The 57,671-nt window shown below is 31.6% G+C and carries 52 protein-coding genes and 1 tRNA gene (2 of these 53 running past the window's edge); 23 read left to right on the top strand and 30 right to left on the bottom strand.

Annotation, left to right across the window (positions count from 1 at the left end; all coding sequences use genetic code 11):
• Positions 1–603: the 5' end (the start) of a ribonucleoside-diphosphate reductase subunit alpha gene (locus tag GQ40_RS11870; RefSeq protein WP_047548559.1), read on the bottom strand. The gene continues 1,896 nt to the left of window position 1, outside the view; only the first 603 of its 2,499 coding nucleotides appear in the window; the start codon lies at positions 601–603; the stop codon falls past the left edge of the window.
• A gap of 219 nt (positions 604–822) precedes the next feature.
• Positions 823–1,812, bottom strand: coding sequence for a ribonucleotide-diphosphate reductase subunit beta (locus tag GQ40_RS11865; protein ID WP_047548556.1), 990 nt, complete (start codon positions 1,810–1,812; stop codon positions 823–825).
• Positions 1,813–2,520: 708 nt separating this feature from the next.
• On the opposite strand from GQ40_RS11865, the gene GQ40_RS11860 reads away from it, so the two are divergent.
• Positions 2,521–3,255, top strand: coding sequence for a LytR/AlgR family response regulator transcription factor (locus tag GQ40_RS11860; RefSeq protein WP_047548553.1), 735 nt, complete (start codon positions 2,521–2,523; stop codon positions 3,253–3,255).
• 1 nt (position 3,256) lies between these two features.
• The gene (locus GQ40_RS11855; RefSeq protein ID WP_052184241.1) at positions 3,257–5,236 is read left to right on the top strand and encodes a tetratricopeptide repeat protein; all 1,980 of its coding nucleotides are present in this window, start codon (positions 3,257–3,259) and stop codon (positions 5,234–5,236) included.
• Here GQ40_RS11855 and GQ40_RS11850 read toward each other — a convergent pair.
• Positions 5,233–5,937, bottom strand: a complete 705-nt coding sequence (locus GQ40_RS11850; RefSeq protein WP_047548549.1) for a DUF4412 domain-containing protein — start codon at positions 5,935–5,937, stop codon at positions 5,233–5,235. The two genes, GQ40_RS11855 and GQ40_RS11850, sit on opposite strands and share 4 nt — an antisense overlap.
• A gap of 119 nt (positions 5,938–6,056) precedes the next feature.
• On the bottom strand, positions 6,057–6,626 hold the full coding sequence (locus GQ40_RS11845) for a DUF3109 family protein (protein WP_047548546.1): 570 nt from the start codon (positions 6,624–6,626) through the stop codon (positions 6,057–6,059).
• Positions 6,627–6,739: 113 nt separating this feature from the next.
• Here GQ40_RS11845 and GQ40_RS11840 point away from each other — a divergent pair, with 113 nt between their 5' ends.
• Genes GQ40_RS11840 through GQ40_RS11830 form a run of 3 tightly spaced genes read left to right on the top strand, consistent with a single transcriptional unit; the run spans position 6,740 to position 8,144 of the window.
• Positions 6,740–7,327 (top strand): MarC family protein, encoded by a 588-nt coding sequence (locus GQ40_RS11840; protein ID WP_047551903.1) that lies wholly within the window; start codon positions 6,740–6,742, stop codon positions 7,325–7,327.
• Between the two features lie 12 nt (positions 7,328–7,339).
• Positions 7,340–7,540: a hypothetical protein gene (locus GQ40_RS11835; RefSeq protein WP_047548541.1), complete on the top strand. Its 201-nt coding sequence runs from the start codon at positions 7,340–7,342 to the stop codon at positions 7,538–7,540.
• A 1-nt stretch (position 7,541) separates the two neighbouring features.
• Positions 7,542–8,144, top strand: a complete 603-nt coding sequence (locus GQ40_RS11830; protein ID WP_047548538.1) for an FAD-dependent oxidoreductase — start codon at positions 7,542–7,544, stop codon at positions 8,142–8,144.
• 3 nt (positions 8,145–8,147) lie between these two features.
• On the opposite strand, the gene GQ40_RS11825 is transcribed toward GQ40_RS11830, so the two are convergent.
• From GQ40_RS11825 to GQ40_RS11815, 3 genes are all read right to left on the bottom strand, one after another.
• Complete coding sequence (locus GQ40_RS11825) at positions 8,148–9,773, bottom strand: S41 family peptidase (protein ID WP_047548535.1); 1,626 nt, start codon at positions 9,771–9,773, stop codon at positions 8,148–8,150.
• Positions 9,774–10,205, bottom strand: a complete 432-nt coding sequence (locus tag GQ40_RS11820; protein ID WP_047548532.1) for a deoxycytidylate deaminase — start codon at positions 10,203–10,205, stop codon at positions 9,774–9,776.
• Between the two features lie 153 nt (positions 10,206–10,358).
• Positions 10,359–10,949 carry a HupE/UreJ family protein gene (locus GQ40_RS11815; protein WP_156115580.1) on the bottom strand — a complete coding sequence of 197 codons (591 nt, stop codon included), beginning with the start codon at positions 10,947–10,949 and terminating at the stop codon, positions 10,359–10,361.
• Between the two features lie 294 nt (positions 10,950–11,243).
• Between GQ40_RS11815 and GQ40_RS11810 the strand changes: the two genes are divergently transcribed.
• The 5 genes from GQ40_RS11810 (at position 11,244) to GQ40_RS11790 (ending at position 17,852) form a co-directional block, all read left to right on the top strand.
• A complete protein-coding gene (locus GQ40_RS11810) occupies positions 11,244–12,521 on the top strand; it encodes a tyrosine-type recombinase/integrase (RefSeq protein ID WP_047548529.1) in 1,278 nt (425 codons plus the stop codon).
• Complete coding sequence (locus tag GQ40_RS11805; protein ID WP_047548526.1) at positions 12,518–13,615, top strand: hypothetical protein; 1,098 nt, start codon at positions 12,518–12,520, stop codon at positions 13,613–13,615. The genes GQ40_RS11810 and GQ40_RS11805 overlap by 4 nt, the downstream gene beginning before the upstream one ends.
• Before the next feature lie 70 nt (positions 13,616–13,685).
• Complete coding sequence (locus GQ40_RS11800) at positions 13,686–13,967, top strand: helix-turn-helix domain-containing protein (RefSeq protein WP_052184240.1); 282 nt, start codon at positions 13,686–13,688, stop codon at positions 13,965–13,967.
• A gap of 184 nt (positions 13,968–14,151) precedes the next feature.
• Positions 14,152–17,346, top strand: a complete 3,195-nt coding sequence (locus tag GQ40_RS11795) for a DNA primase (protein WP_047548524.1) — start codon at positions 14,152–14,154, stop codon at positions 17,344–17,346.
• Between the two features lie 260 nt (positions 17,347–17,606).
• Entirely contained in the window at positions 17,607–17,852 is a 246-nt protein-coding gene (locus tag GQ40_RS11790) for a hypothetical protein (RefSeq protein ID WP_047548521.1), read from the top strand.
• 774 nt (positions 17,853–18,626) lie between these two features.
• On the opposite strand, the gene GQ40_RS11785 is transcribed toward GQ40_RS11790, so the two are convergent.
• Together GQ40_RS11785 and GQ40_RS11780 are read right to left on the bottom strand one after the other, a co-directional pair.
• Positions 18,627–21,824: a type ISP restriction/modification enzyme gene (locus GQ40_RS11785; RefSeq protein WP_047548518.1), complete on the bottom strand. Its 3,198-nt coding sequence runs from the start codon at positions 21,822–21,824 to the stop codon at positions 18,627–18,629.
• A 143-nt stretch (positions 21,825–21,967) separates the two neighbouring features.
• Entirely contained in the window at positions 21,968–22,993 is a 1,026-nt protein-coding gene (locus GQ40_RS11780) for a putative phage abortive infection protein (protein WP_047548514.1), read from the bottom strand.
• Positions 22,994–23,244: 251 nt separating this feature from the next.
• Here GQ40_RS11780 and GQ40_RS11775 point away from each other — a divergent pair, with 251 nt between their 5' ends.
• Together GQ40_RS11775 and GQ40_RS11770 are read left to right on the top strand one after the other, a co-directional pair.
• The gene (locus tag GQ40_RS11775; RefSeq protein ID WP_047548511.1) at positions 23,245–23,601 is read left to right on the top strand and encodes a type II toxin-antitoxin system MqsR family toxin; all 357 of its coding nucleotides are present in this window, start codon (positions 23,245–23,247) and stop codon (positions 23,599–23,601) included.
• Positions 23,602–23,614: 13 nt separating this feature from the next.
• Positions 23,615–24,625: a type II toxin-antitoxin system antitoxin SocA domain-containing protein gene (locus GQ40_RS11770; RefSeq protein ID WP_047548509.1), complete on the top strand. Its 1,011-nt coding sequence runs from the start codon at positions 23,615–23,617 to the stop codon at positions 24,623–24,625.
• Between the two features lie 175 nt (positions 24,626–24,800).
• Here the strand turns inward: GQ40_RS11770 and GQ40_RS17215 are convergent, their stop codons facing one another.
• From GQ40_RS17215 to GQ40_RS11665, 19 genes are all read right to left on the bottom strand, one after another.
• Positions 24,801–25,829 carry an HNH endonuclease signature motif containing protein gene (locus GQ40_RS17215; RefSeq protein WP_052184239.1) on the bottom strand — a complete coding sequence of 343 codons (1,029 nt, stop codon included), beginning with the start codon at positions 25,827–25,829 and terminating at the stop codon, positions 24,801–24,803.
• Between the two features lie 431 nt (positions 25,830–26,260).
• A complete protein-coding gene (locus tag GQ40_RS17615) occupies positions 26,261–26,428 on the bottom strand; it encodes an RHS repeat-associated core domain-containing protein (protein ID WP_231565570.1) in 168 nt (55 codons plus the stop codon).
• A 107-nt stretch (positions 26,429–26,535) separates the two neighbouring features.
• Positions 26,536–27,420: a hypothetical protein gene (locus GQ40_RS17210; protein ID WP_156115578.1), complete on the bottom strand. Its 885-nt coding sequence runs from the start codon at positions 27,418–27,420 to the stop codon at positions 26,536–26,538.
• Between the two features lie 4 nt (positions 27,421–27,424).
• A complete protein-coding gene (locus tag GQ40_RS11750; protein ID WP_231565569.1) occupies positions 27,425–28,513 on the bottom strand; it encodes an RHS repeat domain-containing protein in 1,089 nt (362 codons plus the stop codon).
• Between the two features lie 430 nt (positions 28,514–28,943).
• Positions 28,944–29,582 carry a hypothetical protein gene (locus tag GQ40_RS11740; RefSeq protein WP_047548501.1) on the bottom strand — a complete coding sequence of 213 codons (639 nt, stop codon included), beginning with the start codon at positions 29,580–29,582 and terminating at the stop codon, positions 28,944–28,946.
• Positions 29,583–29,602: 20 nt separating this feature from the next.
• A complete protein-coding gene (locus tag GQ40_RS11735; RefSeq protein WP_047548498.1) occupies positions 29,603–30,007 on the bottom strand; it encodes a DUF6530 family protein in 405 nt (134 codons plus the stop codon).
• A gap of 165 nt (positions 30,008–30,172) precedes the next feature.
• Positions 30,173–31,387: a hypothetical protein gene (locus tag GQ40_RS17205; RefSeq protein WP_052184237.1), complete on the bottom strand. Its 1,215-nt coding sequence runs from the start codon at positions 31,385–31,387 to the stop codon at positions 30,173–30,175.
• 235 nt (positions 31,388–31,622) lie between these two features.
• A complete protein-coding gene (locus GQ40_RS11720; RefSeq protein ID WP_047548493.1) occupies positions 31,623–32,234 on the bottom strand; it encodes a hypothetical protein in 612 nt (203 codons plus the stop codon).
• 222 nt (positions 32,235–32,456) lie between these two features.
• Positions 32,457–32,972, bottom strand: coding sequence for a GtrA family protein (locus tag GQ40_RS11715; protein WP_047548490.1), 516 nt, complete (start codon positions 32,970–32,972; stop codon positions 32,457–32,459).
• Between the two features lie 178 nt (positions 32,973–33,150).
• On the bottom strand, positions 33,151–35,169 hold the full coding sequence (locus GQ40_RS11710) for an AIPR family protein (protein WP_047548487.1): 2,019 nt from the start codon (positions 35,167–35,169) through the stop codon (positions 33,151–33,153).
• Positions 35,170–35,338: 169 nt separating this feature from the next.
• Positions 35,339–35,857 (bottom strand): hypothetical protein, encoded by a 519-nt coding sequence (locus tag GQ40_RS11705; RefSeq protein WP_047548485.1) that lies wholly within the window; start codon positions 35,855–35,857, stop codon positions 35,339–35,341.
• A gap of 221 nt (positions 35,858–36,078) precedes the next feature.
• Positions 36,079–36,546, bottom strand: a complete 468-nt coding sequence (locus tag GQ40_RS11700; RefSeq protein ID WP_047548481.1) for a hypothetical protein — start codon at positions 36,544–36,546, stop codon at positions 36,079–36,081.
• A gap of 13 nt (positions 36,547–36,559) precedes the next feature.
• On the bottom strand, positions 36,560–36,886 hold the full coding sequence (locus GQ40_RS11695; protein WP_047548476.1) for a hypothetical protein: 327 nt from the start codon (positions 36,884–36,886) through the stop codon (positions 36,560–36,562).
• A 227-nt stretch (positions 36,887–37,113) separates the two neighbouring features.
• A complete protein-coding gene (locus GQ40_RS17200; protein ID WP_052184236.1) occupies positions 37,114–38,175 on the bottom strand; it encodes a T9SS type A sorting domain-containing protein in 1,062 nt (353 codons plus the stop codon).
• Between the two features lie 233 nt (positions 38,176–38,408).
• Positions 38,409–38,993, bottom strand: a complete 585-nt coding sequence (locus GQ40_RS11685; protein WP_047548473.1) for a hypothetical protein — start codon at positions 38,991–38,993, stop codon at positions 38,409–38,411.
• Between the two features lie 402 nt (positions 38,994–39,395).
• Positions 39,396–39,839: a hypothetical protein gene (locus GQ40_RS11680; RefSeq protein ID WP_156115577.1), complete on the bottom strand. Its 444-nt coding sequence runs from the start codon at positions 39,837–39,839 to the stop codon at positions 39,396–39,398.
• A gap of 316 nt (positions 39,840–40,155) precedes the next feature.
• Entirely contained in the window at positions 40,156–40,560 is a 405-nt protein-coding gene (locus GQ40_RS11675) for a hypothetical protein (RefSeq protein WP_047548467.1), read from the bottom strand.
• 159 nt (positions 40,561–40,719) lie between these two features.
• Positions 40,720–41,256, bottom strand: coding sequence for a hypothetical protein (locus tag GQ40_RS11670; protein ID WP_047548462.1), 537 nt, complete (start codon positions 41,254–41,256; stop codon positions 40,720–40,722).
• 187 nt (positions 41,257–41,443) lie between these two features.
• On the bottom strand, positions 41,444–41,791 hold the full coding sequence (locus GQ40_RS11665) for a hypothetical protein (protein WP_156115576.1): 348 nt from the start codon (positions 41,789–41,791) through the stop codon (positions 41,444–41,446).
• Positions 41,792–42,227: 436 nt separating this feature from the next.
• Between GQ40_RS11665 and GQ40_RS11660 the strand changes: the two genes are divergently transcribed.
• On the top strand, positions 42,228–42,965 hold the full coding sequence (locus GQ40_RS11660) for an SOS response-associated peptidase (RefSeq protein WP_047548455.1): 738 nt from the start codon (positions 42,228–42,230) through the stop codon (positions 42,963–42,965).
• Between the two features lie 519 nt (positions 42,966–43,484).
• Here the strand turns inward: GQ40_RS11660 and GQ40_RS11655 are convergent.
• A tRNA-Leu gene (locus GQ40_RS11655) sits at positions 43,485–43,564 on the bottom strand.
• A 142-nt stretch (positions 43,565–43,706) separates the two neighbouring features.
• On the opposite strand from GQ40_RS11655, the gene GQ40_RS11650 reads away from it, so the two are divergent.
• From GQ40_RS11650 to pth, 3 genes are all read left to right on the top strand, one after another.
• Positions 43,707–44,648: a ribose-phosphate pyrophosphokinase gene (locus tag GQ40_RS11650; RefSeq protein ID WP_047548452.1), complete on the top strand. Its 942-nt coding sequence runs from the start codon at positions 43,707–43,709 to the stop codon at positions 44,646–44,648.
• Between the two features lie 105 nt (positions 44,649–44,753).
• On the top strand, positions 44,754–45,419 hold the full coding sequence (locus GQ40_RS11645) for a 50S ribosomal protein L25/general stress protein Ctc (RefSeq protein WP_047548447.1): 666 nt from the start codon (positions 44,754–44,756) through the stop codon (positions 45,417–45,419).
• A gap of 155 nt (positions 45,420–45,574) precedes the next feature.
• On the top strand, positions 45,575–46,141 hold the full coding sequence (pth, locus tag GQ40_RS11640) for an aminoacyl-tRNA hydrolase (RefSeq protein ID WP_081990207.1): 567 nt from the start codon (positions 45,575–45,577) through the stop codon (positions 46,139–46,141).
• Between the two features lie 54 nt (positions 46,142–46,195).
• On the opposite strand, the gene GQ40_RS11635 is transcribed toward pth, so the two are convergent.
• Entirely contained in the window at positions 46,196–48,931 is a 2,736-nt protein-coding gene (locus tag GQ40_RS11635) for a reprolysin-like metallopeptidase (protein ID WP_052184235.1), read from the bottom strand.
• A gap of 141 nt (positions 48,932–49,072) precedes the next feature.
• Between GQ40_RS11635 and GQ40_RS17195 the strand changes: the two genes are divergently transcribed.
• From GQ40_RS17195 to rsmA, 7 genes are all read left to right on the top strand, one after another.
• Positions 49,073–51,007 carry a M43 family zinc metalloprotease gene (locus GQ40_RS17195; RefSeq protein ID WP_052184234.1) on the top strand — a complete coding sequence of 645 codons (1,935 nt, stop codon included), beginning with the start codon at positions 49,073–49,075 and terminating at the stop codon, positions 51,005–51,007.
• A gap of 91 nt (positions 51,008–51,098) precedes the next feature.
• A complete protein-coding gene (locus tag GQ40_RS11625) occupies positions 51,099–52,034 on the top strand; it encodes a bifunctional riboflavin kinase/FAD synthetase (RefSeq protein WP_410523950.1) in 936 nt (311 codons plus the stop codon).
• Positions 52,027–53,349 carry an HTTM domain-containing protein gene (locus GQ40_RS11620; protein ID WP_047548441.1) on the top strand — a complete coding sequence of 441 codons (1,323 nt, stop codon included), beginning with the start codon at positions 52,027–52,029 and terminating at the stop codon, positions 53,347–53,349. Before GQ40_RS11625 ends, GQ40_RS11620 begins: the two co-directional genes overlap by 8 nt.
• 41 nt (positions 53,350–53,390) lie before the next feature.
• Positions 53,391–54,659: a serine--tRNA ligase gene (gene serS / locus GQ40_RS11615; RefSeq protein ID WP_047548438.1), complete on the top strand. Its 1,269-nt coding sequence runs from the start codon at positions 53,391–53,393 to the stop codon at positions 54,657–54,659.
• A 507-nt stretch (positions 54,660–55,166) separates the two neighbouring features.
• On the top strand, positions 55,167–56,942 hold the full coding sequence (locus GQ40_RS11610) for a tetratricopeptide repeat protein (RefSeq protein WP_047548436.1): 1,776 nt from the start codon (positions 55,167–55,169) through the stop codon (positions 56,940–56,942).
• A 211-nt stretch (positions 56,943–57,153) separates the two neighbouring features.
• Complete coding sequence (locus tag GQ40_RS11605) at positions 57,154–57,480, top strand: DUF4286 family protein (protein ID WP_047548433.1); 327 nt, start codon at positions 57,154–57,156, stop codon at positions 57,478–57,480.
• Between the two features lie 113 nt (positions 57,481–57,593).
• A protein-coding gene (gene rsmA / locus GQ40_RS11600) for a 16S rRNA (adenine(1518)-N(6)/adenine(1519)-N(6))-dimethyltransferase RsmA (protein ID WP_047548429.1) crosses the window boundary here: on the top strand, positions 57,594–57,671 show its beginning. It continues 705 nt past the right edge of the window; the window shows 78 of its 783 coding nt (coding positions 1–78); the start codon lies at positions 57,594–57,596; its stop codon lies beyond the right edge, outside the window.

Raw genomic sequence — 57,671 nt, 5'->3', positions numbered from 1 at the left:
TGTAGCGTGTGTAAAGTATTTTTTTGACATGAGCTCATACGTCTCAATTGCAGAATCTAGATCGTTAAGGTGAATCCCAATAGAAACACGCATTAACATATGTTGAGGACGTTCTGCGATTTGACCATTCAATTTTAAAAGGTAAGAGCGCTCCAAGGTTTTGAATCCAAAATAATCATAACCAAAATCACGATTATAAATAATCGCAGAGTCTAGTTTATCTTTATTATCTGTGATGACTTTATATACTTCATCACTTAATAATGGTGCTTTTTTTCCTGTTCTTGGGTTGACATAAGTGTAAAGATCTGTCATGACCTCACTAAAGGTCTTTTTTGTATTTTTATGTAAGTTAGAGACAGAAATTCGTGCTGCTAAACGGGCATAATCTGGATGGGCAGTTGTCATCGTTGCAGCTTGCTCTGCTGCCAAATTATCAAGTTCACTTGTGGTTACACCATCGTATAAACCATCAATAACCCGCATTGCCACTTTAATGGGATCAACAAGTTCATTTAATCCATAACACAATTTACGAACTCTTGCGGTGATTTTGTCGAACATAATCGGCTCTTTCCTACCGTCTCTCTTTACTACAAACATACTATTACAGGGTTTTTAAAATTCTTTATATTGAGGCTACCGTTCAAAATAAGGAATTGGTTAGTTAGCTAAAATCAGTAAAATACTGATTAACAATTGATTAATAATTAATTTTTTATTCTGAAATTAAAATGGACTATAACATTTTCTTCTGAAAAAATAAGCAATCAGTAAGCGTTAGGTCCTATTTAAAAATTTTACTATACGTTTTGATTAGTTCTAGAAATCGAAACTATCTGAACCAAAATCATATTTATTTTCTTCTTCTTCCTTGTTGAGAACTCCAGCTTTTTGGTATTCTGAAACTCGCTTCTCAAAGAAGTTTGTTTTACCTTGAAGTGAAATCATATCCATAAAATCAAATGGATTGGCTGTATTATATACTTTTTCGCAACCTAAATCGGCAAGTAAGCCATCGGTTACAAACTCTAAATACTGTGACATTAACTTAGAGTTCATTCCTATTAAACTGGCAGGAAGAGATTCTGTAATAAATTCTCTTTCAATATTTAATGCGTCAACAATAATATCTTTGATACGCTCTTTTGGTACTTTATTTACCAAGTGATGCTCATGTAAGTGTACTGCAAAGTCACAGTGCATGCCTTCGTCACGAGAAATCAACTCATTAGAAAATGTTAAACCTGGCATAAGACCACGTTTTTTTAACCAAAAAATAGAGCAAAAGGATCCAGAAAAGAAAATCCCCTCTACAGCAGCAAAAGCGATTAACCGCTCTGCAAAACTTGGCGATTCAATCCATTTTAATGCCCAATCTGCTTTCTTTTTTATAGCAGGAAACGTTTCAATAGCATTAAAAAGCATTGCTTTTTCTTTCTCGTCTTTTACATATGTATCAATTAACAATGAATAGGTTTCACTGTGAATATTTTCCATCATTATTTGAAAACCATAGAAAAATTTGGCTTCGCTATATTGTACTTCGTTAACAAAGTTTTCAGCTAAATTTTCGTTTACGATACCATCACTTGCAGCAAAAAATGCCAAAACATGCTTGATAAAGTAACGTTCATCATCAGTTAATTTGTCTGTCCAATCTGTAATATCTTGATGTAGATCAATTTCTTCCGCAGTCCACATGCTAGCTTCAGATTTTTTATACCATTCCCACAAATCATGATGTTGAATTGGAAAAATCACGAATCGATCTTTGTTTTCTTGTAAAATTGGTTCTACAGCTTGAGACATATAATTTGGTTTTTGTATTAAAAAAATTTTGAAAAATCTAGTGTGATTTGGGACTAACAAAGATTCAAAAATGTTAGTAATATTTCGTTGTTTTTGGTGAAACCTTTTCAACAAGTTTTTAACAATACAGAATTCTCAGAAAAAGGTGTGATTTATTAAAAATAATCATAAGCACCTGTATATTAGTTTTTTACGTTTATGGTTTTATCTTAATTATTACAAGAAATTTCTGATTAAAAAGATAGCTACAAGTGATGTTTACTCCTGTTTTAGATTTCAAGAGAAAGGCATAATTGAATAAAAAAAGAGAGCCATATTATAGCTCTCTTTTTATCCCTAATAATTAACTAAACTAACTAAACTACTTACTAAATATAAAGTCACTTTAATTGAAATTAAATTCTAAAAAAAAAGTCGGGAATGAACCTGACTTTTTAGTGATTAATAGCATTTTATTAAATAGCGAATCCCCACGATCACTTTAAAGTTATCTATTAATTTGATTGGTCATTTAATTTCATTACAAATATGGCGAATAATATGCTACATCATATATTGATTTGTATAGATGGTAAAAAATAATGTATAAATGGTATAGAGATAAATTTGTACCATTAGATAATGGTCTTAAAAACTCATTATACAGGAAATTATGCTAACTATACATAAATGTCAAAATATATTATTTTATATTTTATATTTGATAGTATGATTAAAGCAGTAATTGTAGATGATGAGCCAAAGGCGATTCAAGGTTTGTCTTGGGAACTTACTAATTTTAGTAGTGATATTGAGATTGTACACACCTTCTCAAATCCAGAGGAGGCAATAGGTTATTTAAATAAAAACACACCTGATTGTCTTTTTCTGGATATACAAATGCCAACAATGGACGGTTTTCAGTTTTTGGAGAAGCTTACCAATAGGGATTTTCCTGTGGTAATCACTACAGCTTACGATGAATATGCAATCAAGGCCTTAAAGCACGAAGCTATTGATTATTTGCTTAAGCCTATAGATTCTGACGATTTGCAGGATACTATTAAAAAAATAAAAAAGTTCAATTCTAAATTAACGGAAAACTCTAAAATTGAAGAGGTACTATTAAGTTTTAACCAAAAGTTTGATAAAAAGAAAATCACTATAAATACAGATGGTAAACTTATATTTTTAGATATTGATGATATTTTATTCGTGGAGTCTGATGGTAATTATAGTACCATAGTTACCGAGACAAAACAAAAAATTGTCATTACAAAAAAATTAAAAGAGGTTGATGCTATTTTGCCAGATAACTATTTCTTCAGAATTCACAATTCATTTATTGTCAACTTAAATAAAATTAAGGAGTTTGTAAAAAGTGAGGGTTATGTGATTATGGAGTCTAACCATAAAATACCAGTTGCTAGACAACGAAAGTCTGATTTCTTAGAAAAACTATAGTTTGAATTATTCCCATTGCCATAATACCCAACTTCCTGCTAATTGTTTATTAGTAATCGTTTTGTGCTTTTTGATTGGGTTTCAAAACTTAAATGCTCAAAATGATAAAGAATTTCGTCAAGATATTGACAATTTAACGTCATTGAGACCAAAACAATATGCAACAATAGATTCTATTTTTAAAAAATATTCTTCAGATAGTCTTAAGGTTAAAGCCTTCATAAATGCGTCTCATGATATTGATTATATTGAAGGTGAGAGTTACGCCTTGAATGCTTTAGGAGTTATTTATAGAAACATATCTCATTATGAGCAATCAATTTCTACACACAAAAGAGCAAATGAACTTGCAACCGCCCAAAAAAATATAGAATTTGAAATTATAAGCCTAAATAATATTGGTGTAGCCTACCGTAGAATGGATCTTGTAAAACCAGCGTTAGATTTTCATACAAAAGCACTGGATATTGCAAGGTCAATGAAAAACCCATCAAAAACAATTACTTATAATATCTCAGTTTCTCAAAATAGTATTGGTAACATCTATCTTATACTAGAGCAATATGAATTAGCATTAAGGCAATTTAAAAAATCACTTGCACTAGAAAAGCAAGCAGGAAATAGGTTAGGACTTGCTATAAATTATCAAAATATTGGTTACGCTTATGAAGCTCAAGGAGAACTAGAAAGTGCACTTCGCAACTATAAACTTTCATTAGAATTCAATGAGCAAATAGATTCTAATTTAGGAAGAGTGATATGCTATAATAGTATTGGCCAAGTGTACATCAAGCAGAAAAAATATTTTGATGCAAAAGTTATTATTCAAAAGGCCTTATCCATGGCCCTGTCCATAAACGATCAATTTTATATTGCATCTTCCTATATTAACTTAGGTTGGGTTCAAAAAGAAATGGGAGCGCTTAAAACTTCCGAAGAAAATTTAAAAATGGGATTGCAGGTTGCCAAACAATATAATTTGAATCTCTCTATTGTTGAGGCAGATAAGCATCTTTCAGAATTATATAGCAAGACCGAAGACTATCAAATGGCATTAGACCATTATAAGGAATCTGTTGAGGTCGAGCAAACCATAAATAACGATCGAAATCTCAGGTATGTGAACGATGTCATAATTCAATATGAAAATGAAGCTAAAAACAATGAGATAAAGGCACTTGCCAATGAAAATCAAATTGTAAAATCTAAGTTGGAGCGCAATAAAAAGATTTTTTGGTACTCTATGTTAGTGCTGGCAATTATTGTAGGTGTTTTGGTGGCCTTATATAGAACGAGGCAATTGAGCCAGGAAAAGCAGATTTTAACTTTGGAGCAAGACATGTTGCGTAGTCAAATGAATCCGCATTTTATATTCAATTCATTAAACTCCATAAAATTATACATCATCAATAACGAGAAAGAAAATGCAGTCTATTATTTAAATAAGTTTTCCAAGCTCATTAGAAAAATTTTGGTGGCTTCTTCGGAAAAGGAAAATTCTTTAGAAGATGAGCTGGACACCATGAAATTGTACATGAATATAGAAAATATACGCTTTTCTAACGAGATAGATTTTGAAATTAATGTTGACGATAACATCAATTCAGCAAATATAAAATTGCCTTCTCTTGTATTGCAGCCATTTCTTGAAAATGCGCTCTGGCACGGTTTATCGTCTAAAAAAGATGACAAGAAAATTGTCTTGCATGTCTATAGAACACAAGATGATTGTATAATGATTTCTATTAAAGATAATGGAATAGGTAGAGCAGAGGCTGAAAAAATAAATAACGACAAACTTATTAAACGTAAATCTGTTGGTATAGCAATTACAAAAGCAAGACTTGCTAACTTCTCTAAAGACTATACCAACGATTACAACATTGAGATTGAAGATTTATTTGATGACAATCGAAAAGCCATTGGTACTAACGTTATTGTGAAAATACCAACACGATCAAATGTTTTGCGTTCAGCTTAGCCTCCAAAAGCAGACATCATTGACCCGTATTTTGAAGCATCTATAGAAAAATTTGTTTTTTCTAAGCTCATACAATTCATGGTCATATTGTTTTTAGATTTCTTTTTATCTACAAATATCATTTCCATCATGAGTCCATTTTCTGCATATTTTTCCATCCATTCTGGATTAAAACCTTTTGGCATTTGCTTAGCATTAGCTCCAAAAACCTGGTTGAAACTTACTGGAACATCATCTGTAATGTAAAACGTAATTTTGTGATCGTCGTTTTCGCTTACAAAGCCTTCGCAATCATAACCCATGATCGTTTTAGAATCGATTTTAGTAAATGTATAGTCTGAATTATCATTATCACTTTTAAAATCTGAGGCTTTGAGTTTAGATTTTTGTACTACTTTTTTACCCATCATCTCCATAAACATTGCAGTTACGCCCAATTCACCATCCATAACCATAAACATTTTAGTATCTGAGCCTTTTGCCATATCTGCAGTGTCAAAACCAAAATATTTTGCGCCTTCCTTTAAAAGATAATTTAGCTCAACATCTCCTTTTTTATGGGTCATTTTAAGTTTGTAGCTATAATCAAAATCATAGGTTGAGGGTAATTCTACTTTAGAGGCTTTTTGTGCGATTGCATGTTGAAAAAAGAAAAATAGCGTGAAACAAAAAGCGAGTTTTGAGATAATTTGAGTTTTCATTGTGTCTAAAATTTATAATTTAAATATTTGTAAATGAGAAATTTACAAATATTTAGAACACTCAAAAAATCAAATGTATAAGTGGTTTAAAAAATTGTATAATTGGAATGTAGGTTTCATTATTTTAGATGCTTTTCTGCAACTTTTTCCAATTCCATATACCAATCTTCACCAAATTTTCTAATCAACGCCTCTTTTACAAACTTATAAATAGGTACTTGAAGTTCTTTGCCAAGCGTACAGGCATCATCGCAAATGTCCCACTTGTCGTAATTAACAGCAGAAAATTCAGAATAATCCTTCACCCGAACAGGATATAAATGACAAGAGACGGGTTTTTTCCATGAGATTTCACCTTGGTTATAGGCTTCTTCTATTCCGCAGAGCGCAGTTTTTTTATCGTCAAAAATAACATAGGCACAATCTGCATCGTTAATTAAAGGCGTTTCGAAATCGCCAAAAGGAGTTGTGATATGTGTGCCCTGTTTTTCTATGGCCTCGATTCCTTCTTTTCTTAAAAAAGGTTTCACTTTTGGGTAAATATCTTTGAGTATTTCAATTTCCGAAGCATCTAAAGGAGCACCTGCATCGCCATCTATACAGCAAGCCCCTTTGCAAGCTGATAAATTACATACAAAATCCTTTTCTATAATAGCTTCTGAAACTATGGTTTTTCCTAATTGAAACATGTTTTTTCCCTCTAAAAAGATAAGTCACAAAAGTACTTAAACTTTACGATTATTTAATCTTGAAAATCTTCTATAAAGACCTACTTTTGCAAAAAATTTGAAAAAAAATGGATATTCAATTAAATATAAAAGAGATTTTTACAGCATTTATGATTCTATTTGCGGTAATAGATATTATAGGTAACATCCCAATTGTTATTGATTTAAGAAAAAAAGTGGGTCACATAGAAAGTGAAAAAGCTTCGATAATTGCTGGCGTGATTATGGTCTTCTTTTTGTTTTTAGGGCAAACAATTTTGTCGTTTTTAGGTGTTGGTGTTAATTCCTTTGCGGTTGCGGGTGCGTTCATACTGTTTTTTATAGCCTTAGAAATGATTTTGGGCATTACTTTATATAAGCAAGATGAAAGTACAACGATGACAGCGTCTGTTTTTCCGCTGGCATTTCCTTTAATTGCAGGACCAGGGAGTTTGACAACTTTATTATCTTTGAGAGCGGAATATAGAATAGAAAACATCATTATTGCAGTTATCCTAAATGTAATTATTATCTTTATAGTCTTAAAAACATCTACAAAAATTGAGCGTCTTATTGGCCAAAATGGTATCAATATCATTCGTAAGGTATTTGGTGTAATTCTTTTAGCAATCGCAGTTAAACTATTTGCGCACAATATTAAAGCACTTTTTGAGATGGCTTAAAAAAGACAACTTATGAAATATTTTACAATCATAGCCTCAGTACTTGCGGTTGGACTAATTGCTTATAACGCAGCGTTATTGGATTTTAATAACCCGTTTGAGGGAGAAAGCATTGTTGCTCTTATAACTATCGTTTTGTCTCTTTGTGTGATATTGCTATTACAAATTTTAAGATTTTCAAAGCAAGTAGATCAAAAATTAAAAGGGAGATAAAATGTATGATGCTTTAATAATTGGTGGAGGTGCAGCAGGTATGTCTTGCGCTCTAGTTTTAGGCTCAGCAAAACCGAAACCTTTTGCAGATGGAAAACACATTGGTATTATAACGCACCAAAGAACATCTCATTTGCAAAATGCACTGTTTAATAATGTTTTAGGATTAACTCCAGGTACTTTGGGAGCAGACATTTTAGAAAGCGGGAAAACGCAACTTCAAGAACTGTACCCACATGTCGATCAAATTGATAAAGAAAAAGTGAGCTCGGTTTTAAGTTCTTCGGAAGGATTTACCGTCACAACAAATAAAAACATTTACCATTCAAGAACGGTCGTCATAACTGTTGGCTATACAAATTTATTGACCATTAAAGGGCTGGAGAACTACGTTGAGCCACACCCAAGAGCAGCTATTGAAAAAAACCGAATTTGGTTAAAAAATGAAGATCATTTAATCACAAAAGGTCTTTATGTGGCAGGAACTTTAGCAGGTTGGAGAAGCCAGTATGCAATTGCATGTGGAAGTGGAGCACAAGTGGCAACCGATATTTTGACATTGTGGAACAACGGTCAACATACCAAAGTACACGATAAAGTTTAATATTTAATTTTGTTCGGAAAGATTGACCTCAAAGTAGTCGTTGCCTCGACTTAGCATAATCACTTCCTCAATCATATCATCTGTTTCGTTAATGATTTTTTCAGCAGCATTGCTTCCGTAGAGCTGTTGGGCCAATTCAGATTTTATAAGACGTTTCATTTGCTCATGGTAAGCTACAAACGTTATATTGGTTCGCTCTCGATAATTCACGAAATTCTGAAATTTTATGACAATATCATCGCTAACCTCAAAATTGGCAATGAAGTCATTGGTGGTAACATTATCATAAAAACTACGATCTTTATCTAATTCTTCAAAAACAAAATTACTTATGTATTCCCGTCTTTTGAGGTAGTTTAAGGTTTCATTATTTGAAGTTGTATTTAACGGAACAAAAATATCGGGAATTATCCCACCTCCACCATAGACAATCTTGCCTTTTGGAGTTTTAAATTTTAAGGAGTCTGCAATTTCAATTTGCTCTGCATCCTCAAACTCACCGCTTCTAAGGCGTTTGTTGTAATCATTGTAATAATCGTTGCTTTTTCCGTTATCATATGGTCTTTGAATAGAACGACCAGTGGGTGTGTAATATCTAGAAACCGTTAATCGCACAGCACTACCATCTCCCAGAGACATTTCGCGTTGCACCAGGCCTTTGCCATAACTTCGTCGTCCAACAATAGTGCCTTTGTCGTTATCCTGCAATGCACCTGCAACAATCTCACTTGCCGATGCAGAACTTTCGTTGATAAGAATATAAATTTCACCCTCTTCAAAATCACCTTTGCTCGTAGCGAAGCTTTTTTCAACTTTTCCGCTTTTGTTTTTAGTGAACAATATGAGTTTGTCATCTTCTAAAAACTCATCTACAATTTGCTCTGCAATACCTAAAAACCCTCCAGGATTATCGCGTAAGTCAAGAGCTAACTGGGTCGCGCCTTGATTTTGAAGAATATCCAGAGCATCTTTAAATTCCTTATATGTGGACTCTGCAAACCTATTTATTTTTATGTAACCTAATTTATCGGTAAGCATGTAAGCAGCATCTACACTTTTAATTGGTACGATGTCTCTTTTAACTTTAAACTCGAGAAGTTTATTTTCACCTTTACGGTAAACCGTGATTTTTACTTTAGAGCCTTTTTCTCCTCTTAGTTTAGAGATAATATCTGCGTTGCTCCATTCTTTCCCAAAGATAGAATCTCCATCTGCCATTAAAATGCGGTCTCCTGCTTTAATACCGGCTTTTTCACTTGGACCATCTTTAATGGTTCTTATAACGGTTATGGTGTCTTTGTAAGTGTAGAAATTGACTCCTAAACCTACAAAATCACCTTTCATGTTATTGGTAACGCGCTCCAATTCACTTTTAGGAATGTATGTAGAATGTGGATCAAGATTATCTAAAATACCATTTACCGTAACATCGACAATACTATCTGTATTGACATCGTCAACGTACTCATAATCAATGTAATCTATAAGTCTGTTGAGTTTGTCTTTTTTGCTGTTTGAAGTAAATAAACGATCTGAAGTATCTGTAAAGTTTAGATTTCCGCCAATAAAAATACCTATTGCAATTGCAACTCCAATAATTAGCGGAATGTATTTTTTGTTAAACGTCATTTATACTGTTACATCTTCAATTAATTCTATTTGTATGCCTGCTTTTTCTAAAAATTGCAATCCGGAATCATCCTTATAACCTTGGTGGTAAACTACTCTAATAATTCCCGCTTGATGGATGAGTTTACTACAATCCTTACATGGCGATAGCGTAATGTATAACGTGGCACCCTTACAGGATTGTGTTGAGGCTGCCACTTTTAAAATGGCATTAGCCTCAGCATGTAACACGTACCACTTTGTGTAGCCTTCATCATCTTCACAATAATTCTCAAAACCTGTTGGTGTACCATTGTAACCATCTGATATGATCATTCTATCTTTTACAATTATCGCGCCAACCTGCTTACGTTTACAGTGGGATAGTTTACCCCATTCTTTCGCAATTCTTAAATAAGCCTTGTCGTAACGTAATTGTTTTTTCTTGGACATATATGGATTTAGAAGTGTTTTATTTTCTTCGGAAACATCAACTTAACTATAAAAGTTATAATTCAAATGTAATAATTATTAAAAATGTTTGTGCGCTTTTAAGACTTTGATAACGTTAAAGTTTTATCAAAATATATAAGAACCATTCAATAACTATGAAAATAATTCACTTTTTATCAAAATAGGGATCAAACAACCTATCACAATTGAAGATGTTACCATTACCCAATCACGCTTTGAGAATCTAAAAATAGTTTGACAAAGAAAACTCACAAAAATCACGATAAAGGCAATAAAGAGTTGTCCAACTTCAATACCCAGACCAATTTCTAAAAGAGCTAATAGCTTATTTTCCGAAGAAGAAATTAAACGCTCAAACGTAGTTAAAAATCCTAGACCATGAATGAGACCAAAAAAAAGAGTTGCAAAAAAGACAAGCCCTATTGTTGTGCCATGAGATTTTTTACCAGATGTAAATACATTAAATATAGCTACTATAATGATTGTAATTGGGATAAGAAACTCTATAAGTTTGATATTTACATTGATTATGTCGTAGGTAGTCAACGCAAGGGAAATGCAGTGACCTGCTGTAAATATTGAAATTAGTATAAAGATACGTTTCCAATCCTTAAACAAGTAAGGCACTGTGAGCACGATTAAAAATAAAATGTGATCGTAGGCATTTATATTGAGAATATGGTAAACACCATCTTGAAAATTTGACAGAAATTGGTCTATCATAGTTATTGGATTTGGGAAATGATAATTAAGTTATGAGGTTAGGTTGGTGTGATATCAAAGTTACGTTTAAAAATGCAAATAAAAAAAGGCCTCAACGATATGTTGAAGCCTTTTGGTACTCAAGGCGGAAGTCACCACGCTTAATCTTATTTTTTATTAAAACCCCTGGAATAGACGAAAATATCTGTTGTTTAACGTGTTATGTTAGTAAGATTTCATCTTTTTATTAAAATGAATTAAGGTGAATTAAATAAAATTAACTAATTTCGGCAATATTTCGGCAAAATATTTTAGATGACTATTAAGTTTTTCATTGTTAAAGGTAAAAAAAAGTACAGCAGTATATACATACGTTTTTGGGATAGCAATAGAATCGACCAAAAAGTACGAACTGGAATTAATGTTGAACCTAAAAATTGGTCTATATCAAAACAGCGGATTAAAATAAATTCTTCAACTCTTAATGTAGATATATTAAATAGCCAATTGTCTAAGTTGGAAAAATTCATTTTTGATAATTATAATTTGGAGTATAATACTTCTAAACACATTTCTAAGATTTGGCTTAAGGAGAATGTAAGTATATTTTTTAACAGAACGTCTGTTGATGAAAGCTCTAAGGTATATTTTGTCGATTGGGTAGAGTTATTCGTTAAAGGAGCAGAGGAACGCTTGTTTAATGGAGCAAAATTAAAGAAACGATCACTTAATAATTATAGTACAACCTTGTCGAAATTACAAGCTTTTGAAAACCATAGTAAGCAAAAATTAAGGTTTGAGGATATCGATTTAACTTTTCATAGTAAATTTATTTCATATTGTGTCAATGAAGAAAAGTTAAGTAACAATACTATAGGTTCCATTGTTTCAAGAATTAAAACGTTTTGTCGAAATGCAGAAATGGATGGTTTACCAATAAACCCAAAATATAAGCATAGGGATTTTAACTTGCCTAAAAACGATACTATCGACACCTATCTTAATGATGAAGAAATTAATCTTATATATAATCACGATTTTAGTTCTTCAGAACGCTTAGACAACACTAGAGACTTATTTGTGATAGGATTACGAACTGGTTTGAGAATATCGGATCTTTTAAGGATATCAAAAGAAAACATCTTTAATAATGTTATTAATATAACCACACACAAAACCAATCAAAACTTAACTATACCAATACATCCTCAATTCAAATCAATTTTAGAAAAAAGGGAAGGTAAACTACCGCCAAAGATATCAAGTCAGAAATTTAATATTTATATAAAAGAAATTTGTAGAGATGTAGGTATAAACCAATTAACTCCCGGTTACAAAATGGATCCAGAAACAAAGCGTAAAAAGTTTGACCATTATCCAAAATATGAGCTAATTACTAGCCATAGTTGTAGACGCAGTTTTTGTAGCGTTTTGTTTCTATCTGGTGATATTGATAATAGTACAATCATGGCAGCAACTGGACATAAGTCAATTGCTCAATTTACCCATTATGTAAAGGCTTCTCAAGATGAACACATCAAAAAAATTAGTGAGTATTGGGACAGGCAAAATAACAAATTTGATAAACTATGAACAAGGACTTCTCAAAGTGTAGAAATGTTATTACGTTGGACAAAGGATATAATCTTAATGAAGATCAATTGATTCAACTTATAGAAAATAATATTTTTCTTAAAGGTCATGAGTTCCCTAAAGAAGATTACAATGTATTTGTAAAACCGAACGAGAATTTTCATATAGAAGGAACAGAGGTTTTATACAACTTTTTTGACTATCAGTTAAATCCTAAAATTGTAAACCATATTTTAAATGATCTTCAAGATATTCTTCAAAAATATTTTAAATATAGATATGAGCTTCCTAAAGAGGAAATTAAATTTGAATTAGGTCAATACCTAACTCATGAAGATAAACTTAACTATTTGAATGAAAAACACAACGAAATATGGAATTTTTCAGAATATTTAAAAACTCCTAATTCTAAAAGTGAATTTTTACGATTTTATGAAATGGACCAGGAAGAATTTTTTAAGAGTGAAGACTGGTTAATATGGATTTGGGAAAATAGTGAAAATCATCACATATTACGATATTTATCTACGAATGACCGGGTTTATGATTGTTTTAAAGTTTTTATGGACAAATGGATTGAATATGGTAAGATAAAAGCATTAAGTCTTTATTTAAAAGAACTTTTAATCATACAAGATGCAAGTGCCTTAAATAAAGGTACTACGGGTTATAGAAATTTAACACCACTAGAACAATTTTCTTTCATTGATATACTTAGAGAAAAGGATGTTAATTTTGAAATCCTAGATATAGATATCCAATTCAAATATTTAAAAGTATTTAATTCTAAAATTGGTGGTTCTGACTATGTAAGTCTAGAAAGACTTAAGAATTTAGTTGGTCTTCCTCTGGATGATTTCGAGAATCTTACAGCTTCTGAATATGCTAGAGAATTAAAGAAAATTTCGAATAGTTCTCTTAGTAATTTAAGAAAGGCTTTTCGTAAACATGATATTGCATCAATAAAAGCTGATAAACCAGAAGATCTTAAACCTAATGAACTAGACCACAATAAAAAAGTCTATGTTCAACAGGAAAAAATAAAAAAAGCTAGGAATTTTGTTATTGACCGAATGATTAACTTGGGTATTTGATGGGCATACCCAACTAATTAAATACAATTAATCTAAACTAGATTTGTCATATAATCCTAAAACAAAGGACATGACAAAGCAAGTTTTACAAATTGAAAACACCAATGAATCTAAATTTATTCCCAAACTCATAGGGGAAATTAAATTGGCTCTTAAACAAGATTCACAGTATCAAAAGGACGACGAAATTTTATTGACCAGAGAAGAAACTGCTAAATTACTTTCTATTTCACTCGTAACTCTTTGGAAATACACGAAAGATAATTTATTCCCAGCTTATCGTATTGGAGCAAAAGTAAGATATAAGAAAAGTGAGGTGCTACTTGCTTTGAAAAAAATGAATCAATTTTAATAAAACGAACAAACCCTATTGAATCCACCACGATTCAATAGGGTTTTTATGTTGTTTGAATAAACACCACCAAACGTATGCAATATAAGATATTCAATCTTAAAGAGAGAAAATTTTTTACAATTATTTCTCAACCAATAAGCCAAATAGCAAAGTCTTTAACTTTTAAACTATTTAATTAATCATGGCTTATATATCCAAAGAATTTATTGAAAATTTAATTGACAGTACTCAAATAGAGGATATAGTCAAGGACTTTGTCGATTTAAAAAAAGAAGGCTCAAATTTAAAGGGATTATCACCTTTTACGAAAGAAAAAACCCCAAGTTTCATGGTAAGTCCAAGGAAACAAATATGGAAAGATTTTTCTTCGGGAAAGGGCGGTAACAACGCTCTTAGTTTCTTGATGGCAAAGGGTTATAATTATATAGATGCCATTGAGTACATTGCCAAAAATCAATCTAAGGAGATAGTCTATGACAACTCCAAGGAGGCAAAGTCATTTCAAGAAAAACAACTTAGGAAAAATGAGGTACGACCTTATTTAAATAATGTTGTTGAAATGTACCATAACAACTTAAAGACTCTCGACAAGAACCACCCGGCGTTCAAAGAAATTTTCGGAAAGAGGAAGTACACTGACGCAATAATCAAAACATATAAAATAGGATACGCTCCAGGAGATAAATTTGTGTACAATAATTTTAAGGAAAGGGGAATCGTTAAGCAGGGGCAGGATATAAGTGTAATATCAAATAATCATGATTTTTTCTTTAATAGAGTCGTGTACCCCATTTTTGATTCTATTGGCGAAGTCGTGAGTATTGCGGGCAGAGAACTGAAAAATCCACCTAAGGTGAAATGGCTCAATGGTAAAACTACCGAGCTCTATCAAAAGGACCATATTTGGTATGGAATGCACTTGGCTAAGCAAGAGATAAGAAGTAACAATATTGCATATATTATGGAAGGTTACAATGATGTTATCTCCTTCCAAACAAATGAAATATTAAATGCCATAGCGCCCTGTGGAACTTCAATACACGATAATCAGATTAAGGAGCTTAAAAAGTACACTGACTCGGTAGTCTTTTGCATGGACGGGGATATTGCTGGGCAAAAATCCTCATTGAAAAACATACCTAGATTTCTGTCATGCGGTTTTAGATGTTTCGTAATAAAATTCAAGGATTGCGATCCAGATGATTTTGTCAGAATGAATGTAAAGGAAATTGATAAAAATGGTCTATTAGCTGTTTTAGAGGTTGAAACGGAAAAGACGGATGGCTTCAGGTTACTTCTGGATGAACTGAACGGTAAGGATGAGATTGCTAAAGTAAAAATCGCAAAAAACCTGTGTGATTTGCTAAGCGAAATTTCTGATGACACTTTAATAGGTCCATATAAGAAGTGGTTGCAAAATGATAGTGGTGTATCCATGACCACAATTAATAAATGGATCAAAGAGTTTGACTCTAGCAGGTCCAACATTAAGGAACAACGTTTTATTTCAGATAATGAGTATCAGTTACCTTATGAAATAGAAATGTCCGATCAAATACTTTCGGATATTAAAAAGTACCAAATGTTTCAGGCCAACAATAAGGTATATAGCCAAATAAACAGCGACCCTCCTTACAAATTCAACAATGTCAGCAATTTTTCGATTAATATTATTCAGCACATGAGAGACGAGGATTTTCCAAAAAAACTGGTTTCTGCAAAAAATGTATTTAACGAATCATTTGTTTTTGATGTACCGAGTGAAACATTCAACAGTCATGGCTCTTTTCAAAAGGCAATGACCAATTTTGGAAATTTCAGGTGGCATGGGAAAAATGAGGACCTTTTGAGATTACAGGCTATGCTATTCGATAAGATGGGTAATGGGAGGAGTTTAGAGGTTCTTGGATGGCAACATGAAGGTTTTTATCTATTTAATAATCTAGTCGTAGTTCCCGATGGAGAAAATATTGATATTGATCAGAATGGATGTTTCCAATTTAAAGAAATCAGTTATTATGTTCCATCAGCAAACATAATATATCGCAATAATCCCCATAAATACACTCCGCAAAAACAGTTTAGGCACATTCCTGGCACAATATCATCCTTGGAGTTTTTCGGAAAAATAAAACGTGTCCATCGTTCCCACGCAATATCATCTATTTTCCATGCCATTAGTTGCATGTTCCATGACATTGTTGCTAAAAACTTAAAAGGATTCCCAATAAATTTTAGCTATGGTCCTCCGGGAACGGGTAAGGACGAACTGAACCACGCGGTCAAGAGTCTGTGGGGAATACCGCAGACAGCGACGAACCTCGAAGGAAAGAATGCAACAAAGACAGCTACTATTAGAGAGCTGGCACAATTTAACAATGCCCTTTTAGAGTGGTCCGAATATAGCAGGGGGGACAGCGAACTTGATGGAACTATAAAATCCGTATGGGACTTGAGAGGTAAGAAAATTGGGAAAATTGAAAGTAGGGTGGCCACAGATAATATCCCTGTTCTGTGCGGTGTTTCTTTGACAGGGAATGAATATCCAGATAATGCAGCAATTATCACAAGGGTTGTTTGGAACGACATGAATAGAACCGATTTCAATGAGGAAGATGAAAAGGCATTTAATGAGCTTAATGATATCATAGATGAAGGTGTTACGCATATCACAGTAAACATTTTAAAGAATAGGGCATTGGTAGAGAAAAACTTCAATAAGGAGTATAGATTGTTAATGGATGTTTACCAAGCAAGGATGCCAGACTGCAACAAAAGAATGTTAAAAAACATTAGCACGTTTACAGCATTTTATAATGTTCTAAAGGACGTCATAGACTTTCCGTTTACCCAAAGTGAGATATTAGATCATTTTACTAAGATCACTACTGCACAAATGAGAAAACTTACCAGCAGTAGTATTAATTCAAGATGGTGGGATTGTTTTATCGCAAGTATGCGAGGTGTCGATCATGATAAGATTAAAGTAGGTCGCGAGATTAAACTGGAGGGTAGCTTTTTTTATTTTCAGTTTAGCAATTGCTATTCCAAGTTACAGAGACAGTGGTATACGCAGTACAGGGATTCGGCTCCAGCCAAATCGACTATGAAAGAAGCATTAGAAAAGGATTCAAGTTATCATTCCTATACACCAAGAGTAGATTTTAAAAAAGGTCTTCCTCGCGTACAATCTAGTGCAATTATTGTAGATCTAATGAAAATGCCGGATGATATCAGCGAACTTATTAAATCAGAGGTCAGCTTACAGGAATTTGAAATGCCTCCAGTGCCATACCGTCCAAATATGGAAACAGAACCGCTCAAGGAATCAATTGGGAATATTTTAGAAGATAAACAGGGAGATATACCTTTTTAATATATATGAAAACTCAAATTTTACATGAAATATTTATCTCACAATTCTCACGAGGCATTAGTGATATGATTATCAACATATTATATATTAATAACAAGATGAAAGTACGTGAGAAAGTGTGAGAATGTGTGAGAGGTGTAATTCATTTTCTCACACTTTCTCACATCTTTAATGATATTTTAGTATTTAAGTAACTGATTATCAGTACTGAGTAATTGTGAGAAAATAATTGTTAGTTTTTATTATAAAATTATCAAACAATGAAAAAAAATTATCAAATATTAATGTTTTTGGTAACGGCTTGGAAGTCATCACCATTTACACAATGGGCCACAGAGGATTTGTGCAAATTCCCTGTTCATGGGCATTATTATGAAAAAAGAGTTGTTGACGTGTACAGATATCTTTACGATCCAGCTTCTAATTTTGAAAAGGATGATTTAATAAAATTCTTAATACAAAAAATTAAAAGAGATTTTAATGCAGATGAAGTTGAGCAAATTTGATTATCGATTATAACTTAAAAATCTAGCAGCAGTATTATTGAAAAAACGTTGTTGATGGATAGCAACAACATTGTTGCTGGACTGTTGCTGTCATTGTCACACAATGGTAAAATCCTAGCGTTTATAGTATCTCCCGTTGTTGCTAGACCATTTCTACAATGCAACAACGCTATTGCTGATTTACAACAACGGTGTTGCTGATTTCAAACTAGTGTTAGAATAAAACCAAAAATATCAATAAATAAAATCAATAATAAAAATGAAAACAATAGTTAAAAAAAATAATTTTCAATCTCAATAAATAAAAAGTTTTTTTGGAGGGTATGGGAAATAATTATTTGTAAACAAGGATGAAACGGATAAGGTCCAGTATTACAAGAATCTACAGCTATAATTACTTTTTAAAGGTCATTATTTTATCAACTTAATTTTAAATGTTCTAGGATAACTAATCTTTTCTCCACTGCTTGCTAAAATCATCACTTTCAGTACCTACAGGAAAAAGTAGGTGATGCCATAAACAATTAAAACAATATCTTAAATACCTATACCAATATGGTTTCTTTTTTTTCATAATTTAGTTGTTGAATATTACGAATATAATGTTATATCTTCCCTAATGGATGTATATGCTATTTACGTCTTAAGTGTGAAGTTTTATTGTTCCGATTTGTTGATAACGTTGGAAAGATATACTCTTTTACACTTTTAGGCTTGTGTGATGGGTGTGATGGCTGAAGCGAATTGCAAACGTCTATAGCTTTAGCGTTATCTTTATTCAATTTCTATTTTATCTATTTCTTTCATTATTCTATCTGTTTCAGTTAGAGCAACTATAATTTTCTGATAATGTAAAATATCCTCAAATTTTAATTCTCTTTCCTTTCTGTCTTTCAGCCATTTTTGTGCTGGTTGATAACCTCCAATATAAAACTCCCAAGCAGTTACAGGAATGTTGTCAAAATATTTGCTTTCGTTTATCCAAATTCTACCCAATTGCTTTTCGGTGTCGGTTATTTCCCAATCTTTCTTTCCAATTTTTGTTGTAATTACATTATGGTCGTTTTCTGCATCTTCTGCCATTTCATAACTTGTAATGTAATCTTCAACTTTCGTGCTTTCTAACAAGTGAATTTCTCTTACTTCTTTACCAAGTTTTACTAAACTCCAAAACGTTCTTTCATCTTTTGGATAAGGAACTCTTGGGAAATCTATTTTTAAAAACTCCTTGTATTTTTCTCTGTAAGTAGGCGAGTGTAGAACTGCATAGATGTAATCTAAAATATCTATTGGTGCAAAAGTGTTATTAGTTTGTTCTTTTTCGTTAGTAAAAGTTAAACCTAGTTTTTCTGAAATTTCAGTTATAATATCTAAATTGAGATTTGGTTTACGTTTCTCTTCAGTGAATATCCCATCCTCAATACTTGGATATAAATAAAGAGGAAAAGCCATACCACCACCACGAGCGAATACATTCATATCACTAATTGTATTCGTTGTAAAAATTAAATTCCAAGAATCTCCAGCGACTGCTTGACCTTGTCTGCCTACAATCAAAGAATTATTTTTGAATTGTAAGTTTCTCATTACCTTAATTCTATCTCTATCCACTAAACTTCTGTTGTAACAAACAAACATATTATCAAATGGTCTATAAGTTATTCCTTTAATATCTTCTGTAATAACTTCATATTCTAGTGTATCAATAAGGCTTTGGTGTTTCCACTTTGAGTTAAACTTGATACCAAACTTTTGTTCGACATCTTTTTCCTCATTTTCAAAAAAGTATTTAAGGTTTTCCTTTAAAATCGTATTACTTTCTGCTATCAATAAATTATCTCTTGATGTCTTAATACCTACTGAATTATTAATGAATAATTTATCTAAACTTATTAGTTTATAATATTGTTCTTGAAGTTGGTCGTCAATACTATAGAAATTATAAAATGGTAAACTTGGTTTGAATAAGTCAAAATTTATTGAGCCTAAATAATTTTCTATGAGGAATTTATATTTGTAATCTCTTTTGCCATAGCAATCATAATGATGAATTGTAGCATCATTTTTATCATTATTTTTCTTTACAGCAATTATAATAGCTACTCCTTGCATAATATCAAAGACATTTTGGTCTAATGAGCCGTCAGGTGCAACTTCTTTCTTTTTTGTACTTCCGTGAAGGTCAATAATATATATGTCATTAAAAGATTCAGCGAGTACTGCTCTCATTCCCCTAAAAGTTGGGTTGTCTATGTATCCATTATTACTGATAAAAGCCAAGACTCCTTCTCCGTTTTTATTAATTAAAAATTCAGAATATCTAATAAATTTAACATAATCGTCATTTAGATATTTTGAATTTTGTTCTTTTAATTTACTGCCATCTGGTTCTTTTTTGTATTTGTCAATTAAATCTGTAATCCAAATTCCATTATTTGATGAAACTCCACTATATGGTGGATTACCAATAATACACATAACAGGTGTATCACGTTTTATATGGTTAGCTTCATTAGCTTCACTACTTAACCAATTAGAAAATAAAGTCCCTGTATCTTTGTGATGTTCTTCTAGTGAATTGGTTAAATAAACATTTAAACGTTCATTTTTAGTTGATTTATAACCAGTTTCCGTTAGTAACATATCTAATTTAAGATGTGCCATAGAGTAGGAAGCCATTAACAACTCAAAACCGTTTAATCTTGGTATTAAATGTTCTTCTACATAGCCACTCCAAGCACCTTTCATTGCTTTGAAGTTTTTGTTATAAATAAATTTTACAACTTCTGCTAAAAATGTTCCTGTTCCTGTTGCTGGGTCAAGTATTTGAACTTTGTGTACTTCTTTTTCTATTTGTTTATATCCTGTTGCAGAACGTTTATCAGGCGTTTGAGTGTCTAATTTTATTTTGGTTTTACTCGTATCTGCTAAACCTTGTGGTAAATCAAATTCGTTTTTTAAAATATCGTCAACTGCACGAACTATAAAATTTACAACTGGTTCTGGTGTGTACCAAACACCTCTTGCTTTACGTAATTTTGGGTCGTATTCTGCCAAAAAAGTTTCGTAGAAGTGAATTATTGGGTCGTGCATTTGAGTTGCTTTTCCAAAATTCTTTAAAAGTTGTTCAACGTTTGTAGCTCTAAAAACTTCTGCAAGGTTGTCAACTACTGTTACAATTCTTTCATCAATATCTGGTCCAGCAATGTATCCAAAAAGTTTACGTAAAAAAGGATTTGATTTTGGTATTAATTCCGCTGCTTCTTGTCGGCTAAAATCGTCTAAAGTTGGGTCGTGCAAACGAGCTGCAAACATTCCATAAGCCAAAGTTTGAGCGTATATGTCTGCAAAATCTTTAGGTTTTAAATCGTGAATTAATATCTGTTTAAAAGTGTCGTATTGTCCTTTTAAGGAAGTGTTTTCCTGTGTTTCTTCATCAGATGTAATTACACGTTCTAAAATATCTTGTAATAGACGTGCTTTACCAGCCATCATTACTGCCAATTTTTTTGACGATTTTATGGTTTGTCCAATGTGAGTAGAAAAGTCTTTTATTAAGTTCTCAAACTTTGAAAAGTTTTCGGGAATTGGTTTAACTGAATTGTTTTCAATTTCTCCGATTTTTATTTCATGAACTAACTCTCCGTGTTGAAAGAATTGAAACCATATGTAATCTGTAATTATTAGATTGTCAAGTGCTTTTTTGTAACGTCCAAATTGTTCTTTATACGATTTACTGTTTAAGTCTTTTCCAATATCTTTTGCTTCAATGTAACCAACAGGAATTTTTCCTTTTGTGATTACATAATCTGGGTTTCCACAATCAGTTACGTTTGCAGGTTCGTTTGTTATTTCAATTCCTTTTACTAATTCTCTAATTAGTGTTTCTAAATCTCCTCTATATGAATGTTCTCTTGATATTCCAGATTGAAGTCTTTTGCTTACTATATCTATGTATTCTTTTGTTGTCATTTTGTTTATTCAATCTTTGGTCAAGTTTGGTTAAAAATAGATCTTTTGTATTTTATTATTGATTTTAGTAAATAGTCGAGTACAGGCAACTAATCATAACCGTCTTAATTTTGCTTATTAACTCAGTTTTTAGTTGTTTATATTTATTTTAGTAATTCAGATCTGCTTTTTAAATTAATACCTTGAACACAGTTATGTTCTTTTAAAATCAAATCTTCTATTGCTAGGTTTTCAAGAATGTTATATCTAATTAAGAGACTTTGAAGCTTTGGAAAGGATAAAGAATTATAGAATAAAAGAAATAGTTCAGGAGTTGTCATTTGAGCCTGAATAAAATTTGCATAAGTTTGATATTCATTAATTACGTCTTGTATATCGGAATCTTTCTTATCTATTTTTCTTTCCGTTTCTTTTTCTTCCAAAAAGTTTAAAATATGATATAAATGCCTAAAGTAATGACCCATGACAAAATGAAACCTATGTAAAAAAATCCCATATGAAATCCTAGCTAATTCAATTTTATCCAAATTTTTAGAATCTTCCCAGATTTCCTTTGATATTTTATAATAACTAATCGAATATGATATTTTTTTTAAATTGTCTAAATTCTTTATGTATTCATCACCAGAAGGATCGAATATTCTTGAATAATCTTTCCAATCAAAATAATTTACATATGACTCAAAATCCAATGCATTTAATATTCTTCTTAATTCCGATTTAGAGTTATTGAAGAAAAACCTTCCAGTAATTTCAGTTTTTTTGGGCTCATTTGACGAATTTACATCCCAAATATCGATTTTTATCTCTTCTGCAAGTTGCCTTTGTGTTTTTAGAAGATTGAAAAATGTAGTTTGAAAATTCTGATCTTTAAACTCTTCTCTAGTTTCAATTAACTCGTCCCTTTGCAGTGACAATTCTTTTTGTTGGAAATAAATAGAAATTATAATTCCAGTCAATGCTAATCCTGAAAACAATGAATTTACAAACCCGAATTTATCTCCAAAAGCTCCACGTTCACTTATTACTGTTTGATTATCTAAAAAAGTTTTTGGAAAAATGAAATAATCTATTATTAACCAGCTGACAATCCATAGGACTAATACAATTGCTATGGCATTAAATATTACTAGTTTTTTGTGCTTGTCTTCTTCCTTATTTTTATTCATAATTATGCACAACCGTCTATTATATGATTTTGTTGTGTATTTAAGCAACTAATTTAGTAAATAAATCACAGATAGAAAGTCCGATAGACTTTCGAAAGTATGCTCTAGGTTTAAATGTATTACAAAAATTTTGTCAAATCTTCCTTATTCACTTTAAAGTTGATTTATTGTTGATAATATGTTAATAATATCACTTTAAAATTGTAGTAAATTAATTATACTTATATTTGCGAAGAATTTAACACGTTAATATGGCAGATAAGTTAGTTATCAAACTTTTTTTGCAAGAACTTCAGGCGATTATTAAGTCTTTAGGCATAATCTTCTACAATCGTCCTAAAAACAGTATTCAGAATCTTGCAGATTTAAGTATTACCCCTAAAATGCGTGAAGAAATAATTTTGAATTTAGAAGTAAAGGATTACAGTGAAGGTCCTTTAGAAGAAACTCAACAAGGTGGAACAGAAATGTGGGTTTTCGGAAAGGTTATTAAAGGTCAACAAGTCTATATTAAATTGACTATTTCAAAAATGACTGGAGGAGCAGTTTGCATCTCTTTTCATAAGGCGGAACATCCAATGGAATTTCCACTTAAGAAATTAAACTAAAAAACAAACAATTATGAAAAGTCCAATCACAGGTAAGGAAATGACCTTACAAATTGAGAAGAGTATTTTGGTTTTTCGAAAAGAAGAATTTGAGTATAATCACAAGAGTTATTTTTGTGAAGATAGTGGTGAGTCATTTACAACCACAGAGTTAGATGAATTTAATTTAAATCAAGTTTATAATCAGTATAGAGATAAACATAATGTTCCATTTGCAGAAGAAATAAGAGAATTTAGAGAAAAATACTCTTTTAGTTATGCAGATATAACGAAAGTATTAGGTTTAGGTGTTAATAGTTATAGTAATTATGAAAAAGGAGAAGTTCCTAGTTTGGCTAATGCTGCTTTATTAAAAGCTGTAATTAATAGTGAAGGAACATTAAAAGGATTGATAAAAAGTAATAATGAAATTTCAGAATCTCAAAGAGAGAAGTTTTTAAAAAATATTGCCAAAGTTAGAAAGGAAGAAGAACTAAATAAAAGAAAGCAAGAATTGATTGACTATGTTTTTGATTATAATGTTTTGCCTGATAATTTTTCAGGTTATAAAAAACCAAATTTTGATAAACTTGTTGAAATGGTAGTGTATTTTACTGAAAAGGTACAAGTAACTCCTACCAAAATGAATAAACTATTATTTTATTCAGATTTTTTAAATTACAAATTAACAGGTGTTTCAATAAGTGGAACACGTTATTTTGCTCATACACACGGTCCAGTTCCTAAGAAATTTAGAACATTATTCGATTACCTTTCAGACCAGCAAATTGTTGATTTAATTTCAGTTCAATATCCAAGTGGTTTAGTTGGTGAAGAGTTTATTAAAATCCCATCAAAAATATTTAAGAGTACATTATTTGATAAAGCTGAAATAGATATTTTAGATGAAATTGTTTCAAAATTCGAAAAGTATAATGCGAAAGAGATAAGAGAATTAAGTCACGAAGAAAAAGCGTGGATTGACAATGAGAAAAGTAAAGGATTAATAGATTATAAGTATTCTTTTGAATTAATTCACGTTTAGCGTTTTGTGTATGACTAGTTGCGTGGTTCAGCAACTAATTTAGTAAACAAATACTTACGGAGAAAATTCCAAAGAAATTTTCCAGATAAGCATTAGCCAAAGCAAATAATTATATCCGGTGTTGTGCCTAATTTTTTAAACTTTTCAATAATCATCAAAAACTTCTCTGCCAATACTATCCCTTTTTTGTATAACCTTTGAATATTTCTTTTAGCTCTTCTGTAGGATGGAATCCCGATTCTACTTTTGAATGGACATACAAATCATTTTCATAGGTTATTTCAGTAAGTACATGTGGTAAATCTTCAATAGAGACTTTTTCCTTAAGTTCAGTTATTGGTACAGGAATATACTCTCCATCGTCTTGTTCTCTCCATACATAATCAGCTCGTGTAATTACATATATAGACTGCCCATCTTTAGAAAATTCACTTTTCACAACCACATATTCTCCATTGTGATTTCGAAAGAAAGTTGTTCCCTCTTTCAAACTCTCATTATATATTTTCAATGGATTTCCTTCAATAGTTTGTGGTGTGCTTGGAAATTCGTTTGGTATATCGTTGTGAAAAATAATGCGTTGTGCCGCATTAGGGGTTTTAGACATTATGTAATTGGGTTGAGGAATAGATTGGGTTTGAGTGATTTTTTGATTAAAAATCCATTCTCCTAATTGTCCTCCCGTTGGAATTTTACCTTCTTTAGCCCAATTTGTTAAGTTGTTTCTGGCATTATCAGATTCTTCTTTTGTAACCGTTCGCATCCAATCAAAATTTTGTTCAAGTTCGCCATCAATCGGATTAGAGGGATTTGTAAGGAAATTGTCGATACTTCCATACTTAAAAATTATTCTTGAAAGAGTGATTGGATTTAGTAAGATGTTTTCTAATCTAGTTATCCATCTTAAGTTTTCAGGTCTATTATTTTTTTTGTTAGTGTCAATATGGTCGACAATATGTTTTTCAGAAGGTTGTTTTCCATGAAAAGCTGTTGCTACAATTCTATGTACTGTTTCTGATGAAAAGTTCATATAACCTTTCTGCTTACATGGATTTTCTAAAGTCCATTTTTCATCCAATGGTCTTTTTCTTTTTCCAGGTTTTCTGCATCTATAAATTGAGCCATTGTCCTTTACATGATATATTTCTCCACGATATTCACAGGTTTTTTTTTCTTCATCAAATATGTCTAAAATATAGTTCAAATTTTTCTAGATTTTTCGGCTTTTAGAATTAGGTAGCGTTTATGTAAAAGTTTAGTTGCGTGGTTTGAGCGCCTAAAATAGTTTATACAAACCGAATAGCAAAGCTCTTAGATTTCTCAATAGCCTTTGTTAGGGCTTTATACTTAACTTTTTTAGCTCGTTAACGGATTTGTAGCCAAGATCTTCAGCAGCTACTTTCAGCTAGGTGTCTAATACCATAGCATCGAGATCTTTTTTAAGTGGTAGCTTTTTCAGCTGTTCAATTTCTTTTTGAAGCGCTTTGATTCTGGATATTTCGTCTTTTGTTTCCACTTTTACTTTGCTGTTCATTAAGTCTTTGCTATTGTACATTTTAATCTACTCGTTGAGCGTTGTAGTTGCAATGGAGTAAAGTTTACAAAGTTCGTCATTATTGTACGTAATGTTTAAAATTATGTAGCCTTTATTAAGAACGGGTCACTCAACCAAGTACTCCATTTAGGATGATAATATCGAGCCTCATAATAATAATTGCCACTTTCATTATCCAATTTCTTTGCATTGAACTTATAAGGTATGTTGTAACTGTTCTGGTGCTCTTCAACTAAATTTGGAAACACATTATTATTGATTGGAGAAATTTAGCCTTAAACCTATCTAATCAAGAATATTTCTAGCACGGATCATAAGTCCGCGCTATCGCGATAAAATCTTAGTTGTTATATTATTATTTGTGAACAACATAATCTTGTAACTGATCTTTAATATAAGTTGATGTGGAAAGCAATTGATTTTCCTTGTCATACTTTAAGTGTATAGTTTTTCCATCTTTATAGACAATTTTAATATAATAAGATAGCTTACCATAATTGTATTTTTTAATTAGAACCAGTTTATCGTTCAGATAACAATGATTCAAACCTTTAAGTTTTCCAAATACGTAATTATTTATACACACTGTTTTATCTTCTGATATCTCTATCCATTCCCCTTCTTTTTTATCCATTGAGAATATCCCTTGAGACAAAATATCGCCATTTTTATCATAATCTATATAAACACCATTTTTTCTTACATCATTATTTATCTCAATATATTCTGATATATTACCATTTGAAAAATAAGTATTCAAAAATCTTTTCTTTCCTTCAAAATAGAAAAATAATGTGTCATTTTGTTTTAAATAACCACTATAAACCATCCCTTTATATGTGTATAACTTTTCATTTAAAATTATGCTATCTAAATCATTTAACGTTTTGGTTTTATTGGGTTTTTCAATTATTTTTTGTTCAAGCTTATCATAAGTAATGTAATTATCGGGAGAAAAATCTTTTGCAACATTAGACCAAATAAAAAAAGACTTTTTCTCATTCTCATCTAATGCACTACATTCGTCTTTTGTCAAAATACCTTTTTGAATAATTTGAAAACAATAGTTATCCCCAAAAGGTATTTTTAATACACCAGTGAATTTAGAGTTCAAACTCCAATATTCATATTTATCTCCTATTTTTTTAATTGTAATTTGATTTTGATTAATTGTATCTGTTTGAGAAAACATTATATTTGTTGTACAAATTAACAAAATCAATTTAATAAAAAGTTTCATATTTCTATTCTTTAATTTGTTTAGGTTTAATACCAAGAATTTCTAAATTAGGTTTTTGATTTATAGATATTATTGTATTCGTTTCAGCATTATAACGTGGAGCTAAAATATTCATTTGCTCTTCAGGAACCCCCAAACTCATTAGTTCATTATAAATTGTTTCTGCTCTAGCGTTTACTAAATCATTTGTAGTCCAATCATCTCTAGTTTCACCATTTATAGTTCCGTTCAAAAGTGTGGCTCCACTCGGCCTATTTGTTCTACCTTGTATATCAACAATACTGCCAGTATTAATAATATTTTGAGCATATTCTGTTAAATCTGTTTTTAGTGTATTTTGATTACCTTTAAAGTATATGTTATTAGAGGTTGTTCTTCCATAAGTTTTCCTGTAAGCTGGTCGAGAATTATCATCATTTTGTGTGCCTGATATAGATTGCGAAATATATACCATTGGACTACCTGCTTTACTCCCTTGATTTAACAATATTTTTTTATATATTTTATTTTCTTGTCGTACATAGTTGTTAACTCTACCATTACTAAAGTGTTGTGGTATTTCTTGAAAAACAAATATTGTTGAATTTTTTGAAAGATATGTGTATATGTTTTTGAATTTTTTCCAAGTTGGTGGATCTGGCCATTCTCCTGTGGGATCTGTTAAGTTTATGGGATTGTTAAATGTATAACAATAAGGAGAATATTGAGAGCCTTTCTCCCTCAGCGGATCCACACTCAACCAAGTACTCCATTTAGGGTTATAATACCTAGCCTCGTAATAGTAATTTCCAGTTTCATTATCCAGTTCCTTAGCATTGAACTTATAAGGTACGTTATAGCTGTTTTGATGCTCTTCAACTAGACTTTCACCATAAGGTAAATACTCCATGTGCTGAGCGACCACTCCATTTTGATTGGTGATATAACTAGAACTACCTAGATGATCACTATGATACCAATAGGTATCAAATTTATTAATATCATGATTATAGCGTCTCAATTTACCTTCTTGCACTTTTATTAAACTTTTAGATTGCCCGAGTTCGGTATAAGTTTTGTTTAAGCCAGTATTGGCTTCATCTATAATTCCCACCAACTTGCTAAATTACAAATGTTTGGAAAGAATTATTACCTCATGGGGGATTTATTCTTAAATGTTTAGTATGGCCAATAACCTGTGGCTCGGATGACAAGTCCGAGCTATCGGATCATTATAAAAGAAATAAGAAAATGATATGTTCTCTATTTATTAAAACCTTCCTTTAATAAAGAAAAAATAGACTACGAAAGCAATAAATGGTAAAATTAAATAATTGTTAAAGTCTCTTAGTTTTTTGAATTTAATATTGTGAGCAACAATTTGAATAGATAAAAATAAACCATATAATATTAATGGAAGTATAAAAACCCAACTTATTATTCTGTTTAGTGTTCCGTATACAGGAAAACATTCCCATACATTGAATACTAAATATTTGAGTAAACAAATAAAAAAAACTACTACTGTCATAAATGACTTAAATCTATATTTCTTCAATTTTATCAATATTTTTTTTCGCATATTGGTTGGAAAAAAATTCGAGTATTAAACGAAATTGTTCCAGATTTTCAGGATGTTCTTTAGTTAAATTTCCTAGATGATAATTAAAAGATTTTTCAACATCTTTTGAATTTTTAATAGATTCTTTATTAAAAACCATTTCCGCAACTTCAATGTTTTCTTTTATTCTCCATTTTCCAATAGTCATTACAAAGTCTGCTTTATCGACTTTTACTTTATCTAGATTCCTAAATATTTGACTTGTTTCGAGCAGATTAATTAATCTAGGATGTTTTATAACATCTGATTCAATTGCTCCATAAAAGAGTGATTGATGTTTCATATTAGCTCGACCATAAGTTTTAATATTTTCATAGTCGTTTCTGTATGAAATGTCTGTTTCCGAATAGAATATTTCATCAGTTTCATTTATTCTAGCTCGTTCAATATGATATCCTTTATTTAATTTTGCAGTTAGAATTGGAATCCATTTTAGTTTTCTTAATTGAACAGATAGTTTGTTGAATGAAACTTTTTTTAAATCAGCAATTTCATATTCAGCTATTAATTTTTTTATTTTTTCAACGCTAGGTAATTCGGGAAATTTAGCTTGTTCTTCCATAATTATTATATCGATTCTAATTATTTTAGAAATTCATTAAGTTTTTCTCTTAATTCCTCTAGTCTTGGTTTTAAAAAGCTTTCGTGATTTCTGTAGTATTCTTTAATATTTTCCACATCATCTATTCTGTCTATTTCTTCTCGTAAATTAGTTTTTGGGTAACCAGAAGTAATATCGGTCATTAATGCTCCTAATAAGAGAATATTCAAATCTAAACTTCTATGTAATGGTAATTCCTCACTTTGTCTAGTCCACTTTTCTCCTGTATGTCTCCAAACTTTTAAAGAAATTTCATCTTCGTCATATTGTGCATTTCCAATCGATAGAGCTCTTACATCAGTGTTTTTTCTGTATTGTGCGTCAATTTTATCATAGTCATTTACAGATATTATTGGTTTATGGCTTAAATGTTTTGGTGAATCCATCTGTTTGTTGGTTTTTCGGTTAATTGCTTACAACGTTGATGTGTATGATTAGTGGCGTGTTTAAGCACCTAATTTGGCAAATATAAACCGAATAGAAAATCCGCGAGGGTTTTCGTAAGTAAGCTAAAACTAGCCATTAATTATACACGGTGTTGCCAATAGTTTTTATTTTTTGTCGAAATGAAAAATCATTATTTCTACTTCAACTTTTTTATCATTATCCTGTGGCAGATGAAATTCATAGGAAAAAGAAGATTCTCCTTTTTCTCCAATATATTTCAAATGATAATCATGATTTGAAATGTCAGATTTTATTGTTTTTAGTACGTTTGAAAAATCCTTATTTTGAACAAAAATCATAATAGCTACTTTCGAATCTCTCCAAGTTAAATATCTATCAAATAGTTGCGATATCGCTTTTAAAAACTCCGAACTTCCGTACCAAAATTTACATTCCGCTATAAACAAATTTGTGCCATCATCAGCATATTTTAATATGATATCAGCCCGTCCGCCACGATTAAATGTTTCTCCAGTGGCCGTTGTTCCCTCATATCTGGTTTCTAAAACAAACAAAAATTGGTCTCTTAAACCTTCTTCATCTTTTCCGATATATAAAGCTGGTTTCTTTTCCATGCTTTTCCCAGAGTCGTATATGACTTTTAATACATCATCATACATTTCTTGACTCATCGAAGGAACAGAATTGAATTCTTTATTTTTAGAAACTGAAGGTTGCTTAATTATTTTCTTCTTTATTGTTGGTGCGGAAAAAATAGATTGAGTATTTTCATTAACTTTTACATTTATAGCAGCAAAAAAATCATTTTCCTCTTTATATTTATTTTTTTCACGAGAGAACAATGTTCTAATATTATCTTCAAAGGTGACATTTGATTGAGTCACATTATCATTCACGTATTTAATATTATCAAAAGCATTTGTATAGCATGAAGACTTTACTTTTTGGAACTCTGAAGCATCTTGTCTGAAAATTTTTATATAAAATGAAACAAGGTTATTTTGTTTGTCAATTTGTATATCATAATTTGAGTGAACGTTTGGATTGGGTATAACACTAAATAAAACCGCGCTACCTTCGAATCGATACGTTATTTTAAAAGTCCAAGAGTTAGACATAAATTCTCGTCCAAACCTATCTCTTTGCATTTCTTGTGATTTAACTGGATTAGAAATCTCTTCAGTTTCATGAAGAATTTTTAAGGGTTCAAGTCGGTATTTTTCGATTAGATAGTTTACATATTCATTTTCATCTACTTTGAGAATGTGCTCCTTTCCTTTTGAATTTATTTCCTTAATTATTGACTGCGTATAAAGTCGGGGAAAATTTAACCAAGATGTAGTTGAAAATGATTGCATTAAGTTATTTTTTCAAATTATTGGCAATGTCTCTGTATATGGCTCGTAGCGTGCAAATTAGAAAATTATTTTCGGTTGAGCTACAAGCCAGATTTTTAAATTTTACTATTTATCTTTTTTATTGGAAATCGTCAAATTTAAAAATTTGGCGACTTTCCAAATATGCCTTAACTTCGATTGAGCAATTAATTAGCTATGAGCTATATACGTTGTTGTAAATAGTGCTTTCGCACAATCATAATCCTTTAATATAACAATCAAAAAACGGTCTTTCTCTGTGAATTACGCTTAAATCATAATCTTCTCGTTGGCTTGAAAATCCGATTTTATGCTCTTTAATTGTTCCTTCTTTGGAAATATAGCTATGATTTATAATTTCCGTAATATCATCTGCAACATAATTTTTGGGCATTTGAAAAAAATCAAATAAAAAACTTGACCCAAATCCGAATATTTTTCCGTCATTCATTTTCACACAAAATCCAGTCCACGACATTGTGGTTTCTCCACGAATTTTTCCAAGAAAACCTTTTGGAAAAGCAAACGGACTTTTTTCTATTCGGTCAATATCGTATTCATTTATTGAGTTTTTTTTCGCCACAAAATTCTCAACTATATCTTCATATCCAAATCCCGAACTGTTGCTAAAAATTCCTTTTCCTTTTCGCTCTTCGTCAAATCTTCTGATTGCAAGTTCCGTTAGCGGTTTTGGATTTCTAAAACGCACACAAGGAATATAAGTTCCGTCAGTCAAATATGCAGAAGCTCGATAGCCATTTCCATAAATCTGGTCATCAATTGGCTCAATATTCTCTTTTAAAAACTTAATTTTTTCTTCGAGCGTCATTTTTTTTTCGCATTATTTACAACGTTCAGTATAAGAAATCGTAGGGCAGTTGATAAGCACTTTCGTTTCGGTTTATTACTTAGCTAAATATAAATATTTTGCTTTTATCTTTTCTACTATAAACGCCAAATTTTATATTTAGCGGACTTTGTTAAAATGCACAGACCTTTCGGTTTAGCACAAATGCCCTATGTTTTTTATACCTTGTCGTAATACGTTTTCCTATAATTCGATAATGTTTTTGATTTCAATTCTTTTATTAGTTTGTGATTCAATCTTAAAGCTAAATTTGTTTTGCATTATATAACTAAATAAGACAGTTATGACAATTGTCAAAAGTCGAGAAGGTGTTGGATAAAAAAGGAATACATCGACAAGTAATTTCATTGAAAGGTAACTAATCAATAAAGCTATTATTCCAACAGTTAAATATCTTAAAAACTGCGTCTTCATAGATAATTTTGATTCAGGGAATACTATAAATCTGTTTAATAAGAATCCGATAAAAAAAGTTATAGGAAATACAAAAAACAAAGAAGCAATGTGTGGACTCAAAACGAGAATAAATAAATCTAAGTTTTCTTTAGCAAAAATGAAATGAAAACAGATAAAATATAAAGTAGTATCTAAAACTAAATTACTTCCGCCACAAACTGCATATCTATATGTTTTGAGAGGAATGATTTTTTTGAAGATGAAATAGCCAGAATCTATTATTTTGAGCAGTTTTTTTTTCATAATTTACTTTCTCCTCGAATCGTGTTTTTTAATGTATTACAACGGTTAGTATATGAAAAGTAGGCGGTTACGAAGCACGAAACTTTCAGTTAAGCACAAAGATTGATACGAGCCAAAAGGCTTGAATTTATTACTATTTCGCCTATTTTTTATATACATTGTTGTATACAGTAATTTTTTATATTCTAAATAATTCTAAAGTTTCTGAATCCACTCTTTCCTTGTCAAATGATAGAACATTACCTTCTTGGTCATAAACCACTCCATCCTTTTGATAATTTCTTATTCCCTCTTCTATAAGAATTGCAACAGCATCAAAGTATTCTCTCCTATGGCATTTGAGGGTTTTAATTATTTCTAATTCAACATTCGGTTTCCAAGGTTGGGGTGGAAGAAGATCATTCACTTTCATTGCAAATTCCAACGTTATTCGATTCTTCTTAGGTGGGAAATGATTTTTTTCAATTTGTTTTATAACTTTTGGAGGCATACCTTTTTTCATTCTCTCATAACCTTTTAACGACCATTTTCTTTTGGCTGCTTCACAGATTCTTATCAAATAGGTTTTTCTTTTTATCTCTGATGTTTTTGGTGAAGAATTTACGGATTCAAGCAATTCCCATGCTTCCTCAAAAATCGTGTTATCTAAAGTTAATATATCTAAACTAATCAAATCTCCTACACTAAAATTAAAAGTTCCAAATGACTTTGATAATACAAGGAAACTTAAAAATTGCCTTTTAGTTTTTAAGAATCTTTGAGAACTTCCTCGACCTGGTCTTACTGTTTCTAAAAAAGTATCTGTTTTTTTTAAGACTTCAGCAATTTTTGGCCAAACTTTTAAATCAGTTTCGAGAGAAAAGACTTCGTTATATGAAGATTCTGATCTCATAAATCTAGATTTTAGCATAGTTGCTTGATGAGGAGATTTTAAAATGAAATTTATGAAACCAGATGCTAGATATAATGGAGTAACAATTTGATTGACTGGAATCCCTTGATTTTTATAATAATTTGTTCTTCTTTCATAGTAAATTTCGTTAAGCTTTAGCACGTCTTCAATATCTCTTTGAATTTTATCAGTTGCATGTAAGGAAGCTAGTTCAACATTAGTTTGATTGTTTGTAGCACGAATAATTGTATCTCTAACTTCATCTTCGTTCGAAACAATTATTTTAACCATTACTGATCTATTTTTTGGGTCTGTTCCACTGGCTTGAAAATGCCTAAAAATAGATTCTGTAGTTTGCAAACCATTTACGATTTGGATATCTTGAATCTGAATTGATTTTCCAATTACACTAGCACCAGTCGCTAGTATTGTAACTCCATTGTTTAGCCACCAAAAATCAGGAGAGTCCAAATTTTTAAGAGTTTCTTTAATATCTTCATTTACTCTATTTAAGCCCATGAAATCTCTAACATTGGAATCGAATAAATAACGTCTTAATTTATTATTATCAGAAACAAAATTGAAATAGTCATTTAGGTTTACAAGAAGCACGTATCTTTCACCACTTGAAAGAGCTTCTTTAAAAGGAAGTTCTAAAGTAAAGTTTGGAATTTTTCTATTCAAATCGATTAGTTCTGTGGCACCAAAAAAGTGAAATTTTGAAACACAATTACCAAATGAATCTTGGGCAACTTGAATTAGTTGTTCAGACCTTGAAACAATTGAATCACCTAAATCGGATGAGTTGCCTCTAGAAGCGTAACAAAAATTAATTGAAAATTCACTTAGTCTAGGTGAAACCTTTCGATAGGCAAATTTTAAATTTTCTCTTAGTTTTAATACTAAATCAATATACTCAACTTTAAGGTCTTTATTTTCTATTGAAAAATCAAGTAATTCCGTCATACTTGCAACTAAATTGTCCAGAGGAGCTTGACGAAAAGTATCATGATGTTTACAAGTTATTATCCATAATTCTAAAATAGAACCAGATTTTGGCCAATTGAATGAAAGAGGATCTTGTAAACAATGTCCATTAACAAGAATGAAAAAGCCATCAATTCCTCCATCATTTCTACCATCAACACTACCGTTTTTAATTTCGTCAGAAGATAAATCATAATCTTTTAAAATCTGTTCAAATGAAAAATACTCGAACGCTTCATCTCTTTTATTTGAAGGTAAGTTCAGTTCAATTCTTTCATCAATTATTCCATCAATTAGTATTTTATCATTTTTTGCCATTTTGATTTTTTGATTATTGTATACAACGTTTTGGTATAAGAATAGTTGCGGTTTTGTGTGCGAGGATTTTCCGAAGGAAAATCAGACGTAACAAAAGTGCAACGACCTTTGGTTAAGCCTAAAATAGCAATTATTTTTATACTTTGTTGTGAGCTGGCTTTTCACTTTTCTATTTATTATACATTAATTCCGAAAGCTGTTTTCCTGCTTTATTAAATACTTTGGCTTTTGTGATATTAATTCTTTCGTTTTTGGTGACGTAAATAATGATGTCATTTTCAGAATCAATAAACTTATAAGTTGGTTCTTTCAGTTCCTTAATTGTTACAATAGAATCTGAAATACTTATTAATTCGGCTATTCCATTTAAATCAAATTCTTTTTTCCAATTTATTAATTGAGAGTAAGAATATTCAATCTTATTATCAGCAACCTTTTTGATATAAATTCCGTTAGTTTTAGTCTTTCCATTGTCAGTTTTTCCACCACCAGTATATAGAGTTCTTTTTCCAATTTCTATTTGGTCAAACCTCAAAATACTGTCGATTGTTTGTTCTATTTTTTTAGGGTTTTCTTTCTCAATATTTTGGAATGAATAATTTTCAGATATTGAAGATTCCTTTTCTGTTTTTGAAGACCAAGAACATCCAAAAAGTACAATTCCAAATATCAATAGTAGTATTTTCATAGGTTCGTTCAGCTTGCTCACAACGTTTCGGCTATGATTAGTACGGGAATTAAAAGTAGTGAACTTTCGATTAAGCACTTAGCCAAAACTTTTTATTTTGTTTTATCTTTTTTGTACTTAAAGCCAAATCAAAAGATTTGGCGGACTTAGTTTAAAAGCACTAAACTTTGGGTTAAGCACCAAAACCCGTATTAATTATAGCCATTGTTAGCTTTTCGTTTTTATTTTTCCCACCCAGGTCCGTTTTGTTCAGTGCAAGGATCCGCGAGCTTATTCCAATGAGTTAATTCCATTGGCGGTTCTCCTTTCTCGGCTAGTTCACACATTTCATAAAATATGTTGAAGTAATCAAGTGATAGTGGAGAATAATCTTGCCCTTTCTCAATCAAATTAATTTTACCGTTTTGTATTGCTGCCCATAATAATTTTTGATTTTCCTTTGTCAGACTTCTTAAATCTAATTTTCTATTTATCCAATCGTCAATTCTTGCGTTGTGAAATCCCCATCCTGCATCAGCACTTTCGTCATCTTGAGCGTCTGGAATTTGCAATTTTAGCCAGTCTGCTAATTCCTCTCCATTTTGAATTAGTTTCAGTTCCATTATGGCTATTCGAATAATTTCATCATATCCTGTCCATCTTCTTGCGAAACATCTTCCGTCTTTTAATATTATAAATCCACTTGCCATAATGTTCTAGATATTAACAATTAAATCCATCTGAGTTAGAAGATAAACTACTATTTTTTGTGTTTTTCCAATCCAGATTTTCATTTGCATATTCTATTGCTTTTCTGACTAAATTAGGAGTTATAGCTTTTAGAGTATCTTTTTCTTCTATTGAATTATGGATATATTGGATGTGAGTTTTATCTCCACCTCTTGAGAAACTAAATCTATAATTAGGTTTGTCAACTAATCCTACGTTACAAGTAATCAATCCATAATCTTCGTCATAACTGATTGTCCAATAATATTCAATATCATTAACCATAATTTTTCTAATATTTTTGTTTTTTGGTAATGCCATTGAGTTTTATTTAATGAAAGCTAACGGTCTTGTATATGGCTCGTAGCGTGCAAATTAGCGATAATTATTCGGTTAAGCACAAGCCAGATTTTTAAATTTTATTATTTATCTTTTTATTGGAAATGGTCAAATTTAAAAATTTGGCGACTTTCCAAATATGCCTTAACTTCGATTAAGCAACTGCCCAGCTATGAGCTATATACGTTGTTAGCAAACGTTATGGTTGTTTATTCTTTTATAAATTTAAAAGTTCTTCCATTGTCAAATTCTAAGAAGTATAACCCATTAATTAATTGCAAAGTCTCAATTCTATAATTGCTGTTAATTGCACCAACAAGCACTTCTTGCCCTAAAGAGTTATATATTTTATAATTTTCTGTTTTATTCAATCCAGATATTTGGATAAAATGAGATGTTGGATTTGGATAAAGTTTAATGTCATCTTTTGTTAAAAAATCTTCTGTAGATAAAGAATTTATCGATATTTTAGAGATTTTATTAGCACCTGTTTCTACTATATACATTTCTGTTCCAATAATTTCTATTCCTACAGGCGAATTTAATCCAGTCAAAACATCTACTGCTATTGGCGTGACAGCACTTAAATCTACCATACAAATTTTATTTGCAATTGTTTCAGAGATATATAGGTCTGTTCCATTGATAGCTATACCAAGAGGTAAATCTAAACCAGTAATAACATCTATTAAAATTGGGTTAGTTTCTGCAAGATCTATTTTAGAAACTTTTCCATCGTTTCTTATTGCTATATAAAGTTCAGTTCCATTTATAATTATATCAAACGCACCATTTAAATCAGTAACTACATCCGTTGCTGTTGGTGTAGTTGAGTTTATATCTATTTTTGAAATTTTATTTCCGTTAGTTATATATAGGTTGCTTCCATAAAGTACTATACCACGTGGATTATTTAAACCCGTTACAACGTCTGTTGGTGTTGGTGAACCTGAACTTAAATCTAATGAAGAAATTTTGGAAGTATTAGTTTCTGCAATGTAAAGAGTATTGCCATTGAAAGCTAATCCATCTGGGCTAGATGATCCATTAGGATTATTTAAAACAGTTACAACTTCTGCTGTTGTTGGTAAAGTTGAGTTTATATTTATTTTAGAAATTATTTCTCCATCAAACTCTGAAATAAATAGTTCTGTATCCTTAAGTTCTATTCTAACAGGACCATTTAAGCCCGTTACGACATCGGTAGTTTGTGCATAGAGGTCAGATATGATTGCCGAAAAAATGAATATAATAGAGAAAAATGTTTTCATTTATTTGATTTTTTTACTTTACTATTTGTGTTTTTAATGTTTGCTAACGGTCGAGTATATGAAAAGTAGCGCTGATTTGCACACTATCCATTCGGTTAAACTCAAGCCGAATTTTTAAGTTTTTCTATTTATCTTTCTTTTCTCATATAGCCAAATTTAAAAATTTGGCGACCTCTAAAAAGTGCCCGAACCTTTGTGTTTGTAACATCTTGCGCTATTTTTTATATACATTGTTACCACACGTTTTTTATCACGTTTTCAATTACATCATCAATATTTTCATCATCTGCGATTCGATATTTCGTATAACCCATCGGCGTTTTATATCCGACTATTTTCTCCGTTTCGCTGTCAATTTCGCTTTCGTCAAATCCAATTCCATTCCAGATAAACGGTTTATATCCTTCGTAAATAAATTCGTGAGGAACTATTCCATAAACGTTATAATGTTCGGTTGGTAAATCCGATAATACTTTTGGAATTTGACCTTTCTCAATTTTATATTTCTCAATGTCTTTTAGTAATACTATAAATTGACTTTCTGCAATTTTCCCGTAAACTACATTTGTTAAAATCATTGTTATTGAAAAAGCTAAAAAGTACAAAGTTCCGAAACCAGCAAATTTCAATATTCTCTTCTTTTTAAAAACCCAATAGATTCCGCTTATAATTAGCAACAAAAGAAAAATTCCGAACACAATAAAAATCAAATTTTCGATTGAGTGACTGTCGAAAAAAGTCCATTGTATATCGACTAATATTAACCAAATTAGTATTCCGAAAATTACTTTTGATATGAATTTGAATGTCTTTTTCAAATGTGATTTAGTATGATGATTATTGAAACTAAAATCAAATGTGCAATAAGCGGTATAGACCAAAGTAGTTTTTTCTTATTACTTCTATCCGTTCTTATATTAATTATCCAACCAAGTAACATTAAAATTCCACCAAATATTTGAAAAAAAGGAATAATAAATATTACGTATCCAAAAATAATTAAATAAGCACTTATTTTTTTTGAAGTAGTATATTTTGATGATATTACTGTCGTTTTTCTCAAATGTGTGGTAACGTTGATGTATAAGATTAGTTGCGTGTTTTAAGCACTAAATTTAGCAAATAAATCACAGATAGAAAGTCCGCGAGGACTTTCGTAAATTGGCTAAAACCAGCAATTAATTTTATACGGTGTTGTAAGCAGTTTTTATTTTTTGATTTTAGAATCCGATTCTAGAAAGTTCCTCAATTTCAATTCCAATTTCTTTTAACCATTCAATTCCAAATTCTGCTGGATTTCCATAAATAATTTTATCATACTTCATCCAATCAAATTTGACTTTATACTTTTTCTTTCGTTCGAGTTCTAATTTAGTTTTTTCTATATACTCTATTTCACTTTTGATGAGTTTAGGAAATTCTAGAATTTTATTCCGATTATCTTTTAGAGATTCTATTTTACTCTCGAGTACTTCAATCTGCTCTTTTGAGTATCTAACTCCAATCTCTCGATTCAGAACACATTTCCATTCGTTATCTTTTAAAATAAGATTAAAGAGCGATTTGTCATTCAGGTCAATCAGAAACTTTACACCGTTATTTTTTCCATAAATGCTAGCAGCTCTAATCCAGATGTAAATTCTATCTAATTCCCAATCTTTCATTTGCATTCACTTTAATTCTGACTAACGTTTTTATAATATGTTGAAAATCAAATGTCAGTGATTTTTATTTTCAGCTTTTTTTCTCTAATATCCTCCTTAAACTTTAGCTTAAAGTGATTAATCTTTTTCCGTAATGAGTGGAATTGCTTACAACGTTTATGTATAAGGAAAGTTGCGTGTTTGTGTGCGAGGATTTTCCGAAGGAAAATCAGAAGCTAGCAAACGAGCAACTAACTTTGGTTTAGCTAAAACTAGCAATTTTTTTTATACGGTGTTGTAAGTAGTTTTTTATTTTCAATCAGTTTAATAATCCTCGTTAATGATGAAAATCTAATAGTTTATATGCTTTTATATAAATAGTGTCAGACTTTAAAATAATTCCGAGTGGGTCATTTTCCGTTCGATTTGTAAATTCCACGTCAAAAGTGTCATCAAATACAGTTGTCGAAGTATTAATCGTAATACTGTTTTTATTTTCTAAAACTTTCCAAGTAGCATTTTTGTCTTTTTTAAAGTGAAAAGTTTCGGGAATAGAAACTTCATTATTCTCTCTAAAAATCAGAGCGTTAGTATACATTTGGTCTTTGTAACTTTTTCCGCTATATGTTATTTCTTTAATTGCCCATTGTCCTTCAATTTCATTTTTCAAACTATTATTTGAGCAAGAAGTCAATGTGATTATCAAAAAAAAAGTCAGTTTATAAATTTTATTGAGTTTCATTGGCAAATTACTTACAACGTTTGGTATATGAGCTGTGGCTTATCTCGGCACGAATCTCTCTAGATAAAGACTGGCTTTGGAAAATCCGTAGGATTTTCCAAGTTAGGACTGACCAAGCCATAGCTTATATACTGTGTTGTGCGCTGGCTTTTCTTCGTTTTATTGTTTTATAAATAATATGCTTTTCCTGTTTTGCCAATCATCTTCGTCCAATTGATATTCAAATGATAGTGAAGATTCGTCTCCGCTACCTGAAGGACTTGCCCATTCGGATAAGCTACCATTTTCATCGTGAAACTCAAATTGTCCATCTATTCCGCCAGTTTTCCAAGTTCCTATTTTTTCTAGTCCAAATCCTTCAATTCCGTCAAATTTGTAAGTTCCGTCAGAGTATAAAGTTAATTTCAGTTCGTTTTCCGTAACTCCGTTTTCATTTAAAAATTCCGTTGCAGATTTATGGGGAATATAAACTCCAGCAAAATCTTCCATTAGATTATTATTAAATGACGGAACTGCTATTGCATACCAAAATATTATAAGTCCAAAACAGAGTATTGGTACAACTCCAATTCCGAAAGCGACTTTTTTCAGTTTAGAGGATTTTTTGATTAATCCGATTGTTAAAATAATCAGAGATATTAATAGAAACAATCCGCCAACACAAATTAAAAATATAAATAGTAAACTTTCTAGCATAATGTTTTTTTCAGCTTGCGCACAACGTTTGGTATATGAGCTGTGGCGTGTCTCGGCACAGACTTTTCCTGATTAAAACCGGCTTTGGAAAATCCGCAGGATTTTCCAAGTGTGGACTGACCGAGCCATAGCTTATATACGGTGTTGTGGTTAGTTTTTATTCCACTTATTATGTTCAGTTCTGTGGTTAATAGCTAATCATAATTAGGTTTTTCTTTTCTCTAAATTTTTGCATAAAGTCAGATTCAAATGTGTCCAAATATTCTTTTTTTAGGCACTTTTGTAATTTAAATAGCTTGTCCTTGGTCAAAACAAAATCGTCTGTTCCGAATTTTTTAAAGAAAACTGCTTTTACTCCTTTTCTCTGATATGAGATTTCTTCGTAATAATATCCTTTTTCCGAAACGAGTGTTCCATTTTCCGATTCCGTTTTCCGTGTAGTTATTAAATCCGAAAAATAATTTTGTAATTCAGGATTTTCATCTTCCGAAAGCCAACACATTTTTAATTTCGGTTTTTCAATTATTTCAATCAAATTAATGTCTAATCCCATTCTGTTTCTCAAATTAACCACAACAAATATATATAGTTACTGGTAACTATATATCTATTATATGAGTACAAAATACTTATAATAGTAAAACTATGAAATTAATTGAATCACTTTCGTACGTACTTCTACGTATATTTAAGAAATAAACTTTATTGCCTATACAAAAACGTAAAATTAAGTATGTTATTTTAAATGTTTTCCCAACGCTTTAAGTTCGATTCCCAAATTTTCAAACACTTTTGAACACATATAATCTGTCGGTATTCTTAAATGTATTTTTGGATGTTGTTGCTTGCTGCGGGCCATTTAAGGATATAAAAGATTTGTACAGTATGTTTTTTTTATAGCAAAAGTTATCGATTCATTTAGATCCGAGATATAATTGATCCTTTTTTATTAATTTTAATAAAAAACAAATATGTGCTTCCATACGTCACAAACAAAAAAAGTTACAATTCTTGAAAAAAGATATGATGCAGAACTTACAAAGAAAGACGCTAGAGATGCTTATGATATACCTCGTTATCATTTAAACGGATTTGCTCATCCTGACATGTTGATCATCCCTCAAGAGGGACCAACAGCTTTAGCTCCAGCATTATGGGGAATCGTGCCAAATAATAAAAAGCAGGATCAGATAAGAGATTACTATAAAGAAGCGGTACGTTACGGGGGAGGACTAAATGCACGATCTGAAAAGCTTTTCGATCATTTCATATATAAAAACTCAGTTTTCACAAGACGTTGTATAATTCCAGTTTCAGGCTTTTTTGAGCCACATGAACATAAAAGCAAAAAATACCCATTCCATTTCAAGCATAAGAATGATGATTTATTATCCTTAGCAGGCTTATATACCATTATTGATAGCGTGGTTACATTCACTATTCTTACAAAAGATGCATCACCCTTATTTGCAAAGGTTCATAATAAGAAAAATAGACAACCTGTTATACTGCAAAGAGACTTTGAACAAGATTGGTTAAAAGATGATTTAAACGAAAATGGGATTATGGAGTTGATAAATCTCGAGTATCTAGAGGACGATCTAATTACCTATCCTGTGAGCAAAGATTTATTTAGTCCAAAAGTTAATAGTGATGTCGAAACTATAGTTGACAGAGTTGAATATCCTGAATTGCCAAAAATTTCATGATTTTTAATTTGATTTTTTAAATGCCAATGAGCCCTTTTATTTGCTAATTACTAAAATAAAATTTTGAAGGATATTTAGAAATGAAAATTTTCTTCTGTTATTCAAATTTGGTTTTGAGATGTATATCAAATCATTTCAAGTTCAGATATTGATGAATATTGTAAAAATAACAAGATCAGAAAAGGGAGGTATATTAATGATTAACTAAAATACTGCAGCAATAATACTGATGCAGTATTTTTTTCAATTTAAATCATTGTCTTTAGGTGATGTTCAAATTTACTTAAGTTCTGGCATTTTAATTTGTGGATACTAGATAGAAATAAAGCCTTTTGGCTAAAAACTTCTACTTTAAGTTCGTTTAAATAATCATTGTACTCATTTAAATTAACTTTTAGTTTTTTTCGTTTTGTCATAAAAAAAATAGTTTAAGACAGATATTTTCGGCATATTTTCGGCAAAATAAAACAAAAAAAATCCGTAAAAATTTGAAAATCAAATTCATACGGATTTTACAAGTACTCAAGGCGGGAATCGAACCCGCACTCCGAAGAACTGGATTTTGAATCCAGCGCGTCTACCAATTCCGCCACTTGAGCAAATTAGGACTGCAAAATTATAAAATATTTTATTACCATCAATGAAAAATAGTGGGTTTTATGCTTTTTCAGTTGAAATAAATTCATAAATTTGCACCTCGTTAAAACAAAGTGCCAATAACACTCAAATAATTAATTACCAATGCCAAACGGAGCAACAGAAGCAAAAATTTTTGCATGCGGACAAAGTAAGGAACTTGCTGAAAAAATAGCAGTAACATTTGGTGCGCCTTTGGGTAACGTAATTACATCGACCTATAGCGATGGAGAATTCCAGCCATCGTATGAAGAGTCTATTAGAGGAACAAGAATTTTTATTATTGGGTCTACGCATCCTGGACCAGAAAACTTAATGGAAATGTTATTGATGATTGATGCAGCTAAAAGAGCATCAGCAAGACATATAACAGCAGTTTTGCCATATTTTGGATGGGCAAGGCAAGACCGTAAAGACAAACCAAGAGTACCAATAGCAGCAAAACTTGTAGCAAAAATGCTTGAAGTGGCAGGTGCTACGCGTATTATAACTATGGATTTGCATGCAGACCAGATTCAAGGATTTTTTGAAAAACCTGTAGATCATTTGTTTGCATCCACAATATTTTTACCATATTTAAAATCTCTTGAATTAGATAATCTTACTATTGCGTCACCAGATATGGGTGGGTCAAAGCGAGCTTATGCTTATTCTAAAGCTTTAAAAAGTGATGTCGTGATTTGTTATAAACAAAGAGCTAAAGCTAATGTCATTTCTCATATGGAATTGATTGGTGATGTCACTGGAAAAAATGTAGTTTTGGTTGATGATATGGTGGATACAGCAGGAACTTTGACAAAAGCTGCAGATTTAATGATGGAAAAAGGAGCCCTTAGCGTAAGAGCTATTTGTACCCATCCAATTCTATCTGGAAATGCTTATGAAAAACTAGAAAAATCCCAATTAGAAGAATTGATTGTTACAGATTCAATTCCTTTAAAACAAAAAAGTGATAAAATTAGAGTGTTGAGTTGTGCAGATTTATTTGCTGAAGTGATGCATAATGTACATTACAATAAATCAATTAGCTCTAAATTTTTAATGTAGCTACAATAAGCTCAGCTGCCAAAAAGAAATGAGCTTAATTACCGAAGTAGATTATTTGCTTTGGATCTAAAAATAGAATATTAATAATAACTATAAATTTTTAAAATGAAATCAATTACAATCGATGGATCTAAAAGAGAAAGCGTAGGCAAAAAGGCAACTAAGGCCTTACGTAATGCTGGTCAGGTTCCTTGCGTATTATACGGAGGAGACCAAAACGTGCATTTCTCTGCACCAGAATTGGCTTTCTCAAAACTTGTATACACGCCTAATGCGCATACAGTTGTGATTGCCTTAGAAAACGGAGAAACTTATGATGCTGTTTTGCAGGACATCCAGTTTCACCCAGTAACAGATAGAATCTTACACATAGATTTCTACCGTCTATTTGAAGACAAAGAAATTGCAATGGACATACCTGTACATATTATAGGGACGTCTAGAGGAGTTTTAAACGGTGGAATATTACGTAAGAACAGACGTAAATTAAGAGTAAAAGCCTTACCAAAGAATTTACCAGATTTTCTTGAAGCAGACATTACTCCACTTAAAATTGGAGGAAAACTATATGTGACTGCTTTAGAAGGAGAAGGTTATACATTACTTCACAAAGACAATACGGTAGTTGTACAGATTAAAACTGCTAGAACTGCTATTATTGATGTTGAAGATGAAGAAGAACTTGAAGATGGTGAAGAAGCAACTACAGGAGAAGATGGAGGAGTACCTTCAACAGAAACTGATGACGTGGCTGCAGTAAAAGAAGAATAGAACATATTCTAACTATATTTTAAAAAGCATTCTATAATATTATAGAATGCTTTTTTTATTTTTGACCATATCTAAATAAAATAAATATCTGGAAATCTATCCGCAATATCTTTAATTGGAACTCTAAATCATTAGATATAGAAGAAACAAATCCTATGAAAAAATATCTCATCGTTGGACTGGGAAATATTGGTGAAAAATACGCCAATACCAGGCATAACATTGGTTTTAAAGTATTGGATGCTTTGGCACAAAAAGAAGATCTCACGTTTGAAACTCAAAAGCTTGGGGATTTGACAACTTACAAGTTTAAAGGTCGAACCTTTATTTTGTTAAAGCCTAGTACCTTTATGAATTTGAGTGGAAAAGCAGTACAATATTGGTTAACAAAAGAAAAAATCCCATTAGAAAATTTGTTGGTAATTACAGATGATTTAAATCTTCCCTTCGGAAATATCAGGTTGAAAACTAAAGGTAGCGATGGAGGACACAATGGGCTAAAAGACATTCAGTCTACTTTGCAAACCACAAATTACAACAGGTTTAGATTTGGTATAAGCGATGAGTTCAGCAAAGGCAGACAAGTAGATTATGTGCTAGGAGAATGGACAGATGAAGAAGATAATAAGCTTAAAGAACGATTAGAAAAATCTGTCGAACTTATAAAATCATTTGGTACAGCAGGTATAAATAATACAATGAATAGCTTTAACGGTAAATAAAAAAGAGAGACGTAATGTCTCTCTTTTCGTTATATTTTATTTTTCCGAAGAAAATTATTCAATTACAATCTTCTTAGTAGTTTGTTTTTTTCCATCACTTACCTTGACAAGGTACATTCCAGATTGAACATTGTTTAATGAAATTGATTGATTAAAATCAGAATTATTAACATAAGTGTTGTCAAATATTTTTCTACCTCTAATATCAAATACATCTACAGTGATATCTTGATTTGAAGAAGAGTTTAATTTGATTGTAAATTCTCCATTGTTAGGGTTAGGGAATATTGAAAAATCCCCAACTGCAAATTCATCTACACTAAGTGGAGTAACAGTTGTTGTACAAATTTCTATACTCCAATCATTAAGTGTTCCTGTAATAGCATCCCAATTATCTGTAACAGAAATCGTCCAATCTCCACTACTATCCAATCCATTAAAAACTGATAATGGAAAACTTGGGCCATATTCACCAACTGTTGGAGTAGCACAAACAATTCCTGGTGAACCATCAGCAAAAGTTACGTCTAAATCATCTTGAGATCCACATTCTCTATTATAAATTATAGCAGCAGTTGCCCCATCTGGATGTATAACTTCAATGATGATGTCATTTATATATTCATGACTAATATCAGCATTTACTGTTATAAAGTCAATAGTTTGAGAATCTGGAATATTTATAATACTGGTTACTGGAGCGCCTGGATTTCCATTACCTCCTGGCCCATCAGGAATTGCAAGATTTAAGTTTTCTGCTGAGGTATATTCAAGACAATCTGTAGTAACATCAAAATCTAGAGCAAACTCCGAGCTGTTTAATGCATAATAAATATTGCCAACAGGCTCTATCATTATACGACAAGCTATTGATGGCGCATCTGGTACTGTAATCGTTTCAGAACCATCATTTGGTGTATTTGAAGCTAATATAGTATCAAAATTTAAACCACCATCTGTTGATAAAAGAATATTTACATTTGATGTATTTATACCATTAGCGGTAGTACCCGCAACATCCCATGTAATAATTTCGTCTGTTCCACTTAACCAAGTACTACCATCATTTTGAGAGGTAAATGTAAAAGGTCCAGCAGTACCATTAACAGTAATTGTAGTTAAATCAAAACTAGACTGTCCATTTAGACCTGTAGCAGAAGGTTCACGATCTCTTACTGTTAAAGCCCATGTTAAATTTCTAGCAACATTTGATACCGTTTCCCAATCTGAAGTTAATCCAGGATTTGTTTCAGTTAATAGATTATTTAGAACCCGATCAAAATTTGGTATATAACGATCTGGAGACATAGATGGAGGTAAAGATCTCGCTTGCGCTCCAATTGTGCTCGTTGGACCAAAACTAGTGTTTGTCACTTGACCAGAATTATTTTGTTCCCAGCAATATGTTAACATGTCGTCACCGTCTGCATCTGTAGCAGTACCTTTTAAAACATAAGCAGTGCCTTTTGGAATTATATAGTTTGGTCCAGCATCCGCAATTGGTGGATTATTGGCTATAGCAGTAGTCGTAGCGCATTGGTTAGGTCCAGAGTTCACATTGTTCAATATCTGATTTATACTAGCGTAATGGAAATATGGATCACTATTTAATGCTACATTATTTACTCCTGTAATTCCTGCATAACCCATAATAGTAGTTCCACTTCCTGGCTCAACATTTACATTTGCGGTTTCAGTATTCATTGAGAATGTATGGTTAGCTCCCATTTGATGTCCAATTTCATGGGCTACATAGTCAATGTCAAAAGTATCTGTCTCTGGGATATTATCTGCAGGAGATGTGATTCCAGATCCTTTATGATTACCTGTATTAACATTACCGTTTACACAGACACAACCAATACATCCAGCATTACCTCCACCACCGGAAGCACCAAACATATGACCGATATCATAGTCACCATCAGCTAGATTTGCATCTAAGGTATTTGCCAATTCTAAATTCCAGTTTCCTAGATTACCAGAGTAAGGGTCTGAAGCAGCATTAGTGTAAATCAATTGTGGCGCATTTACTATAGTAAAAGTTATTGCCATGTCTGTTTCAAATACTGAGTTTACACGAGTCATTGTAGTGTTAATAGCTGCTAATGCGCCAGCAACTGTTCCTCCATGGTAAGCTGTATATTCCCCATTTACAGAAATAGCTAATCTATAACTTCTTAGAGTTTGGTCATTTGCATCTCTTTGAAATTCGTTATCTGATCTATTTTGAGAAGTTTCAACTAACTCATCGATTGTACTACAAACAAATTCACTATCATAGACTCCTCTAGAAGCTTTTGTATATAATATGTAATCTGTTGAGCCAGGAGATGTTGGCATCATGAAAACGGTTTCTTTGTTTACATAAGAAATCATTGTTTGCACACCTTGTGGAGATGAACTCATACTTAAACGAGTTGTTGGATTTTCGAGACTATAACCAACATAAGATTTTATGTTTGGATATTGTGCTGCTAATTCCGAAGAAAAAATTTGAGATTCATAGATTCTAAATTGTTCAAATTCACCACCTACAACAGGTACTTCAATAATAGTATTTGATACTGATCTGCTTTCTCCTCTTACAGGTGCTAATTGGACTCTCTGGTTAAGAGTATTAGCGTTAAAAGTGAAACTTTCAACTTTTGAAGGCTCTAAATGATATTTTGATAGAGCGTTACTGTCTGTAACCGTATTGTTTTTTGTCCAAATTTTGTTTTGTGAATACCCTAAACTAGCAGTTAAAACTAGCGAAAGGCAAAGTATTTTGCGTAATGTTAATTTCATGATATAGTTATTTTTTTATAAAAATAAATTATTCGATATAGAAATACTAAATAATTGACTATAAAAATTACATTTTTAACTTTCCGTTTTTTTGAGAAATTTTCAGTAAATTAGTTGCTTTAAATTTTAAAAAATTAGAATATGAAAAATTTTACTTTTAAAATAATATGTGTTGTCCTTTTAATCACTTGTTTAGGATTGAATGCGCAAGAAATAAATGTTGACCAGATTCGTAATTGCGCAACAGATGAATATAATGCTCAATTATTAGAGAAAAACCCTAATATGATGGGTAGTGAAGCTTTTGAGCGTGTTATGAATTCAAGAGTTCAAGCATTAGGAAGTGATTATCAAAGAGGTTCTGTACTGAGAATTCCTGTTGTAGTTCACGTTATTCATAGTGGAGAGGCTATAGGTGTTGGAAGAAACATCTCAGACGCTCAAATAGAATCACAAATACAAGTATTAAATGAAGATTTTAGAAGACTTGTTGGCTCTAGAGGTTTTAGTTCTGACCCTGCAAGTGCAGATACTGAAATAGAATTTTATCTTGCAAGACAAGATCCAGACTGTAATCCTTCTACAGGAATTGATAGAGTTGACCTGTCTGATATCGCAAATTCATGGCCTTTCCAAGGTGCTACGGATGATATTTTAAAGCCATTGACTATTTGGGATCCTGAATTTTATGTAAATATGTGGACAGTCGATTTTTCCGATCCTACGCTTCTTGGATATGCTCAATTTCCTGGAGGAACTCCGTCTTCTGACGGTGTTGTAATGGGATATGAGTTTTTTGGGACCAATGATGCTCCAGGAGTAACAATCGGCGGACAATTTAATTTAGGAAGAACTACAACTCATGAACTAGGTCATTATTTTGGTCTTTTTCATACGTTTCAAGGTGGATGTTCATCTCCGAATGATAGTGTTACAGATACTCCCGCAATCTCCGGTCCAACTGGTGGTTGTCCAACAACTGCTGCAGATACTTGTACCGGTGGAGGTGATGATATGTTTGAAAATTATATGGATTATACTGATGATGCATGTATGAATATATTTACAAACGGTCAAAAAGCACGGATGTTAAATGTTATAAACACATCTAGAGTTAATTTAATATCTAACACAATCCCAGAAATGCCATTGCCAGAATTAGCTGTCGATGCTAGCATTAAAATTGAAGGTTTTGATCAAGTATGTGGTGAACAAATTCCAAATATAAGACTAACTAATTATGGATCTAGTACCATAACTACTGCAACAATTAGTTATAGTATAAATGCAGGAGCTCCTGAAACATTTACATATAATGGTAATATAGTACAAAATGAATTTGACACGTTTACACTTCCAACTATAACAGTTATTGATGGCTCAGGAACATTAAATGTTAGTGTTTCTCTTCCTTCAACAGACCAAAGAGTTTGTAATGATACGGATAGTGCAGATTATGTGATAGCTTCTCCAACGACAGCAGAGGCAACCCAATTGTTTTTTAGCTTAACAACTGATAGTTTCTCTAATGAAACGACATGGGAGTTTCGAGATGGGAGTGACAATGTTGTAGCGTCTGGAGGACCTTATAATGGTAGTACTGAAGATAATACAACATTTACGGAATTAATTCCTCTAGGGACTAATGAATGTTATTCTTTTTTAATTAGTGATTCTTATGGAGATGGTATTTGCTGTGATTATGGAACAGGATCTTTTGAAATACGTGAGAACGACGCAACAGGAACTTTGTTAGTGTCAGGCGGGGATTTTGGAGGTTCTCAACAAGCTAATATTTTAGCGAATTCTTTAGGAGTAAATGATTATTTCTTAAATAGTAATTTATATATTTACCCTAACCCAGCAGCTGCTATTCTAAATATCAAATTGAGTAATAGAAGTGATTTACCAGATAGTTATGAGATTGTTAATATGTTAGGTCAGACAATTACTAAAAAAATTATTTCTAGTGAAGAAGATCTAGCAATAAACACTAATGCACTTAGCAATGGTATGTATTTTATTAAAATAAATAAATATGATATTTCGGTAACAAAGCCATTTATAAAAAAATAATATTTATTTAATTTAGATATCAAAAGAGGGTTGATTTATGCAATCCTCTTTTTTTTTATTACATATCATTATACCTACTTTTACAAAAAAATTGATATTGAATTCAAACCCAACAAATATCAAAAAGGTTCCATCTTCCATAATTACTATAGGGACGTTTGATGGTGTGCACATAGGTCATCAAAAAATCATCACACGACTTGTAAAAACTGGTCATTCAAAAGATTTAAGATCTATTGTGTTTACGTTTTTTCCTCATCCTAGAATGGTACTCCAGCCAGATTTTGAAATTAAATTACTACATACCATAACTGAGCGTAAAAATGTGTTGTCTCAATTTGGGTTAGATGAAGTGGTGATTAAAAAATTCACCTCAGAATTCGCAAATAAATCGGCTCGCAATTACGTTAAAGAATTTCTTGTAGATGAGTTAAATGCAAAACATATAATTATTGGCTACGATCATCACTTCGGAAAAAACAGAACTGCAAACATCAATGATTTAAAGGCCTTCGGAAAAGAGTTTGGTTTTATCGTAGAAGAAATTTCTGCCCAAGATATAGAAGATGTTGCGGTAAGTTCTACAAAAATAAGACAATCGCTAATTGAAGGAGATATAGAAACTGCCAATTCTTATTTGGGATATGCTTATTTTATTACAGGAAAGGTTATAAAAGGAAAAGGGATCGGCAAGACGCTAAATTTCCCAACAGCCAATATACATATTGAAGAAGGTTATAAATTAATTCCCAAAAATGGTGTCTATATTGTAAAATCCAATATTGACGGGATTGATTTTTTTGGAATGATGAACATTGGTACCAATCCAACCTTTGAAGGCGAAAAACAATCGACTGAAGTTCACTTTTTCAACCTTGACCAAGATTTGTATAATAAAATTTTAAAGATTGAAATTTTAGAGCGGTTAAGGGATGAAAGCAAATTTGAGTCGGTAGAATTACTTAAAAACCAACTTCAAAACGATAAGTCTAATGCTATAAATTGGATTCAAAGTCGCTATGAATAAGTTTCTTTTCAAATATATAGATAACAGCGCGCTAATCGTTTTCAGAATATTTTTTGGCGGATTGATCTTTTTAGAAAGCATAGGAGCCATTTTTACTGGATGGCTAAAACGCACATTGGTCGAGCCAGAATTTACTTTTAATTTCATAGGTTTTGATTTTTTACAGACCATCCAAGGCGAGTGGATGTACGCGCATTACGTCATTATGGGGATTTGTGGACTTTTCGTTATGGTAGGTTATAAATACAGGTTAAGCATGATTTCGTTTACTCTATTATGGTCTGCAACGTATTTTATGCAAAAATCATCATATAATAATCATTATTATTTCTTAATGATTTTAAGTGCGGTAATGTGTTTTTTACCTGCACAACGTTATGCTTCTGTTGATGCATTACAAAACCCAAGCATTAAAAGAATCTCAATGCCTAATTGGTGCAGATGGGTTTTTATAATTCAATTGTTTATTTTGTATTCCTACGCGTCTATTGCTAAAATGTATCCCGAATGGATAGATTTATCGGTTCCAGAATTGCTTATGAAGAGCAAAAAGCATTATTTTCTCGTCGGAAATTTGCTGCAACAAAAATTCATCCATTATTTAATAGCCTATGGAGGCATTCTATTTGATGGACTCATCATTCCCTTGCTCCTTTGGAAGCGAACCCGAAAAGTAGCCTTCTTTGCATCAATATTCTTTCATCTTTTTAATTCGTTCATTTTTCAAGTTGGGATATTTCCGTATTTATCGTTGGCTTTTGCAGTTTTCTTTTTTGAACCAAGGGTTATACAGAAACTATTCTTAAAACGAAAGCCATTATATTCCGAAGAAAAAATAGAAACACCAACCTACGCTTCTACATTTAAAATTGTTTTTGTTCTTTATTTTATCATTCAAATTGCATTGCCATTGAGGCACCATTTTATAAAGGATGATGTTTTATGGACGGAAGAAGGACACAGGCTTTCCTGGAGAATGATGCTGCGCTCAAAAAGTGGCAATACCAGTTTTAGAGTGGTTGATAAAGCCTCAAAAGCTGAAATACCATTTAAGTTAGAGACATATCTATCAAAAAAACAAATGCGAACCGTAAGCACAAAACCAGACGTGATGTGGCAATTCGCACAGCGTCTCAAAAAAATATATGCTGAAAAAGGATTGGATGTTGAGGTATACGTGAGAGCCTATGTAAGTGTTAATGGCAAAGCGAGTAAACAACTAATAGACCCAAATGTTGACCTTGCAAACGAGCAATGGCATCATTTTAAACACCATGATTGGATTTTACCGTCAAATCAAGATGAGAATAACTGACAATTACTTAAATTTGGCGTTTCAAAAAACACAATACAACCATGCTACAAGTTGCCTATATTAGAGAACACAAGGAAGAGGTCATCAAACGTTTAGCAAAACGTAATTTGGATGCTTCAAAAATGATAGAAGAGGTCATCACCCTTGATGAAGAACGTAGAAAATTGCAAACAAAACTTGACAATACTCTTGCGGAATCTAATAGTATTTCTAAGGAAATTGGACAACTTTATAAAACAGGTAAAGCTGCTGAAGCAAACACATTAAAGGAAAAAACAACACAGCTCAAAGAAGATTCAAAAACATTAGGCGACCAATTAAACACCACTTCTAATGCTTTAAACGATTTGTTATATAAAATTCCTAATGTGCCACATAAAAGTGTGCCTAAAGGAAATACAGATGAGGATAACGAAGAAGTATTTAGAGAAGGCGAAATCCCAAAATTATATGACGGTGCAATGCCACATTGGGAATTGGCAAAAAAATACGACATTATTGATTTTGAACTTGGCAACAAAATCACCGGAGCTGGTTTTCCAGTTTATAAAGGAAAAGGCGCTAGGTTACAACGTGCATTAATTGCTTATTTTTTAGATAAAAACACAGCTGCTGGTTATACCGAATACCAACTACCTCATTTAGTCAATGAAGCTTCTGGATTTGGGACAGGACAATTGCCAGACAAAGAAGGTCAAATGTATCACGTTACTGAAGATAATTTATATTTAATTCCAACTGCCGAAGTTCCTGCAACAAACTTATTTCGTGACGATTTATTGATTGAGAGCGATTTACCTAAAGCAATTACCGGTTACACACCTTGCTTTAGAAGAGAAGCTGGTAGTTATGGCGCACATGTGAGAGGTTTAAACCGTCTACATCAATTTGATAAAGTCGAAATTCTAAGGGTTGAACATCCAGATCGTTCATATCAAGCTTTAGATGAAATGGTCAATCACGTTAAAGAAATTTTACAGGAACTAAAATTGCCATATAGAATTTTACGTCTTTGTGGTGGAGATTTAGGATTCACATCAGTTTTAACCTATGATTTTGAAGTGTTTTCTACAGCGCAAGACCGTTGGTTAGAAATTTCAAGTGTGTCTAATTTTGAAACTTTTCAGGCAAATAGATTGAAACTACGTTTTAAAAATAAAGAAGGTAAAATAGAGTTATGCCATACGCTTAATGGTAGCTCACTCGCATTGCCTAGAGTACTGGCTGGTATTTTAGAAAATTATCAGGCAGAAGATGGTATTCATATTCCAGAAGTATTGATTCCTTACACAGGATTTTCCAAAATTTAGTACGATACTAATATCTTGACTAAAACATAGGAAAACTCTTATTCATTGTAAGAAAATAAAACAAATTACCGCTTAAATGCTAAAAAATAACGTTGTTTAACGATTTTTTAGCATTTTTCTTTGTGTTTACATATTAATTACAGAAGTTAGTACCACCAAATAGTAACCAACCTGCTTAATTATGAAAAACATCAAGAGAATTGTACTGCTAGTTGCACTAGTAGCTTTGGCAAGTAAAGTCTTTTTATAAGATTTAAGTTTAAAGTAATTAAAAGTAAATTTTTAAAAAAAAGCCAAACAGAATAACTGAATCATTTTGTAAAAAATAGATTAATAGCACATTTATTTTGTCGGTAATGCCTAAACGTGAGTTTAGGCATTTTTTTTGATATACGGTTGTGAAAATTACGAGACAACGTAGATAAAACGGTGTCTACCGAATTAATTATAAAAACATTCACAATATCTCGATATTACATTTGTTATATTTACATAAATAAAAATGAAATGCGCCAAATAATTATCAGTTTAACCCTTTTGTACTGTGGTCTTATGTTTTCGCAAAGCGAACAACTGGCAGACGACTATTTTAAGCGTGGCGAATTTGACAAAGCACTACTATCTTATCAAAAGTTAAACGAAAATAAAAAAAATTCAAAATACATCTATAGAATCATTGAGACGCTCCAGCAATTAGAGCGTTACGAAGAGTCTCAACAGCAGATTATGCAACGTATGGGAGAGATTAATTATCCGCCTTTACTTGTAGATTTGGGATATAACTATCAGTTAAAGGATAGTTTGGGCTTAGCAAATAAATACTATGATGAAGCAATCCAAAAAGTCATAGAAAAACCTGCTTATACCTACGGAATTGCAAAAAAATTCGAAGATTACTCCCTTTTAGAACAAGCTTTGACAACCTATAAAAAAGGAATGGAACTAAACCCAGACCTAAATTTCAACATGCAAATGGCTCGAATTTATGGTGAGCAAGGCAATATTGAACTGTTGTTTTCTAATTATATTGATTACGTCGAGTCCAAACCAAGCTTTCTCAATACAGCCAAAAGAGCTTTTAGTGATTTCGTTTCAGAAAATAAAGACAACGAAAACAATATGATCTTAAGAACTTTGCTTCTTAAAAAGTCACAGTCTAACCCAGAGCCACATTGGAATGATATGTTGAGCTGGTTATACATTCAGCAGAAAGAATACAACAAAGCATTTATTCAAGAAAAAGCAATTTACCGAAGAAATCAAGAAAGCTTGAGCAGGATTTTAGACCTTGCGCTTACAACCGTAAAGCAAAAAGAGTATAAGGTTGCCAATGAAATATTTGAATTTGTTTTGGAGAATTCCCAAGATATAGATACCAGATTAACTGCAAACCAATACATGTTGGAAATGGATATTGAAAATGCAGATGGGAAACAACTTGAAGAGATAGATAAAAAATTTAATGATTTATTTGATCAATATGGAAAATATGAGCAAACAATTGCGCTTCAGATTGCCTACGGAAATTTTCTAGCCTTCAATAAACAAGAGCCAAAACAAGCAAGTGATTTCTTGAAAAAAAGTCTGGATTTACAATTATCAACATTTCAGGAAGCAACTGTAAAACTAAAATTAGGAGATATTTTGGTTTTTCAAGAGCGGTTTAATGAAGCATTGATTTATTACACACAAATCCAAGCCAATTTAAAAAATAGCACAATTTCACAAGAGGCAAGATTTAAAGTAGCAAAGACGAGCTATTATAAAGGTGATTTTGCATGGGCAGAATCACAGTTAAAAATCTTAAAATCGTCAACATCTCAATTAATTGCTAATGATGCTTTGGAGTTGAAATTACTCATTAGCGATAATAAGGATGAAGATTCACTTCAAACTGCTTTAAAATTATATTCAAAAGCCGACTTGATGTCTTTTCAGAATAAAAACAAAGAGGCCATAACGCTCATAGATAAAATTTTGAATGAGCACAAAGGAGAAACCATTGAGGACCAGGCCTTATATATGCAAGCTAAATTGTATGAAAAAACAAAGCAAATTGATAAAGCTGTCGCTAATTACCAATATATCATTGATAATTATAGGGACGAAATTTTAGCAGACGATGCACATTTTTATTTGGCAGAACTTTATCAAAATCAACTGGAACAACCAGAAAAAGCCAAAGAACTCTACGAGAAAATCATCTTTAATCACGAAGATAGCATTTACTTCATTGAAGCCAGAAAGCGTTTTAGGATGTTACGTGGTGATGCTATAAATTAATTTTTAATGTTCAAAACCTACAATAAAATTTGAACTTATTAATTACTCATTTCTTTTTGAAATTCACCTTTATTACCTTTGGTAAAAATTAGGCTTATCTTACCAAAAAACAGTAAAACCCTTTGAAGACGACGAAGAACTTCTGTTATTTGCAAAAGATTTATAAAAGCAGACATTTCGTTCTTAATGCGGAATATACAATACAAAAAAAATGATCATATACAACGTCACAGTAAATATAGAAGATTCTGTCCATGAGCAGTGGTTAGAGTGGATTAAGACAGAACATATTCCGCAGGTATTAGGCACTGGGAAATTTGAAAAAGCAACACTATCACAAGTTTTGGTAGAAGAAGAATTGGGAGGCAAAACTTATTCAATACAATATCGTTCGTACTCAAGAGAAGCATTAGACACATATTATAGAGAAGATGCAGACCGACTTCGTCAAGAGGGACTAAAGAAATTTGCAGATAAAATGTTAGCTTTTAGAACAGAACTGCAAATCGTTGATGAGTACAACGTAAAATTTACTTAAAAGACTTACATATTTGTATGTAACAGCAAGAATAAAAGTGATAATACACCTTTAATTTTAGCTTCTACACCCGAAAGCTTTTGGGATTGCGGGAAAACAAGAAAAAGAAAAACATGTCAGTAAAAGCAAAAAAATACTTAGGGCAACACTTTTTAAATGATGAGTCGATTGCTCAAGACATCGCAGATACG

This window comes from Psychroserpens sp. Hel_I_66, from assembly GCF_000799465.1.
In the GTDB taxonomy this organism is placed as follows: domain Bacteria; phylum Bacteroidota; class Bacteroidia; order Flavobacteriales; family Flavobacteriaceae; genus Psychroserpens.
The sequence above is the reverse complement of the archived record's forward strand: the minus strand, read 5'-3'. Positions and strand labels throughout refer to the sequence as shown.

Bases quoted from the DNA above. Each gene is read 5' to 3' on its own strand.
- GQ40_RS11790 (WP_047548521.1), top strand. From the start codon at position 17,607: ATGAAAAAAAATTATCAAATATTAATGTTTTTGGTAACGGCTTGGAAG.
- GQ40_RS11795 (WP_047548524.1), top strand. From the start codon at position 14,152: ATGGCTTATATATCCAAAGAATTTATTGAAAATTTAATTGACAGTACT.
- GQ40_RS11860 (WP_047548553.1), top strand. From the start codon at position 2,521: ATGATTAAAGCAGTAATTGTAGATGATGAGCCAAAGGCGATTCAAGGT.
- GQ40_RS11660 (WP_047548455.1), top strand. From the start codon at position 42,228: ATGTGCTTCCATACGTCACAAACAAAAAAAGTTACAATTCTTGAAAAA.
- GQ40_RS11830 (WP_047548538.1), top strand. From the start codon at position 7,542: ATGTATGATGCTTTAATAATTGGTGGAGGTGCAGCAGGTATGTCTTGC.
- GQ40_RS11845 (WP_047548546.1), bottom strand. From the start codon at position 6,626: ATGTTTCAATTAGGAAAAACCATAGTTTCAGAAGCTATTATAGAAAAG.
- GQ40_RS11835 (WP_047548541.1), top strand. From the start codon at position 7,340: ATGAAATATTTTACAATCATAGCCTCAGTACTTGCGGTTGGACTAATT.
- GQ40_RS17195 (WP_052184234.1), top strand. From the start codon at position 49,073: ATGAAAAATTTTACTTTTAAAATAATATGTGTTGTCCTTTTAATCACT.
- GQ40_RS11735 (WP_047548498.1), bottom strand. From the start codon at position 30,007: ATGGATTCACCAAAACATTTAAGCCATAAACCAATAATATCTGTAAAT.
- GQ40_RS11810 (WP_047548529.1), top strand. From the start codon at position 11,244: ATGACTATTAAGTTTTTCATTGTTAAAGGTAAAAAAAAGTACAGCAGT.
- GQ40_RS17205 (WP_052184237.1), bottom strand. From the start codon at position 31,387: ATGCAATCATTTTCAACTACATCTTGGTTAAATTTTCCCCGACTTTAT.
- GQ40_RS11605 (WP_047548433.1), top strand. From the start codon at position 57,154: ATGATCATATACAACGTCACAGTAAATATAGAAGATTCTGTCCATGAG.
- GQ40_RS11825 (WP_047548535.1), bottom strand. From the start codon at position 9,773: ATGACGTTTAACAAAAAATACATTCCGCTAATTATTGGAGTTGCAATT.
- GQ40_RS11820 (WP_047548532.1), bottom strand. From the start codon at position 10,205: ATGTCCAAGAAAAAACAATTACGTTACGACAAGGCTTATTTAAGAATT.
- GQ40_RS11800 (WP_052184240.1), top strand. From the start codon at position 13,686: ATGACAAAGCAAGTTTTACAAATTGAAAACACCAATGAATCTAAATTT.
- GQ40_RS17200 (WP_052184236.1), bottom strand. From the start codon at position 38,175: ATGAAAACATTTTTCTCTATTATATTCATTTTTTCGGCAATCATATCT.
- GQ40_RS11700 (WP_047548481.1), bottom strand. From the start codon at position 36,546: ATGGCAAGTGGATTTATAATATTAAAAGACGGAAGATGTTTCGCAAGA.
- GQ40_RS11770 (WP_047548509.1), top strand. From the start codon at position 23,615: ATGAAAAGTCCAATCACAGGTAAGGAAATGACCTTACAAATTGAGAAG.
- GQ40_RS11675 (WP_047548467.1), bottom strand. From the start codon at position 40,560: ATGAAACTCAATAAAATTTATAAACTGACTTTTTTTTTGATAATCACA.
- GQ40_RS11780 (WP_047548514.1), bottom strand. From the start codon at position 22,993: ATGAATAAAAATAAGGAAGAAGACAAGCACAAAAAACTAGTAATATTT.
- GQ40_RS11635 (WP_052184235.1), bottom strand. From the start codon at position 48,931: ATGAAATTAACATTACGCAAAATACTTTGCCTTTCGCTAGTTTTAACT.
- GQ40_RS11695 (WP_047548476.1), bottom strand. From the start codon at position 36,886: ATGGCATTACCAAAAAACAAAAATATTAGAAAAATTATGGTTAATGAT.
- GQ40_RS11620 (WP_047548441.1), top strand. From the start codon at position 52,027: ATGAATAAGTTTCTTTTCAAATATATAGATAACAGCGCGCTAATCGTT.
- GQ40_RS11740 (WP_047548501.1), bottom strand. From the start codon at position 29,582: ATGGAAGAACAAGCTAAATTTCCCGAATTACCTAGCGTTGAAAAAATA.
- GQ40_RS11805 (WP_047548526.1), top strand. From the start codon at position 12,518: ATGAACAAGGACTTCTCAAAGTGTAGAAATGTTATTACGTTGGACAAA.
- GQ40_RS17210 (WP_156115578.1), bottom strand. From the start codon at position 27,420: ATGAAACTTTTTATTAAATTGATTTTGTTAATTTGTACAACAAATATA.
- pth (WP_081990207.1), top strand. From the start codon at position 45,575: ATGAAAAAATATCTCATCGTTGGACTGGGAAATATTGGTGAAAAATAC.
- GQ40_RS11775 (WP_047548511.1), top strand. From the start codon at position 23,245: ATGGCAGATAAGTTAGTTATCAAACTTTTTTTGCAAGAACTTCAGGCG.
- GQ40_RS11710 (WP_047548487.1), bottom strand. From the start codon at position 35,169: ATGGCAAAAAATGATAAAATACTAATTGATGGAATAATTGATGAAAGA.
- serS (WP_047548438.1), top strand. From the start codon at position 53,391: ATGCTACAAGTTGCCTATATTAGAGAACACAAGGAAGAGGTCATCAAA.
- GQ40_RS11680 (WP_156115577.1), bottom strand. From the start codon at position 39,839: ATGAAAGATTGGGAATTAGATAGAATTTACATCTGGATTAGAGCTGCT.
- GQ40_RS11720 (WP_047548493.1), bottom strand. From the start codon at position 32,234: ATGACGCTCGAAGAAAAAATTAAGTTTTTAAAAGAGAATATTGAGCCA.
- GQ40_RS11645 (WP_047548447.1), top strand. From the start codon at position 44,754: ATGAAATCAATTACAATCGATGGATCTAAAAGAGAAAGCGTAGGCAAA.
- GQ40_RS11850 (WP_047548549.1), bottom strand. From the start codon at position 5,937: ATGAAAACTCAAATTATCTCAAAACTCGCTTTTTGTTTCACGCTATTT.
- GQ40_RS11650 (WP_047548452.1), top strand. From the start codon at position 43,707: ATGCCAAACGGAGCAACAGAAGCAAAAATTTTTGCATGCGGACAAAGT.
- GQ40_RS11610 (WP_047548436.1), top strand. From the start codon at position 55,167: ATGCGCCAAATAATTATCAGTTTAACCCTTTTGTACTGTGGTCTTATG.
- GQ40_RS11705 (WP_047548485.1), bottom strand. From the start codon at position 35,857: ATGAAAATACTACTATTGATATTTGGAATTGTACTTTTTGGATGTTCT.
- GQ40_RS11815 (WP_156115580.1), bottom strand. From the start codon at position 10,949: ATGATAGACCAATTTCTGTCAAATTTTCAAGATGGTGTTTACCATATT.
- GQ40_RS11785 (WP_047548518.1), bottom strand. From the start codon at position 21,824: ATGACAACAAAAGAATACATAGATATAGTAAGCAAAAGACTTCAATCT.
- GQ40_RS11865 (WP_047548556.1), bottom strand. From the start codon at position 1,812: ATGTCTCAAGCTGTAGAACCAATTTTACAAGAAAACAAAGATCGATTC.
- GQ40_RS11715 (WP_047548490.1), bottom strand. From the start codon at position 32,972: ATGAAAAAAAAACTGCTCAAAATAATAGATTCTGGCTATTTCATCTTC.
- GQ40_RS11670 (WP_047548462.1), bottom strand. From the start codon at position 41,256: ATGCTAGAAAGTTTACTATTTATATTTTTAATTTGTGTTGGCGGATTG.